The following is a 57,671-nucleotide window of genomic DNA, read 5'->3' as shown; positions in this document are numbered from 1 at the left end:
GAAATGACCATCCTTGACGAACTGGCTCTAGGCGGCCGCCCGTTCGCCCTGCTGCACCGCCCCGAGAGCGGGCACCCCGACACCGTGGACCTGCTGCTCGGGGACTTCTCCGAGGTGGCGACGGTGGCGGAGCTGCCGGACCGGGACGAGGGCCCCGACCGCCATGAGGCGCTGGTCCTGCTGCCGTACCGGGTGATCGGCGAACGCGGCTACGACCACCATGACGACGGCGAGCCGCTGCTGGTGATGACGGTACGGGAGCAGTCCCGGCTGCCGGTGGCCGGAGCCCTCGACCGGGTACTGGACTGGCCCCTTGAACAGGGCGGCACCGAGGGCGGCTTCGACCTGGACGACGAGGAGTACGGGGAGCTGGTCCGGCGGGTGCTGGCCGAGGAGATCGGCCATGGCGCGGGTGCCAACTTCGTCCTCAAGCGCACCTTCACCACCGAGCTTCCGCACTGGTCGGCGCGGACCGCGCTGGCCTTCTGGGGACGGCTGCTGCGCGGCGAGCCCGGAGCGTACTGGACCTTCCTGGTGCACACCGGGGAGCGGACCTTCATCGGCGCCAGCCCCGAGCGGCACGTCAGCCTGGACGGCGGTACGGCGGTGATGAACCCGATCAGCGGCACCTACCGCTACCCCGCCGAAGGCCCGGACACCGCCGGCCTGCTGGAGTTCCTCGCCGACGGCAAGGAGACCAACGAGCTGTACATGGTCCTCGACGAGGAACTGAAGATGATGAGCCGGGTCTGCGACGACGCCCGGGTGGTCGGCCCCCACCTCAAGGAGATGGCCCACCTCGCCCACACCGAGTACCGCATCGTCGGCAGCAGCGGCCGCGATGTGCGGGAGATCCTGCATGAGACCCTGCTCGCCCCGACCGTCACCGGCAGCCCGGTGGAGAGCGCCTGCCGGGTGATCGCCAAGTTCGAACCGCACGGGCGGGGCTACTACGCGGGTGTCGCCGCGCTCATCGGCCGGGACGCGCGCGGCGGGCGGCGCCTGGACTCCGCGATCATGATCCGTACGGCGGATGTGGACGCCCGCGGCCGGATGCGGATCGCGGTGGGCTCCACCCTGGTACGGGACTCCGACCCGGCGAGCGAGAGCGCCGAGACCCGGGCCAAGGCGGCCGGGCTGCTCGCCGCGCTGGACCGCACGCCCCGGCGCCGCCGCCCGGCCGGCCACAACGAGCACCCGCAGATCAGGGCCGCGCTGAAGGAGCGCAACCGCCCGCTGTCGCAGTTCTGGACCACCCCCGCCCCGCCCCGCCGCACCGGCCGGGGCCGGCTGCTGGTGCTGGACGCGGAGGACACCTTCACCGCGATGGGGGCCCAGCAGCTGCGGTCGCTGGGCTACGAGGTCACGGTCCGCCGCTTCGACGAACCGCACCAGTTCATCGGCCATGACCTGGTGGTCCTCGGCCCCGGTCCCGGCGACCCCCGCGAGGAGGGCCACCGCAAGATCGCCTATCTGCGGGCGGTCACCGCCAGCCTGCTCAATCTGCGGGTGCCCTTCGTCTCGGTCTGCCTGAGCCACCAGATCCTCTGCCGGCTGCTCGGGCTCCCGCTGCGCCCGCTGGACCGGCCCAACCAGGGCGTCCGGCGGACCATCGACCTCTTCGGCACCACCGAGCAGGTCGCCTACTACAACAGCTTCGCCGCCCACGCCGAGGACGAGCTGCTGCACTCCCCGCTGACCGCCCACGGCGTGGAGGTCGCCCGCGACCGGGTCACCGGCGAGGTGCACGCCCTGCGCGGGCCCGGCTTCGCCTCGGTGCAGTTCCACCCCGAGTCCGTGATGACCCGTCACGGCACGGCCATCCTGGACGACCTGGTCACCGGCGCGCTCGCCCCGGTCCCGCAGAGAGTGGAGCTCACCGCGTGACCGCGACCCTGCCCGGCGTCCCGCCCGTTCCGCCCGGTCCGCCCATCCCGCCCGTACCGGTGGACCCCGGCCCGCCCCCGCTGCCCGCCCTTCAGCAGCCGCAGTGGCCCGACACCCCGGCGCTGCCCGCCGCGCTCGCCACCCTCGCCCGGAGCCTCCCGCTGGTGCTCCCGGCCGAGTGCGCGCTCCTCAAGGCCCGGCTGGCCGCCGTCGCCCGGGGCGAGGCCTTCCTGGTCCAGGGCGGCGACTGCGCCGAGTCCCTGGACGCGCTGCACCCGGACGCGGTGCACCGGACCGTCGCCCTGCTGGGCCGGCTGGGCACCGTACTGGGCCGGGCCATGGAGCTGCCGGTGGTCACCGTCGGACGGCTGGCCGGACAGTACGCCAAACCCCGCTCCTCGCCCACCGAACTCCGCGACGGCACCGAGCTGCCGGTCTACCGGGGCGACGCGGTCAACGGCCACGCCTTCACCGCCGCCGACCGCGCCCCCGACCCGGACCGCCTGGTCCGGGTCTACCAGGCCTCCGCCGCCACCCTCAACCTGGTCCGGGCGCTCACCCGGGGCGGGACCGGCGCGGGCGACCTGCCCGAGGAGCTGTTCGCCTCCCACGAGGGGCTGCTGCTCGACTACGAGCGGGCCCTCACCCGTACCGACCCGGCCTCCGGCCGACCGTACGCCGCCTCCGGCCATCTGCTCTGGATCGGCGAGCGCACCCGCCAACTGGACGGCGCCCACCTCGCCTACTTCTCCTCCATCGCCAACCCGATCGCGGTCAAGATCGGGCCGACCACCGGCACCGACGAGCTGATCCGGCTGGTCGAACGGCTGGACCCGGACCGCGAGCCCGGCCGGCTCACCCTGATCGCCCGGATGGGCGCCGGCCGCGTCCGCACCGTACTGCCCGACCTGATCAGCAAGGTGCGGGCCGAGGGCATGACCGTCGGCTGGGTGTCCGACCCGATGCACGGCAACACCATCGGGGCGCCCTGTGGACGCAAGACCCGCCGGTTCGACGACATCCTGGACGAGCTGTCCGGCTTCTTCGAGGTCACCCGCGAGCTGGGCGCCCACCCCGGCGGCGTCCATCTGGAGCTGACCGGCGAGGACGTGGCCGAGTGCGTGGGCGGCGGCGGTGGCCGGGGGGTCGACTTCGAGGATCTGCCCGGCGGCTACCGGTCCGTCTGCGACCCCCGCCTCAACCGGGAGCAGTCGCTCCACCTCGCCGACCGGCTCGCCGCGCTCACCACGCGATGAGCGCCCTCGCCACCCGCCACCATCTCGATACCGGGACGGCCGACCTCTGGCTGCTGCCGGAGCACGCCATCGCCGCGTTCACCGCCGGGCTCGGCGGCGAGCGGCTGCTGACCCCGGCCGAACGCATCCGCCGGGACCGGCTGTTCAGCCCGGCCGCCCGGCAGCGGTTCCTGGCCCGGCGGCTGCTCTGCCGCCAGGCGCTCAGCGCCCGCACCGGCCGCCCGCTGGACGCCTGGCGCTTCACCACCGGCCGCCACGGCCGGCCCGAACCGGAGGACGACCGGGACGGCGTACGGTTCAGCCTCGCCTCCACCCCGGGCCTGGTGGTCTGCGCCGTCACCACCGGGCGGGCCTGCGGGGTGGACGTCGAGCCGTACGGGCTCACCGCCGAGTCGGCCCACCACCTCGCCAGGTTCTTCGCCCCCGCCGAGCGCCGGGAACTCGCCGCACTGGACCCGGCCGCCAGGCCTGCCCGGACCGGCGAGCTCTGGGTGCTCAAAGAGGCCTACCTCAAGGCCCAGGGGGCCGGGCTGCACCGGAGCCTCGCCGAGTTCTCCTTCACCCTCCGCGGGCCGTCCGGCCACGGGCGGATCACCGTCCGCGACCCCCTCCACCCCGGTCCCTGGTCCTTCGACCTCCTCGACCTTCGCCACCCCGGTGCCCGGCACCTGGTCGCCCTCACCGTCGAGGGCGACCACCCCGCCGCAGTGCGCCAGACCTGGCCGGCCGGCGCCGACACGCCGACCGCCCCATGACGACGGGAAGCCCCATGAACCGTGAACCGAACCGCTCTCCGAACAACCGTGAACTCGACCTGACCGTCGCGCTCTTCCCCGGGCAGGGCGCCTACCGCCCCGGCGCGTTGAAGGGCCTCTGGGAGGACGGCGACCGCACGGTGCGCGCCACCTTCGAGGAGGTGGACGCGGTCGCCAAGGAGCTGACCGGGCGCGAGGTGTCCGCGACCGTGTTCCAACCCTCGCCGCCCAGTCCCGCCGCCCTGCTGGAGTCCGCCCCGGACACCCTCCAACTGGCCGTCTTCACCACCGCCGTCGCCACCCATCGGCTGCTCGCCGAACGCGGGGCCGCGCCCTCGGTCCACCTCGGCCACTCGCTGGGCGAACTCGCGGCGCTGACCTGCGCGGGCGCCTGGGACCTGGCGGACGCGGCGGCGATCCTCTGCGAGCGGATCTCGGTGCTGCGCGAGCACGACCGCAGCGGCGGCGCGATGCTCGCCCTGCGGTGCGACCGGGCCCGCGCCGAGCGGATCATCGCGCTGATCGACCACCCCGACCTCGTACTCGCCGTGGACAACGGCCCCCAGACGGTCGTCTCCGGCCGGGCCGAACCGCTCGCCATCGCCGCGGACATCGCCGACCGCCTCGGCGTCACTCAGACCCGGCTGCGCTCCCCGCACCCCTTCCACCACCCCCTCCTGGAGGGGGCGCGCACCAGCCTGGCCGACCGCATCGCCGCCTACCGCCCCAGCCCCCTCCAGGTGCCGGTCTACTCGCCGATCCTGGGCCGCTTCTACCGCGACGGCGACGACCTGGCCCGGCTGCTCGCCCTGCACCTGGTCACCCCGGTCGAGTTCGGCCCGGCCGTCTCGGTGTTGTACGCGGCCGGGGCGCGGGTCTTCGTGGAGACCGGGGCCGGCCGGGTGCTCTGCGCCCTGGTGGAGCAGCTCCGCCCGGGCGCCCATGTGGTGAGCCCCTTGGCCGGCCGGGACGAGGAGGCGGGCCTGAACCGGGCGGCCACCGCCCTGTGGTCCCCGCTCAACCAGACGCCCGTGACCGCCGTACCGGAGGCCATCGAGCCCGTCGTCGCCCCGCCCCGGACAGCGGACCGGGCCGAACTCAGCGGCCAGGTCAGGGCCTTGTACGCGGAGGCGATGGAGTACCCCGAGGAGGTGTTCACCGACGACGTACAGCTGGAGGCGGACCTTGGGGTGGACTCGGTCAAGCAGACCGAACTGCTCAGCAGGCTGGGGGACCGCTTCGGGCTGGGCCTGCCGCCCGCCGGACTGCGGGTCGCCGACTACGACACCTTCGGCAAGGTGGTCGACTTCGTGGCCGCCGGGGTCACCGAGGGTGCGGGCGCCGGAAGCGCGGCCGGGCGATGACGGGTCCGAGCCCCGGCGCCGAGTTCGCCGGACGCATCGCGCTGGTCACCGGCGGCGCGGGCAGCGTCGGCCGGGTCGTGGTCGAACGGCTCGCGGAGCGCGGCGCGACCGTGCTGCTGAACTGCTTCCACTCCTACGGCGCCGCCAAGGAGCAGGTCCGCGCGCTCACCGGCCGGGGGCTGGACGTCCGGCTGATCCGCGCCTCGGTGGCCCGGCCCGAACAGGTCGAGCGGATGTTCGGGGAGATCGCCGAGGAGCACGGCCGGCTCGACATCCTGGTGAACAACGCGGCCGCCGGGTCGTTCGTCCCCTTCGACGAGATCACCGATGAGCTGCTGGACCGCACCTACGCCACCAACGTCAAGGGCCCGCTGTGGTGCGCCCGTTACGCCCGCCCGCTGCTCGCGGCGGCCGGCGGGTCCGGCGCCGCGATCGTCAACGTCTCCTCCCTCGGCGCCGCCACCGCCCCCGCCAACTACCTGCCGGTCGGCGTCTCCAAGGCGGCCCTGGAGGCGCTGACCCGCTACCTGGCGGCGGAGCTGGCCGGGGACCGCATCCGGGTCAACGCGGCCTCCTGCGGGCTGATCGACAACCCGGTGGGCCAGCTCTTCCCGTCCTTCGAGGACGTCCGCGCCAACACCGTCGCGGCCACCCCGCTCGCCCGGCTCGGCCGCCCGGAGGACCTGGCGGAGGTCGTGCTCTTCCTCAGCTCCGAGCGCTCCGGCTGGGTCACCGGCCAGACCCTTCTCGCGGACGGCGGCCTGACCCTGCTCCATTCCGCGATGTCCCCGAACGGGGCGGAGGAGGCGGGCGCGGACGAGGAGGCGGTCGAGCCCGCGGAGGCGGTGGAGTACGAGCAGCCGGCCGCGTACGAGGAGCCGACCGCCCTCGCCGTGCCGACTGTGCCCGAGGCAGCCGACCCCCACGACCCCGTAGCCGTCGTCGGCATGGGGATGGCCGTGCCCGGCGCCTCCTCGCCGGAGGAGTTCTGGCGGCTGTTGTCCGAGGGCGCCGAGCTGTTCGTGGACGCGCCCGCCGACCGGTGGGACATCTCCCGCTTCCATGACGAGGATCGCCGGGCGCCCGACAAGACGTACCAGCGGCGCTCCGGCTTCATCACCGGCTTCCGGCCGCACGACAAGCTGCGGGCGGAGGGGCTGGCGGACGCCGGTCTCGACCACACCGCGCTCTGGCTGCGGCACAGCCTGCACCAGGCGCTGGACGGGGTGCGCCGGGCCGACGGCGACCGGTTCTCCTTCTGCGTCGGCTACACGCCCGACGGCAGCCAGCATCTGGAGGAGTCCTACGTTCTGGGCCACGCCCTGGACACCCTCGCCGAGGACGGGGACGAGGCCGTGCGCGGCCCGGTCGGGGACGCCCTGCGGCGGCGGTTCGGCCGGGGCGGTCCGCCCGGGGAGGCCCGCCACCCGCACCGCGTCGGCCGGGACGCCATGGACGGCATCCTGCCCGGTGACACCCGGCTGCACATGGTGGACACCGCCTGCTCATCCTCGCTGTACGCGATGGACCTCGGGGTGCGCGACCTGCTCTCCGGCCGCAGCGATGTGGCGGTGTGCGGCGGCTCCTTCGCGCTGGCGCCCAGCGGCTCGATCCTGTTCGCCAAGCTGAACGGGCTCTCCGCCGGAGGCGCCGTACGCGCCCTGGACGCGGGCGCGGACGGCGCGCTGTTCTCCGACGGGGCCGGGCTCGTGGTGCTCAAGCGCCTCTCCCGCGCCCGCGCCGACGGGGACCGGGTGCTGGGCCTGATCTCGGCGATCGGGCTCTCCGCCGACGGCCGGGGCAAGGCCATCTACGCCCCCGCCCCGGCCGGCCAGGAACTCGCCGTGGAGCGGGCCTTCGAGCGCGGCGGCCTCGGCCCGGACGACATCGACTGGATCGTCGCCCACGCCACCGGCACCCCCGCGGGCGACGAGGCCGAGTTCACCAGCCTCGCCCGCCGCTACGCCGGCACCCGCGTCCAGCAGGTCACCTCCAACAAGTCGCTGGTGGGGCACTGTGGTTGGGCGGCCGGGGTGGTGTCGGTGATCCACACCCTGCTGGCGCTGCGGCATGGCACCATCCCCGCCCAGTACCGCTTCTCCCGGCTGCCGGACGCCCTCGCCGGACAGGCGAGCGGGCTGACCGTGCCCCGGGAGCCGGTGCCCTGGCCCGCCGAGCCCGGCCGCCCGCGCCGCGCGGCCGTCTCCGGCTTCGGGTTCGGCGGCACCAACGCTCATGTGATCATCTCCGAGGACCACCGGGCCGCCCGCACCGGCCGCCCACCCGCCCTGCCCGCTCCGCTCGGCGAGGATCTGGTCCTGGTCGGCTGGTCCTCCCATCTGCCGGGCGGCCCCGGGCCCGAGGAGGTGGCGGCCTGGGCGGCGGGCACCCGCGACGAGGAGTTCGAGCCCTCGTTCGGCGCCACCTACCCCGTACCGCCGTTCCAGGAACTGCGGATGCCGCCGCCCACCGCCCGCGCCACCGACCGCACCCAGCTGGCTCTGGTCCGCTGTATGCAGGGCCTGCCGGAGCCGGTACGGGAGCTGTGCCTGAGCCACCACCGGACCACCGGCGTGGTGGTCGGGCACACCGGGGCCACCCGCAACGCGCTGCTGTACAAGTCCCGCGCCTACCTGGACGAGATCGGCCGGGTGGTGGCGGACGCGGGAGATCGGCCCGGCACCGAGAAGTTCCTGCGGCGGCTGGAGGAGCGCGCCACCGGGCTGATCGCCGCGCCCACCGAGGACTCGTTCCCCGGGGAGATGCCCAACGTCATCGCGGCGCGGCTCTCCAACTACTTCGACCTGCGCGGCCTCAACATCACGGTCGACGCGGGGGAGGCCTCCCTGCTGGAGGCGTTCGACGTGGCCGGCTCCTATCTGGACTTCCGGGAGATCGACGTGGCGCTGGTCGCGGGGGTCAACGGCACCGCCCTGCCCGGCTGGAACGACGAACCGGGCCGCCGCGCCGCCGAGGGGGCGTTCCTCTTCGCCCTGACCCGCAGATCGCTCGCCGAGCGCACCGGCCTGCCCGTACTGGCCGTCGTGGAAAGGAGCGTGGCGGCGTGAGCCCCTCGCACCAGGGAACCACCCTGCTGGGCGCCGAGGGCGCCCGGGAGCTGATCGCCTTCCTCACCGTTCCGGGTCCGGTCACCGGTCCGGGGCCGGGACAGGACTCCGCGGTGATCGAACGCGCCTTCGAGGCGGGCGGCCCCACCCGACGACTCCGGCTCAGCCGCCCGGCCGCCGCCGCCCTACCAGCTGCGGAGCCCCCGGCCACCGAAGAGGCCCCGGCGCCCGCCCCGGCGCCCGCGGAGCCCACCGAGCCCCGTCTACTGGACCGGCATGTGCTGCGGCTCGCCCCCGCGCCGCGCCCGGCCCTCGCCTCCGCCCCGCCGCCGCTCTTCCCGCCGTCCAGCGCGCTGCTGGTGGACGGGCCGGCGGCGCTGGGCGGATACGAACCGCCCGCCGACTGCGTGCTGCTGCCCGGGCCGTCCGAGGGGGACGCCCTGGAGGAGGCCGTCCGGCGGGCCGCCCCGCGCCATGTGCGGGTGGTGGTCGACCTCTCCCAGGGCGAGGACCCATCGCGGGGGCCCTCCGAGCGGTTGCTGCGGCTGCACGACGCCCTCTTCCGTACCGCCAAGGAGTGTGCCCGACTACCTGATCCACCCCTCTCCTTCACCGTGGTCGTGCTCGGCGGCATCGACGCCGAGCGGGTCCCGCATCCCAGCACCGGTCTGTTCACCGGCTTCACCAAGAGCCTGGCCCTGGAGTGGCCGTCCTGCTCGGTGGTGGCCGTGGTCCACCAGGCCACCGCGCTGGCGGAGGCCGAGGCCGACGCGGCCGCGGAGTCCCAGGCCGCCCAACTGCTGCCGGTGGTCGCCTTCGCGGGCGGCGAGCGGCTGCTACTGCAAGCCGTCCAGGACCCGGGCGCCACCCCCGCCACCCCGTTCGCGCCCCGTACCGTCGTCGCGGCGGGTGGCGCGCGCGGCATCGGCGCGGCGTTGCTGACCGCGCTGGCCCGCCGCGACCGGCCCCGTATCCATGTCATCGGCTCCACCCCGCCCGGTCCGGACTCCGCCGAACCGGCCCCGAGCCGAGCGGAGTTCATCCGGGTGCGGGGCACCGGCCCGGACCGCCTCACCGTGCGGGAGGCCAACGCGGCCTACGACCGGCTGGCCGCTGCCGCGGAGGTACGGGACACCCTGCGCACCCTTCAGGCGCACTGCGGCGCGGACCGGGTGGCGTACCACCTCTGCGACCTTCGCGACCCGGAGGCGGTACGGGAGACCGTCGGCCGGATCGAGGCGGCCGAGCCGGACGGGGTGGACCTGCTGCTCAACATCGCGGGCACCAACCGGGCCGCCTCGGTGGCCAAGAAGAGCCTGGCGGACTTCCGCACCGTCCGCGACCTGAAGGTACGCACCTACGCCAACCTCAAGGCGGCGTTCGGCGACCGGGTGCCCCGCCGCTGGTGCAACTTCGGCTCCTTCGTGGGCTTCACCGGGCAGAACGGCGAGACCGACTACGGCGCGGCCAACGACTTCCTCAACACCGCCGCCGCGCACAGCGCCGCCCGGGGGGCGCGCGAGTTCACCATCGGCTGGACCCTGTGGCGGGACATCGGCCTCGGCGCCACCCCGATCATGCGCAGGTTCCTGGCCAAGAGCGCCCAGTTCACCGCCATGCCCACCCAGGAGGGCGTGGAGCACTTCCTGCACGAGCTGGACCAGGCCGAACAGTCGCCGCTCACCGTGCTGTTCGGGGACGCGGAACGGGCCACCATGGAGCTGGCCGCCCCCGGTTACCTCGACTTCTGCCGAGCGCCGGTCCGACCATCGCCGCCCCGCCCCGCGTCGCCGCCGGACTTCTACGTGGACGACATCGTGGACCGCGGCCCCGACCGGCTCACCGTGGTGCGCACCTTCTCCCTGGAGCGGGACGCCTATCTGCGCGAGCACGTGGTCAACGGCTTCCCCACCCTGCCCGGCACCTTCGTGCCCGAACTCGCCGCCCAGGCCGCCATGCGGCTGGTGCCCGGGCGGGTCCCGGCGGTGCTGGAGGACGTCCGGCTCGACGCGTTCCTGCGGGTCTACCGGCCCGGTCGGGGCGAGACCAAGCGGATCACCGCCCGGCTGGTGGAGCACGGGCCGCGCGAGTCCGTGGTGGACGTCGAGGTGGCCGGCGAGGTACGGGCCCCCGGCGGCCGGCTGCTGGTCGCCGACCGCCGCCACTTCTCGGCCCGGGTGCGGTTGCGCGACGAACCGGTGGCCGCGCCGCGCTGGGAGCACTGGGACGACCAGGGAGCCGAGCCGCTGGCCGACCCGTACCACCTGCCCAACCCCGCCGTGCTGCTCAGCGGGGTCTTCGTCTCCACCACTGACACCCGCACCCACCCGCACGGCCGGCGGGCCCGCTACCGGCCCGACCGGCCCGGCATCGAGCGCTGGTTCTCCGGCCTGGTGGTGCCGTCCGTGCTGCTGGACGGCCTGGCCCGGGTCTCCGTACTGGACCGCAGCGAAGGCGAGTGGACCCCGCTCGCCGTCCCGCGCACCATCCGCCGTATCGACCTCTACGGGGGCCACACCGACGCCTCACTGGCCGGCGCGGGCACCGAGGTCGAGCTGTACTCGCTACCCGCCCGGCTCGATCTGGAGAGTGCCGAGGAGAACCGGGCGCTCGCCGTCACCGCCGCCGGGGACGTCGTGCTGCAGATCAAGGACATGACCGGGGTCGTGCTCGGCCATGTCCACCAGACCACCGGCGAGTACCGCGCACGCCGCCCCGCCGAGGAGGCCCGCCCGTGACCGACGCACCAGCGGAAGAGACCGCTCCCGCGCGACCGGAGGCGGGCGTCTGCCCGGTGACCGGCGCCCGGGCGAAGGCGGTGCGGGGCCCCACGTCCTTCCCGCTCTCCAACCCGGTCATCTCCACCGTGGCCTACGCCGCCGACCCGCCCGGCTACTCGCTGCGCGCCCAGCGCGACCACGGCACCGTGGTCCGGCTGCCGATCCTGCCGCACAACCCGACCGTCCAGCTCTCCGCGCCGGACGGCATCCGCCGGGTGCTCCAGGTCAACGCCGACAACTACGCGCGCGGCGCCTACTACGAGGCGTTCGAGCTGTTCATGGGGCGCGGGCTGCTCACCCTGGAGGACCGCGACTGGCGCGCCCACCGCAAGGCGGTCAACCCGGCCTTCACCCCGCAGGCCATCGCCGCCCGGGCCGGGCAGAGCGACGAGGCGATCGCCGCGCTGCTCGACCGGTGGGCCGAACACGCCCGCGCCGGGGAGCCGTTCGACCTCTTCCCGGAGGCGATGAAGCTGACCTGCCGGGTGCTGGGGATGGCCCTGGTGGGCAAGGACCTGTCCCAGGACGGCGGCGAGTTCGCCGAGGCGGTCTCGGTCGCCCTGGAGGCGATCTTCAAGAACGTCGGCTCGGTGGACAAGGCCATCCCGTCCTTCGTCCCGACCCCCTACCGCCGCCGGGTGGCCAGGGCCCGCCGCACCCTGGAGCGGGTGGTCGCCCAGGCCGCCCGGGACGTCGACCACGGGGCCGGCGGCGAGGTCGCCACCCTGATCCGCGAGGCCGACCTGCCGGATGACGCGCTCTGGTCGGACCTGGTGACCCTCTTCCTGGCCGGGGTCGAGACCACGGCGCTCTCGCTGACCTGGACGCTGTACGAGATCGCCCGCCATGGGGAGGTACGGGACGGGCTGGCCGAGGAGACCGACCGGGTGCTGGGCGGCCGGCCCCCGACCGCCGGGGACCTGGACCGGCTCACCTACACCGCGATGGTGGTGGACGAGAGCCTGCGCACGCACCCGCCGGTGTGGCAGTTCACCCGCGAGGCGATCGAGGACGACGTACTGTCCGGCCACCACGTCCCGGCCGGCACCCCGCTGCTGGTCTCGGTGTACGGGGCGCACCACAACCCCGAGCAGTGGGAGGAGCCCGAGCGGTTCGACCCGGAGCGTTTCCGCCCGGGTGGCTCGCCCGCCCGCGACCGCTCGGCCTATCTGCCGTTCGGCGGCGGGCGGCGCCAGTGCATCGGCAAGCGGATGGGGCTCGCCCTGCTCCAGCAGACCGTCGCGGCCGTGGCGGGCCGGTTCCGGATCTCCCCGGCCCAAGGTCCCGTCCGCGGCGGCGCGTTCATCACGCTCTTCCCCAAGGGCGGCATCCGAGTGACCGTCCAGGAGCGCGCCCGATGACCACCACCACGACCGCCACCGAGGCGACCAGTGCCACCACCACTGCGGATGGACCCTCCTGGCCCGCCCTGCGGCCGCATCTGTCCTCCTTCGACCCGGACGCCTTCGTCCGCCCGGTGGACCGGTTCGTCTGGGAGCCGGTCCCGGTCCCGCACCCCACCCCCGCCGGGGCCCGCCCGCTGGCCGGGCGGCGTCTGCTGCTGGTCGGCGAGTCGGCCGCGCTGGCGGCCGCCGTGGCCGGCGAACTCCGCGCACGCGGCGCACTGGTGGCGCGCTGCGACCCGGAGACCCCGCTGGACGCCGAGGGCTGGGACGGGGTCGTCGACCTCAATGTCACCGGCCTGACGTACGAACTGGGCGACGACACATGGAAGTCGGCGCTCACCCGCACCACCGGGGTGATCCACGCCGCGTACGGCCGCTGGAGCACCGAGCCCCGCTTCGGCCGCCATGTCTATCTCGCCGTCACCCACCTCGGCGGTCTGGCCGGGCACGGGACGGGGTCGGTGCCGCAGCCGCTGGGCGGGATCTGGGCCGGGCTCGCCAAGTGCCTGCCCCGGGAACTGCCCGCCGCGGGTGTGGTCGTGGTCGACCTGGACCGGGCCGACGCCACCACCGTCGCGGACGCCGTCGAGCGGGAGTACGTCCGACCCGCGCACTTCGAGGTCGGCTACCGCGACGGCGTACGCCATGTGCTGGCGGGCCGCCCGGCACCCGCCGTCCCACCGGGTCCGCGGCCACCGGGTCCCGGTGACACCGTGCTGATCACCGGCGGGGCCCGGGGTGTCGGCTTCGCGGCGGCCCGCTCGTTCGCCGAGCGCTTCGGCTGCCGGGTGGTGGTCACCGGCCGCGGCGAGCGGCCCGAGCCGGGCGAGGCCACCGGCCTGGACGACTCGGCGTTCGCCGCCTGGCGCCGGAGCCGGCTGGCCCGGGCCCGTACCCCCGCCCAACTGGCCGCACTACGCCGGGAGATCCGCCGCGCGGACGAGGCCCGTACCGTCCTGGGCAATCTGGAGCGGGCCGCCGCCGACGGGCTGCGTATCGAGTATCTGCGCTGCGACTGCACCGACGCCGAGCAGGTCGAACGCGTCTTCGCGGCACTCGGCGACGGCCCGCAGTACGTGGTGCACAACGCGGGCATCGACGAGCCGGCCCGCTTCGACCGCAAGTCGGCCGAGTCCGTGGTGGGCACGGTCGACGTCAAGGTGACCGGCTTCGCCCAGCTGGTCTGGGCCGTCCTCGCCCGCCCCGAACGGCGTTCCGCCCTGCGGCTGCTGAGCAATGTCGGCTCCCTGGCCGGCCGGATGGGCGGGATGGTCGGCCAGATCGACTACGCGGCGGGCAACGAGGCGCTGGCCCGGCTGGGGTTCTGGGCCCGCGACAACCTCGGGTTGCCGGTGCAGACCCTCTGCTGGCCGACCTGGGAACGCCTCGGCGTCATCGCCAACTACGCGGCCGCCGTGCGGTATGTCTCCACCCTGGACCCCGCCGAAGGCGCCCGCCGCTGGGCCGAGGAGCTGGCCTCCGGGCACACCGGTGAGGCGGTCTTCCTCGGCCGGATCGGGGCCGTGCTGGCCCCGGGCCAGCTGCGCGGCTTCGGGATGCTGACCGGCCACCCGGACCTGCCCCGGCTGCATGCGCTCGACCACCATCTCGGGGAGGTCGAGGAGTACGCGCTCTTCCGGTCGCTGCGCACCCGCTGGTCGCTGGAGGCCGGACGGCACCCGTGCCTGGCGGAGCTGCGGGTCGAGGGCGCCGAGGCCGTACCGGTTGGGGTCGTGCTGGAGCATCTGGTGGCGGCGGGGGACTGGGTGGTGCCGGAGGGCTGGCCGCTGCTGCATCTGCGGGAGGTACGTGGATTCACCGTCCACCTGGCCGGGCTGCGCCTCACCGGCGGGCGGCTGGAACTGCACCGGCGGGCCGAGGGTGTCCGGCGGGACGGCGAGTGGCAGGTGGATGTCACCGTGGACGACCCCTCCGGTGCGCGGGTGGCGGCCGCCACCCTGGTGTACGGCCCGGAACCGGCCGTACTGCCGGTCCCGGGGCCCACCGCCGACCGGATCCCCGAGCCGGCGGCCCACCCGGACGCCGGGCGGCTGGAGTGGGCCGGGGTGGTGTTCCCGGCGGAACGGCCGGAGCCCGGCGGCCCGGGGGAGTACGCGCTGCGGCCGGTGACCCCGGCCGACCTGTGGACCACGCCCTTCCCGCCCGGTCACACCGTCTCACCCGCGGCCGTCGAGACGATGGTGCGCGAGACGGACCGCCGTTCGCCCCGCTCGGCCGCCGGCACGCTCACCGTCGGGCGGCTGGTGCTGAGCCCGGGGGCGCAGCGGGTGGACCGGCTGCGGGCGGGTGCGGCGCCCGGCGAGTGGTCGGGCGTCCGCGCCGGTCGGGAGGTGTTCCGTGCGGAAGCCGTCACCCTGACCGACTGACGACCGCCCGATCGATCACGGGCGCGGGGGCGGCGCCGAATGTCCGCCGTCCCCGGCCCGGGCGCGCCAGCCGCTGACCACGGCGTGCAGGGTCTCCTCGTAGACCGCCCCGATGTCCAGCCCGGTCGGGGCGTTGCCGGACAGCTCCAGGGAGACCAGGCCGTGCGCCGCGCCCCAGCAGGACAGGGCGATGACCTCGGCGGACCCCTCCTTGCCGAACTGCCCGGCCGCCTGGCCGCGCGCCACCGCGTCCACCAGCGGCTCGATGGTGGAGCCGGCCTCGTTCAGCCGCTCGGGCGCCGGCTCGTAGTCGAGGCGGTCGGCGAACACGATCCCGTACAGGTGCGGGTTGGCGATGGCGTAGTCGCGGTAGGCGATGCCGAGCCGTACCACGTCGGCCGCGGGGTCGTCGGTGGAGCCGACGGCGGTCAGCCGGGAGATGAACAGCCGCACCGCCTCCTGGTACAGGCTGTCGATCAGCCCCGCCTTGTTCCCGAACAGCGAGTAGACGGCCGTGGTGGACGTCTTCACATCGGCCGCCAGCCTGCGCAGGCTCAACGCCCCGGCACCGCGGTCGAAGACCGTGGCGGCGGCGCGGTTGATGAGCCGGAGGCGGAGCGCTTCGTCGTGGGTCTTGAGCCTGGCCATGGTCCCGAATGTATCGCAACGGCGTTATGGAAGCTCCTCCTCGGCGTCCGGACCGCCGGTCCGCTGACATCCGGCTGACGCGGCCCAAAAAAATTGCACAGTGTCTAAGAGCGTCAAAATGCCTGTTCAGAGCGCGTGTTGACGGACCGTCCGCCCGCACCGCCGCTTGCCGGTTGTCGCGAAGGGCATTGATAACACTGTTACTGTCGGCGTAGCTTGGGCACCATGCCACGCGGAACCGGTAGAACCATCTAGGGAGTTGGGATGTTCGAGGCGCTGGGGCGATTCATCCATCGGGGGCGCAAACCCCTGCTGATCTTCACGCTGGTGTTCGCGGTCTTCTCCGGCATCTACGGCGTCGGTGTCTTCGGCGACATGAAGCCCGGCGGTTTCGAGGACCCGAACTCCGAGAGCCGCAAGGCGGCCCGGCTGGCCGAGGAGGCGTTCCCGCAGCGGGCGCCGGACGCGGTCGTGGTGTACCGCAGCAAGGACAAGACGGTGGACGACCCGGCCTTCCGGGACGCGGTCGTCACCAAGCTGGACTCACTGCCCGAGTCGGCGGTGACCGGGTCGGCGCACTTCTGGATGACCAAGATGCCGGCCCAGGTCAGCAAGGACCGGCATGCCACCTATGTGGCGATGAACCTCAAGGGCGGCGACGACAACGCCAAGGAGGCCTCGTACAAGAAGATCAAGGACAAGCTGGACGTCGAGGGGCTGGAGACCCTTCAGGGCGGCCCGGTGCCCACCGGCTTCCAGGCCGGTGAGGAGATCGGCAAGGACCTCGCCGCCGCCGAGGGCTACTCCTTCCCTGTCCTCTTCCTGCTGCTGGTCGTGGTCTTCGGCGGGCTCGCCGCCGCCAGCCTCCCGCTGCTGGTGGGCGGGCTGTCCATCCTGGGCTCCATGGCGGTGCTGCGGGTGATCGCCCAGTTCACCGATGTGTCGGTGTTCGCCATGAGCCTGGTGACCATCCTGGGCCTGGCCGTGGCCATCGACTACGGGCTGCTGATCGTGAGCCGCTACCGCGAGGAGCTGGCCGCCGGGCGCACCGGTGAGGACGCCCTCGCCCGGACCGTCGCCACCGCCGGGCGGACCGTCATGGTCTCCGGCATCACCGTCGCGGTCGCCCTGTTCGGGATGACCTTCTTCCCCTTCGCCTTCCTGAAGTCGATGGCGTACGGCGGTGTCGCCGCGGTCGTCCTCTCCGTCTTCTTCTCGATCATCGCGCTGCCCGCCGCACTCGCGGTGATGGGCCCCAAGGTCAACTCCCTCTCCTTCCGGCGGAAGAGGAACGCCGCCGCTCCCCGAGCCGCCAAGGCCGCCGACGAGGGGCCCTGGTTCCGGCTGGCGCAGGGCCTGATGCGCCGTCCGGTCATCGTCGCGGTGGCCGCGGTGGCGATCATGCTGGCGCTCGCCGCACCGTTCCTGCGGATCGACTTCGGCGCCAACGACGCCCGGCAGCTGCCCGACAGCGCCCAGGGCCGCCAGGTCCACAACATCATGGAGCGCGACTTCGAGGGCGACGGCGTCAAGTCCATCGACGCCCTGCTGAAGCTGCCGGGGGAGGCCAAGTCCCAGGAGCAGGGCGCCGCCCTCCAGGCGTACGCCGAGCGGCTGGCCAAGGTCCCCGGGGCCAAGGAGGCGCAGATCAGCGGCGCGGAGGGCACCTCGGGCCGGATCTCGGTCAGCTTCGACGGGGATGCCGTCTCCGCCGACGCCCGCGACCTGGTCAACGACCTGCGCGCGGTGGAGCGCCCGCCGGGCGCCACGGTGTACTTCGGCGGCGAGACCGCGGTCTTCGACGACACCCTGGACGCGCTCGCCGACGTCCTGCCCTGGATGCTGCTGTACATCGCCGTCGCCACGTACATCCTGCTCTTCCTGGCCTTCGGCTCGGTGCTGCTGCCGCTCAAGGCCATCGCCATGAACCTGCTGTCGCTGTCGGCCACCTTCGGCATCCTGGTCTGGATCTTCCAGGACGGGCACCTGGCCGATCTGATCGGCTTCGACCCGACCGGCAACATCGAGCCCAATATGCCGATCATGCTGTTCGCGCTGATCTTCGGACTCTCCATGGACTACGAGGTGTTCCTGGTGTCCCGGATCCGGGAGCAGTACGACCTGCTCGGCGACCCCAGCGCCGCGGTGGCGACCGGGCTGCAGAGCATCGGCAAGCTGATCGCCAGCGCCGCCCTGCTGATGTGCGTGCCGCTCGCCGCGATGGCGACCAGCGGGGTGCTCACCATGACGCTGTTCGGCGTCGGCATGGTGATCGCCATCCTGCTGGACGTGGCGGTGGTCCGGATCCTGCTGGTGCCGGCGGTCATGAAGCTGATGGGGCACGCCGGCTGGTGGGCGCCCGGCCCGCTGAAGAAGGTGTACGCCCGGGTCGGCATCAAGGAGGGCGACGCCGTCCTGGCCCAGCACGAGCCCGCCCGGGAGCGGGTCCCCGCGGGCCGCTGAGGCCCCGACGCGCCGGGTGAAGTGCCCTGCCTGCCCGGGGCACTTCACCCGGCCCGGGGAAGTCGGCGAAACCGGCGGGAGTCCCCGTGCCCACCCCCGTCCGCATCGGATGTCGGGTACAGTCACCCCATCTATTAGACAGCGTCTAACACAGGCCTTGGAGGACCGGATGGCCGCGGAACAGGCCGCACTGGGCGAGATTCTGCGCCCGATCAGAGGAAGGCTGCGGCTGGCCGTGGCCGCCCAGACCCTCTCGGCGATCGCCGGGGTCGTCCCCTTCATCGCCATCGCCGAACTCGGACGGGTGCTGCTCGGCGACGGTGCCGACCGCTCGGACCGGGCGTGGACCATCACCGCCGTCGCCGTCGGCGCCCTGTTCGTCAGGCTCGCCCTGATGCTGGCCGCCGGCGCCCTGTCGCACTTCGCGGACGACGAACTCCAGTCGCACATCCGCCGCGGGATGGTGGCCCGGCTCGCCCGGGTGCCGCTGGGCTGGTTCTCCGCGCGCAACTCCGGCACGGTGAAGAAGGCCGTGCAGGACGATGTGGACGCGATGCACCATATGATCGCCCACTCCCTGCTGGAGATGACCTCGGCGACCGTCGTCCCGGTGGTCTCGGTGGTCTATCTGCTCTGGGTGGACTGGCTGATGACGCTGGTGACGCTCGCCCCGCTGGTGATCGGGCTGGGCCTGTACAGCATCACCATGGCCCAGATGGCCAAGCACCTGCCGGACTACGACCGGGCCATGGGCGAGATCAACGCCAGCGCGGTCGAGTTCGTCCAGGGCGTCGCGGTGGTCAAGACATTCGGCCAGACCCATCGGGCGCACCAGAAGTTCCGGGACGCGGCCGACGACTTCGCCGCCTTCTTCCTCGCCTGGGTCCGCTCCACCGTCCACTCCAAGGCGGTCGCGGAGATGGTCCTCTCACCCATCGCCGTGCTGCTGGCCGTGGTCGCCGGAGGCGCCCTGCTGGTCACCGGCGACCGGCTCGCCGGGGTGGACCTGCTGCCGTTCGCCCTGCTGGGCGTCGGCCTCACCGCCCCCGTACTCGCCCTCTTCTACGCCAGCTACGAGCTGCGGTTCGCCAAGGCGGCCGCGGCCCGGGTCGGCGAGGTGCTCCACGCCGAGGAGCTGCCGGTGGCGAAGGAGCCGCGCACCCCGGCCGGCAACCACGTCAGCTACCAGGGCGTGCGGTTCAGCTACGACGGGGAGAAAGAAGCCCTGGCCGGCATCGACCTGGAGCTCGCCCCCGGCACGGTCACCGCGCTGGTGGGCCCCTCCGGCTCGGGCAAGAGCACCCTGGCCACCCTGCTGCCGAGGTTCGCCGACGTGACCGGCGGCAGCATCGGCATCGGCGGGGTGGACGTCCGGGACCTCGCCCTGGACGACCTCTACCGCCGGGTCGCCTTCGTCTTCCAGGACGTCCGGCTCACCCAGACCTCGGTGGCCGACAACATCCGGATGGCCCGCCCCGACGCCGGCCGCGAGGAGGTGATCGCCGCCGCCCGCGCCGCCTGCGTCCACGACGAGATCGAGGCGCTGCCCCGAGGTTACGACTCGGTCGTCGGCGAGGACGCCCGGCTCTCCGGCGGGCAGGCCCAGCGGGTCTCCATCGCCCGGGCGCTGCTGGCGGACACCCCGATCATCGTCCTGGACGAGGCCGCGGCCTACGCGGACCCGCAGTCCGAGGCCGAGGTGCAGGCCGCCCTCTCCGAACTGACCCGCGGCAAGATCGTCCTGATGATCGCGCACCGGCTCTCCACCGTGGTGGAGGCGGACCGGATCGTGGTCCTGGAGGACGGCGCCATCGTGGAGGAGGGCACCCACCCCGAGCTGGTGGCCCGCGGCGGACGGTACGCCCGGATGTGGCACGCCCATGAACGCAGCACTGTCTGGCAGCCGCACGGGGACACCCCGGACCCGGCCGCCGGCACCGCCCAGGTGGGAGGCATCAGCCGATGATCCGTCAACTGCTCGACGTCGTGGGCCCCGAGCACAACCGGCCCATCCGCCGGATGATCACCGCCCTGGTGGTCTGCGCGGTCCTCCAGGGCGTCGCCTTCGCTCTGCTCGTACCGATCCTCGAAGCCCTGCTCGGCCCCGACCCGGACTCCGTCTGGCCCTGGGTGTGGGCACTGCTGGGGGTCTCCGCCCTCTACTGCGTGGCCTACTACGACTCGCTGCGCACCGGCTTCGACGCCGGGGCCACCCTCTCCCGGATGCTGCACAACCGGATCGGCGACCAGGTGGCCTCGCTGCCGCTGGGCTGGTTCGGGCCCGAGCGGGTCGGCCGGCTGGGGCAGCTCGCCACCAAGAGCGTCATGGACGTGATGGGCGTCCCGGCGCATCTGCTGCGGCCGCTGGTCACCAGCTTCGTCACCCCCGCCACCGTCGTGGTCGTCATGTACGTCTTCGACTGGCGGCTCGCCCTGGCGGCGACCCTCACCGCGCCGCTGATCCTGCTGGTCTACCGGTGGAGCGCGGGGCTCACCCGCACCGCCGACGAGGCCCGCACCGCCGCCCAGGCGGAGACCGGCGGCAAGGTGGTGGAGTTCGCCCAACTCCAGCCGGTGCTGCGGGTGTTCGGTCGGGACGAGCAGGGGTCGGGTGGCGCCGGTCTGGACGCCGCGCTGCGCAACCAGGCCGAGTCCTCCCGCCAGGTGCTGAGGACCGGGGTGCCGGGGCTGGTCAGCTTCGCCCTGGTGGTACAGGCCGCGTTCACCGTGATCCTGGTGACCGGGGTGTATCTGGCGCTGGACGGCGGGCTGGACGTCGCCAAGCTGCTGGCGGTGCTGGTGCTCGCGGCCCGGTTCACCGAGCCGATCGCCGAGGCCGCCGTGCTGGGCTCCACCCTGCGTACCGCCCAGGCCGCGCTGGACCGGATCGCCGAGCTGCTGGCCGAGCCCCGGCTGCCCGAGCCCTCCCCGGCGCGCGAACCCCAGGGCCATGAAGTCGAGTTCGAGGATGTGCGCTTCGGCTACGACGGCACCCCGGTGCTGTCGGGGGTCTCGCTCAGGCTCGCCGAGGGCACCATGACCGCGCTGGTCGGGCCGTCCGGGTCGGGCAAGACCACGGTCGGCAAGCTGATCCCCCGGTTCTGGGACGTGGACGGCGGCGTGGTCCGGGTCGGCGGGGTGGACGTCCGGGAGATCGACCCGGAGGTGCTGATGTCCAAGGTCTCCGTGGTCTTCCAGGACGTCTACCTCTTCGAGGGCACCATCCTGGAGAACATCCGCCTCGGCCGCCCCGGCGCCACCGACGAGGAGGTCCGGGAGGCGGGCCGGCTGGCCCGGGTCGAGGAGATCGCCCAGCGGCTGCCGTACGGCTGGGACCAGAAGGTCGGCGAGGGCGGCGCGCTGCTCTCCGGCGGTGAGCGCCAGCGGGTCTCCATCGCCCGGGCGATCCTCAAGGACGCGCCGATCGTGCTGCTGGACGAGGCGACCGCCTCGCTCGACCCGGAGAACGAGCGGGCGGTGCAGGACGCGCTGACCCATCTGACGGCGGGCCGGACGCTGCTGGTCATCGCGCACCGGCTCCAGACCGTCGCGGCGGCCGACCAGATCCTGCTGCTGGACGAGGGCCGGATCGTGGAGCGCGGCGCGCACCACGAACTCATGGCGGCGGACGGCCGGTACGCCTCCTTCTGGGCCCAGCGCAACCGCGCCCGGCGGTGGCGGCTGGCCGCCCGGCCGGTCTGACGGCGGCCCCGCGGGGCCGCCCCCTGAACCACTCGTCCCCGGTGACCCCCGCACCGGGGGCGAGTGTCCACCACCTGGCCGATCCTCGACCCGTGTATCAGCCAAATGAATAGTGGCGGAGAGACGGAGGCGGAAGGCCCAATTCCGGTGCGGATCCGGTCGGCGCCCGCCGATCCGACGGCAGGATTGCCGGTCCATATTGCCGATCAGCCCCCCGATCGGCCGTCGAAACCCCGGGCATCAGGCCCTTTGAACGTTCTCCGGACCGTCAGATCGCCGTCAGCTCCGGTCTCAAGGTGCCGGTCTATACTTGACCGGAAATGTAGGCCCGGATGGTCGTGATGTGACTGAAGGGCGGCCTGCACTGTCGGGTTTGCGCCAGGAATTTCCCCTGTTCGCACCCGGCCGTCCTCGGCCGCAGAAGAATCGAATCCAGTCCGTCCACCCCCGGGCCAACCAGTGTTCACCGACAAGTGCTGACATTATTCCTCCGGGGGAGCGAGAAGAATGTCAACAGAGCTTTCCGTCGATTGGCCGCTAACGGGTAGACACTCCGAACTTGACGCCGTGGAGCGGGCACTCGCCCGCGGCGGCGGAGCGATCCTGGTGGGCGGATCCGGGGTGGGGAAGAGCCTGCTGCTCGCCACCGCGCTGGAACGCGCCTCCGACGCCGGCCGCACCGTCCTCTCGGTGGGCGGCGCGAGCTGGAGCAGCAACGGCGCCCGTGCCCAGGGGTACGGATCGCTCGGCGAATGCCTGTCGTCGCTCGAACCGTCCACCCTCAGCGGCCCGGCCGGCGACCGCCCGGTGGTCGGCATCGACGACGCCCACCTGGTGGACGACGCCTCGGGCCTCCGGCTGCACCGGCTGGTCGCCGCGGGCCGGCTCAGCGTGCTCGCCACCAGCCGCCGGGACGCGCCCGCGCCGGCCGGCATCGACAAACTCTGGGTCGACCGGCTCATCGACCATGTGGACGTCGCCCCGTTCGACCGGGCGGCGCTCCGCGACGTCCTGCACGCCCGGCTCGGCGGCCACACCGACGCACCCACCCTGGAACGGCTGTGGGCCGCCACCCATGGCAACGCGCTGATGCTGCGCGAACTGGTCGACTACGCCGTGGAGCACGGCTCGCTCCGCCCGGCGGGCGGGGTCTGGGTCTGGGAAGGCCTCACCGACCCGCCCGGCCACCGGCTGTCCGAGGTCATCCGCCTCGGGCTGCGCGACCTGGGCCACGAGGAGCGGGAACTGGTCAACATGCTGGCGGTCGCCGAGCCGCTGGACCTCGACATCGCCGCGGCCTTCGGGCTCGGGCACGCCGCCGAGTCGCTGGATCTGCGCGGCATCGTGGCCGTACGCCACGAGGGTACGCGCGTAGAGCTGCGGCTGGCCGTACCGCTCAGCCGGGTGGTGGTCGCCTCCCGGATGTCCGGCCTCACCGCCCAGCGGCTGCGCCGCCAGGTGGCGGACGCCATGGAGTCCACCGGCCCGCAGCAGCCCGAGGACGTGCTGCGGGTGGTCTCCCTGCGCATCGAGGCCGGACTCGTACCGGAGCGGGAGCAGTTGCTCGTGGCCGCCCGCGCCGCGGTCCGGCGGCGGATCCACCACCTCGCCGAGCGGCTGTGCCTGCTCGCCCTGTGCGTCGCCGTCCCGGGCAAACCGCCCCGCCGCGGCTCGGTCTCCGACTTCGGCGAGGGCACCCAGGCGCTGTGCCGGCTGGTGGCGTACGCGATCCGCACCTCCGACGCCCCCGCCGACACCCTGCGGGCCGCCCTGCTGCTCGGCGAGGTGCTGATCGGCCGGGGCTGCCACGAGGAGGCCGAGGCGGTCTTCGACACCGCCCTGTCCGCCGGGGTGGAGATGGAGCGGGCCGAGTACGTGGCCGCCGTGCACGCCCGGGTGGTCAACCTGGCCTGGCGGCTGCGGCGGGTCCAGGACGCCGGTGCGGTGCTCGACCGCGCCCTGGCCGCCGTCGGACCCGGCGAGGCGGGGGTGCTGCACGGCAGCCGGGCCCTGATCGCCATGATGTCCGACCGGCTGCGGGAGGCCGTGGAGATCGGCGAGGCGGTGCTGCGTACCGGCGACGTCCCGCCGGCCGTCGCCCAGGGCCTGGTCCCGGTGGTGGCGCTGGCCCGCGCCGAACTCGGCGACCCGGTGGGCGCCTCGGAGTTGCTGAGCCGCTACCGGGGCGCCTCCTTCGAGTGGGACCCGGACGCGGTGGTCCTGCTGGAGGCCCTGGCGGCCCGCTGCCTGTGGCTGGCGGGCAACCTCAGGGAGGCCGCGGACGCGCTGGACGCCCCGCACCGCTACGACGAGGCCGACCGCTGGCCCGCGCTGCTCCAGACCGTGCTGGCGCGGGCCCGGCTGGCCCGGCTGTGCGGCCGGCCGCAGCGCGCGGTGGCCCTGCTGCGGCAGGCGGTCGCCGTGGACACCGCGCACGAGTGGCCGGTCACCCGCGCCTGGCCGCTGGCCCAACTGGCCGGGGCGCTGGCCGAGTCGGGGCAGCACGCCGAGGCACTCCGTACGCTGGTGGAGGCCCGTACCGTACAGAGCGAGGGCGTCTCCCACCCGATCGCCGACGACGAGATCGCCTTCGACCGGGCCCTGGTCCTGGCCCACACCGGCGACCGCTCCGGGGCCGCCTCCGGTGCTCTGGAGCTGGCCGACCGGGCGGCGGCGGGCGGGCGCCCGATGACCGCGCTGGCCGCCCTGCACCTGGTCGCCCGGATCAAGGAGAACGCCTCCTACCGCTTCCAGGCCCGAGCCCGGCAACTGGCCGCCTCCTGCGGCGGCGCGGCGGCCCGGGCGATGGCCGACCACATCCAGGCGCTGGCCGAGGCCGACGGGCAGGCGCTGATCCGGGTCTCCCGGCAGTTCGGCGAGATGGGCGCCTTACCGCTGGCCGCCGAGGCGGCGGCGCAGGCCGCCCGCGCCCACCGGGCCGCCGGGCAGCGCCGCAAGGGCCGGGAGGCCTGGGCCATCTGCGAGGACCTGCTGAGCGGCGGCGCCTGCGCCCTGCCCGCCTGGACGGTGAACGAGAGCCGCGGCGACCTGGCCCCGCTCACCCCGCGCGAGCGGGAGGTGGCCGCGCTCGCCGCCACCGGGATGTCCAACCGGGACATCGCGGTGCGGCTGGTGGTGTCGGTGCGGACGGTGGAGAACCACCTCCACCGCATCTACCACAAGCTGGGCATCACGGCCCGGCAGGCACTGCACCGGGCCCCGGGCCAGGAGCCCGCCGAACGCGGCGCCCCGGTCACGGCCGGCTGACCGTCACCGGGCAGCGACAGGGGCGGTGGCCGACGGCCACCGCCCCGTACGCACTCCGCTACCGGGCCGTCAGCCCACCAGCGCGGCCCCGGCCGCGGGCGCGGGCAGGGTGCCCTGGCGGACGAAGTACGCGACATAGGTGGCGAACAGCTTCTCGTCGATCTCCGGGCGCACCACCCCCGAACCGCTCAGGAACGCCCGGGTCTCCTCGTCCGAGAACTCCGCCGCCTCGAACCGCTCCAGGTCCACGATCAGCCGCATCAGCGGGAACATGGAGTTCCCGGTGTCGGCCGAGACCGCCTTCATCCACTTCAGGATGGAGACCTCCCGGATCTCGTACCCGGCGCCCCGGACCAGCTCCAGGATCCGGTCCGAGTCCAGGGAGCCCGCGCTGACCTGGTGGAAGCAGCGCCCGGTCGACCGGGGGTCGCGGGAGGCGGCGACGATCGCCGCGCTGACGTAGTCCACCGGCACCATGTTCATGTCCAGCCCGAACCGCCGCGGATACACCCCGGCCTGGATGGACCCCTTGATGAACCGCCACACGAAGTCATTGGGCTGGCAGGCACCGGTGGTGGAGTCGCCCCACACCTGGCCCGGCCGGTGGATGGTCAGCGGCACCCCGCGGCGGCCGGCCTCCCGTACCAGCTGCTCGGCCACCCACTTGCTCTTGGTGTAGCCGAGCGACAGGGACTCGGGCGGGCCCGTCGGGTCCGACTCCCCCCGGGGCGTCTCATGCTCCTTGGGCTCGAAGATGCCGGTGGTGGACACATGGTGCAGGGTGGCGCGGGCGTCGCGGGCCAGCCGCAGGACCTCATGGGTGGCGTCCACGGTCGGCTTGCGCAGCCACTTGTAGAGGGTGAGGAAGTTGACCTTGGCCGCGGAGTGGTAGACCGCGCCGATCCGCGCGGTCAGCTCCGCGTACTCCGCCTCCCCGATCCCGAGCCGGGGGCGGGTGACGTCCCCGGTCACCACCCGGACCCGGGAGAGGTCCACCCCGTCCAGCACCTCGTAGCCGCCGAGCGTGGTCCGCAGCCGCGCGAGGCCCGCCTCGGGGTCGGCGGCCCGCACCAGGCAGGTGACGGTCAGCCCGCGCGCCAGCAGATCCCGCAGCAGAAAGCTCCCGAGGAACCCGGTGGCGCCGGTGAGCAGCACCTCGGAGACCGTGCCCGGGTCCCTCGCCTCGAAGCCGGTGATGTCGTCGGCGAGGACGACATCCGCCGCGAACTCCTCGGCGATCCCCGTATACGTCGGCGCAGTCATCAGTCCCTCTCTCTTCCTTCCTCAGACTTCCTCAGACGCCGGCGGCGGCCTGGGCTATCGCCCCGCCGAGCAGCGACAGGGCCTCCTTCACGTCCTCGTCGGACGCGGTGATCGGCGGCAGCAGCCGCACCGTCGTCGGCCGGCTGATGCAGGGCGAGACCACCAGACCGCTGCCGGCCAGCGCGGCCAGCACGTTGCCGGAGACCTCGGCCGTGGTGAAGTCGATGCCCCACAGCAGCCCGCGGCCCCGGGTCTCGACCACCACCTCGGCGTACCGCTCCCGGATCTCGGCCAGCCCGGCGGCCAGCGCGGCGGCGATACGCTCGCCGTCCTCCGCGTGTTCCTCGATCGCGGCCAGCGCCGTAGGGATCACCCCGGTGCCCAGCGGATGGCCGCTGAAGGTCGCGGTGTGCAGCATCGGGTCGGCCAGCAGCGGGGCGAACAGCCGGTCGTTGCCGACCGCGGCCGACACCGGCACCACCCCGCCGCCCAGCGGCTTGCCGAGCAGTACGGCGTCCACCGCCAGACCGGCCTCCAGCGCCAACGACCGGGCGCCGCACCGCCGCAGCCCCACCTGGATCTCGTCCGAGACCACCAGGGCGCCGTGCTCCCGCGCGTCCCGGCACCAGCGCGCCAGCACCTCGCCGTCCAGCACCCGCACCCCGTTCTCGGCCTGTACGGGCTCGAAGAAGAGCGCCGCCACCTCCCGCTCGGCGACGACCTTGGCCACCGCCTCCGGGTCCTCCGGGTCCACATGGACCACGTCCCGCAGCAGGGGCTCAAGCCCGGCGCGGAACCGCTCGTTATGGGTGAGCGAGAGCGCCCCCAGCGTCTTGCCGTGGAAGGCCCCCCGCACGGCGACCACCGTGGTCCGGCCCGTCGCCAGCCGGGCCAGCTTCAGCGCGACCTCCACCGCGTCGGCGCCGCCGCAGCCGAAGTACACCCGGTTGAGGCCGCCGCCCAGATACGCGGTCAGGTGCTCCGCGGCCAGCGGGGCCGCCGCGTTCTGCACCGTCCTGGTGGAGGTGGGCAGCGCGTCCAACTGCGCCCGCACCGCCTCCACCACCGCCGGATGCCGGTGCCCGAGCAGCGCCACCGCGTACGAGCCGAAGTCCAGCACCGACCGGCCGTCCGACAGGGTCACCCGGCTGCCCTCGGAGGAGGCCTCCACGGCGCCCTGCCCGCTGAACTTCCCGGCCACCGCCAGCGCGGGCGAGAAGTGCTTCCTCACCCGCCGAAAAGTCTCCTTGGCATCCACCGCGCCGAGCGCGTCCCTCGCATGCGACTCACTCATGGCCGCCGCCCTCCGCACTCCGGCCGATGATGTCCCGCTGGTAGCCCTCCAGCGCCTTGGCCACCGCGGGGTGGATCATCTCGGCGACCAGCGGCAGCCCGATGTCGAATTCCACGAACAACTCCAGCCCGGTGCCCTCACCATCCTCCACGACCTGCCAGTACCCCTCATAAGAGGCAAGATCGCCCTCCGTCTGCCGAAACTCCACCCGCCGCCGTCCCGTATCGACGACATCCTCCTGATCCCATTCCATTTCCGAGCCCTTGAGCTCGACCACCCAGCTGCTGGAGCGGATGTCGTCCTTCTCGCCGGTTATCCCGACCTCGTTGACGCCCGCCATATAGGACGGATACGCCTCGATGTCCAGCAGCGCCTTCCACAGCTGGTCAGCGCTTCCGCCGCCCCGATGTACTTCATGAAGCACGGTCACAGAATTCCCCAAGCCCTTCATTTCTCATCCCTCGTACGCGTTCGGCGATCCGCAGTGTAGGAGCGCCCTCAGCGCACCCGGCCGAATCCCCACGCACACCTGACACCTCACTGACACCCTGACGAGCCCGTGAGAAAATTCGTTGTTCCCTCAGGCGGAATCCCGCCGCTGAGCCGCCGCCCCGCCCCGTTCGACCAGGGCCGTCAGCCGCTGCAGCTCGGCCCGCATCGAGTGCTGCTCGGCCGACAACTGCTCCACCCGGCGGCGCAGCCGCACCAGCTCCAGGTCGTCGCCCTCCTCCCGGGGGTGCGCATGACCCTCCTCGGCGCCCGGGCCCGCCAGGTGGTCCGCCGCCCAGAGCCCGCCCCGCCCCGGAGCGGCCTCGTGCAGCTGCCGTACGGCGGAAGCCGCCACCACCGCCGCCGTCCCGCGCTCGGCCTCCGGGGCGCGCAGCCGCCGCACCGCCGGCACCCCGGCCGCCCGGCCGCCGCGCTGGAGAGCCAGGGCCAGCAAGTCCCGGAAGCGCTCCCGCAGCGGATGCGCGGCCACCAGTTCCTCCAGCCGCCCGACCACCTGCCGGTGCCGACCGGCCCGGATGGAGGCGTCGCACAGGTCCTCCAGGGCCAGCAGCCGCTCCTCCTCCAGCCGGGCCGCGACCCCCGCGCACAGCGGACCGTGCGAGCCGCCGTCCAGCGCCGGACCGCGCCACAGCCCGAGCGCCCGGCGCAGCAGGGCGGCCGCTCCGTCCGGGTCCGTGGTCAGCTGCCGGCGCGCCCGCGCGGTCTGCAACCGGAAGCGCACGCTGTCGAGTTCCTCGGGCCGGGCCTGGAGCAGATAGCCGGAGCCGCGCGCGATCAGCCGGGGCGTGTTCGCCCGCGGCGGCTCCACCTCGATCAGCTGCTGCCGCAGCCGGGAGACGTGCGCCTGAAGGGCGTTGATCGCCTTGTCGGGGGCGTTGCGCCCCCACAGCTCGTTGATCAGCGCCCCCGTGGGCACCACCGAGTCGACGCGCACCAGGAGCACCCCGAGGAGCACACGCTGCTTGGGACTGTTCAGCGGAAAGCTCCGCCGCCTGACATCGTCGTAGATCTCAGGGGTGCCCAGTACACGGAACTGCATCACAGCCTCCACCGGTCCACGCGGCCTGCACGGCGCCGCGGAACCTAGGCCACCACGCCCCCGCCGTGGCCATCGTGAGTACCCAGGTACTCAAACCCCCGCCCCCGCACCGGGCCGGTCCGCAGGCCCATCCCATGGCGCGAATCCGTACGACCCCCCGGAACCCCCCGGGTGAGTACCGGTTACTCACGCCGGACGCCCCGCCCCCGTGATGACCTGCCTCCAGGCACACGGCAGCGGGAACAGGAGCGGGGCAATGACTGGGTGGGACGCGGAGGCGGCCGTCGTCGGACTCGGGGCGTGGGGCTCCTCGGCGCTGTGGAGACTGGCCGCCCGGGGCGTCGACGTCCTCGGCTTCGACCGGTGCGCTGTAGGCACCGCTGAGCGGCAGCCGGGCTCCACCCTGTTCCGCCTCAGCTGCTCCGCGCACCCCGGCCTCGTACCGCTGGCCCGGCGCTCCCGCGAGCTGTGGACGGAACTGGAGGACACCGCACGCACCCCGCTGCTGCTCCCCTCCGGCGGCCTGCTGGTCGGCCCCCCGGACGGCCCGGTCGCCGGAGAGGCGCTACGGGCGGCCCGCGAACACGGCATCGACGTCCGCACCTTCACCGCCCGGGCCCTGCGCTTCCAGTACCCCCGCCACACCGGGGTCCCCGCCTCCCACATCGGCGTCTGGGAACCGTCCGCCGGCCTGCTCCGCCCAGAGGCCGCCATCCGGGCCGCCGTCACCGCCGCCCAAGCCGCCGGCGCCCGGGTCTTCGAGTACACCAGCATCACGGCGATCGACCCGGTCGACGGCGGCGTCATCCTCCGCTCCGCCCTGCGGGACGTCCGGGTACGCCAGGTCGTGGTGACGGCCGGCGCCGGGCTGCCGTCCCTGGTCCCCGGCCTGCCACTGGAGACGCACCGCGCCCCCGTCGCCTGGTTCCGCCCCCTCGAACCCGACGCCGGCCTCACCCTGGATGAATTCCCCGCCTTCATGCGCGAGTTCGCCGACGGCCGGATCCTCCACGGCAGCGGCACCGAGCAGCACCAAGACCTCCGCCTCAGCCTGGAGGACCCGACCACCCCCACCGTCGAAGCCCCCGCCCCCGACCCCACCCTCCACTACGACGACCTCGCCCCCCTCGCCCGCCTGCTCCCCGCCAAGCTCCCGGGCCTCCACCCCCTGCCCGCCAAGGCCACCGTCCAGCTGACCACCCGCACCCCCGGCCGCCCCTTCCTCCTCGGCCGCCCCGGCGACGACCCCCGCCTCCTCGTCGCCGTCGGCAGCGGCACCCAGGGCCTTCAGCACTCCACCGGCATCGCCGACACCCTCGCCGACGCCGTCACCGGCACCCCGATCCCGGCCCCCCTGGACACCTTCACTGCCGGCGCCCTGCGCTGAGCCCTCTCCCCGCCGCCCCGCGCGCCGTCGATCCGCTCAACGGCTGACGGCCCGCGTCGAGAACGTGTGGCCTTGGTCCACCAGTTCCCTCACGAGGCCCTCCGGCAGGGGGTGCGTCTTCAGGGACGGGACCATCAGGACGTCGCACGGCGTGGACGCGTCGGGAGCGACCGGGAAGCTCCGGTGCCCGCGGTGCGGGTCGGCGACGCTGACGAGGCCGTCGGAGCAGCTGACCCAGGGCGCCAGGGTGTAGTCGGCCCCCGCGTCGAAGCGGAGCGGCTCTGCCATGCCGTAGGCCTCGAAGAAGATCCGCGCGATCGGGTCCGCGTAGTCGGCGTACATCTTGCGGGCGCCGCCGAACCGGACCCTGCGCTTGTCGATGTCCGCTTGGACCGGCGACTTCTCCAGCGGCACGGGAGCGCGGTCGGGCCGGCCGAGCATGTCCAGGGTGCGTTCGGCCACCGCGCGCTAGGAGAAGGCCGCCCGGCCCCGGTCGAGGGCGGCTTCGTCACGGTCGTGGGGACCCACGTGGCGGCCTGGCGCGGGATCTCGCCGGTGTACCCGCACAGGGCCAGGTGCTCGGCGAGGTTGTGGTCGGCGGTCAGCGGCCGCAGCCGTCCGCCCTCCAGGGCGTAGGCGCGGCAGTCGCCGACCCAGGCGACGCGGATCCGCTCCTCTTCGGCCGACGCGGACGTCGACCCGGAGGTCGAACGGGACGCCGTCACCGTGGCGACCACTGCGACGGCGTCCGGCTCCGGTTCGTCGCCCGCGCCCTTGTCGGCCACCAGCTCGGTGCCGGTGAGCAGGCCGGCGAGGCTTCCCCGGCGCGCGGCGACCCGTGCCATGACGGTGGCGAGCAGCTCCGCCACGGACGCGACGCGGTGGCTGTGGCCGATGCCGTCGACCACAGCCGCGGCGGTGGTGCCGTCGGTCTGGACGTGGACGGCGACCGCGTCTCCGCTGGGGGTGGCGGTGCCGGTCCGGGTGGCCGTGGCGACGCGGACGTTCCCGTATCCGAATGGCGTGGTCATTCAGACGACCTCGACGACTACGGCGGACTGCACGATTCCCACGCCCTCGCTGAAGACGACGGCGTGATCCCCCGGGGAGAGTTCGCCCGACGCGATCGCGTAGTGGAGGGCGGCGATGGGATCCGCCCCGCCCAGATGCCCGATCTCGCGTCCCCGTTCCTCGCTGGAGCGCGCGGGTTCGAGGTCTCCGAGATAGGGGAAGTACTCCTCTTCGAGGACCTGGCGTCCCCTGAAAGGCAGCACCACGCGGGCCACTTGTTCGCGTGTGATGCCGGCATCGGCCAGTACTTTGTCGATGACGGCGCCGATTCCGTCTCCGCGCATCTTCCAGGCTTCTTCGCGAGAGATGTCGGACGTCTCGTAGAAGGCGCGGGAACGCTGCGAGAGGACCACCGGAAGGCTGACGCCCTGGCCGAACACGCGAGGGCCTCGGTGCACCCCTTCGAGATGCGGCTGCGTGTGGCTGACGGCCGCGAGAAGGCGGGCGATTCCGTGGTCCCTGGACATGACCAGCGCCGCTCCGCCGTCTCCGAACGGGGTGTCCGGGTCGACGGTCCACCGGTCGATCACCTCTTTCGGCTGCCAGCTCTCGGCGGCGGTGACCAGCGCGGCCCCCTGTTCGGTCTCGCAGGTGAGACGGGCGGCGGCCCAGCGCATGCCGTTCACCACCCCGTCGCAGCCGTTCATCAGCTGCGCCACGTCCCGGAAGCCGCCCGGTCCGATCTCCCGCTCCAGCCACATCACGGGATTCGACATCCGGGGCGACGGGTCCAGGACCGACGTGTGGACGAGCAGCCCGACGTCGTCGAAGGCGTACCCCGACTCCGCCAGGGCCGCTTTCGCCGCGCGGGCGGCGAACGCCGCCGGGGGCTCGTCCGCCGGAGCGACCGCGACGGTGCGCTGTCGTGTGCGCCGCGCGAGTTTCTCCGGATAACTGCCGTCCGCCACAGCCTCGGATACCGGGACGACAGGCGGCAGGTCCACCGCCGTCGCCGCGATATAGACATTCTCCCAGCGCGCCATGAAGAGCTCCGTCCAGTTCACCCCGATGCGGGTGGAAATTCTTCGGTCGGCCTCGTCTTTTCGACGGAACCATAACAGAGGGTCGACCCCGCCGCCGATGCGGCGAAGTAGCCTTTGAGGCAGGCGAGTTGGGGCTCGATGAACGTGTTTGCGTCGTCTGGTGCCCGCGTGTTCACATGACCCCGTGAATACCCTTCAGGACGACATGAATCTGCGGCCGAAGACTCTCGCCTGGGTGAACCGGCATCTGGACAGCGGCGAACGGGTCATCAAAACCACGAGGCTGCACGGTGGCATGACCGCGGAAATGCGCAAGCTGACCATCGGCACCCAGGACGCCGTCACCCGTCACCTCGTGCTGCGCAGTTTCGTCGACGCGTTCTACCTGCGGAATGCCGAGGAGTGGCTGACCAGGGAAGCCAGCGCCCTGGAACTCCTCGGCGGGACCGGGGTGCTCGCGCCGGATCTGGTCGCGGTCGACCCGACGGCCGCGCACTGCGCGTACCCGTCGCTGCTGATGACGCACCTGGAGGGCCGCTCGGTCCTCGACGACGAGGGCGTCGAGACCCGCGCTCCCCTGCTGGCCCGTCAACTCGTGGCCATCCACGCGCTCCAGCCCGTCGAGCGCCCCCGGACGTTCGCGACATTGACGACGCCGGAGTCGGTCGTCGTGCCGAAGGGCGGCCGGGAGGCCGTCTGGGCCGCGGCGATCGACGTGATCCGTGAGCCCGACCCGTCGTACGAAGGCCGGTTCCTGCACCGCGACTTCCAGCCGGGCAACGTCCTGTTCGACGTGGTGCCGTCCCGTCCGGACGAGGCCCGGATCACCGGCGTCGTCGACTGGTCACAGCCTTCCTGGGGTCCGGCGGACCTCGACGTCGCCCACTGCTCCACCAACCTTGCGCTCCTCCATGACCCGTCATGGGGGCTGCGGTTCGCCGAGGCGTACGAGGAGGCGGGCGGGACGCTGGCGACGAAGCCGGGCGAGCGCCTGTACTGGCTGGTGCGGGACGCGCTGTCGTGCTCCGAGGAGGTCGACCTGTGGGCGCAGGCCTACCAGGCCGCGGGGCGGACCGATCTCACGACGAGCGTCCTGGAACGGCGCCTGGACACCTACGTCACCGGCCTGATGGCCGCCCTGGGCTGACGTCCCGGCGGCGTGCGCTCCAGGAACCAGCCGATGGTCCTCTTGATCCCGGCTTCGATGCTCACCGCCGGCCGCCAGCCGAGGGACCGTTCGGCCCGGCTGATGTCCGGCCGCCGCAGGCCCGGGTCGTCCTGGGGGCGGGCGACGAACTCGATGGACGAGGACGAGCCGACGAGGCCGCGGATCATCTCGGCGGTCGCGAGGACCGTCATCTCGTGCGTCCCGCCGATGTTCACCGGCCCCTGTTCGCCCGGCGCCCACAGGAGCCGGAGGATGCCGTCCACGGTGTCGCTCACGTAGCACAGCGAGCGGGTCTGGCTGCCGTCCCCGGCCAGGAGGTGACCGGTCATGACGGCGCGCGCCGCGACGCCGCCGACTGGAGACCCCTCACCCAGGCCCCCGGAGTGCCGGGCGACGGTCGTGGGATCGGCTCCGAAGGACCGGACACCGATAACGGGGTCGTCCGGGTGGGAGTCGACATCGACGCTCGGAGCGTAGTCCCAGGTGACGCCGGCCCGTTCCGGATCTCGCGGAGTATCCCGTCAGGTGCCGTCGTTCCCGCACAGCCCGGCTGCGAGAGGTTGAGGGCCTGCCGTCGCAGGTCCTTGCCGGCACTGCTGGACATGTTTCTGCGCCTTTCGCACGGGGCGCTGCGCAGCCCCCATGCAGCAGCCCGCCGCAGTGCACTGCCGCCGTTTGGTATGGACCAATAGTCTGCCCTGAAGCCGACCTTCGGTGTCAAGCCATCAAGGCGGCCTGGCTCCGACCGGCATGCGAATAGATCGTGAACTCACTGGCAGCTGAGGTGATATGACCGTACGTCACGTCGCCGGAGATGGTTGACAATGGGCATTGGTCTAGTCCAGCTTGGTTGCACCTGCACTCGGGGAGCGCAAGCCGGCAGAACCTTCGTGACCGGAAGGTGGCCCGCTCCGGGAACTGCGCCCGTTCGCACGGCGATCGGCGGTGCCCAACCTCCATCGGTGCGGCCTCGAACCCCTTCCGTTCCCAGCGTCATGACCCCATCGAGCCACGGAGCGATACATTTCAATGGCTAGTTCCTACCTCCATCGTGCGTCCTCTGATCGCCCGTACTTCAGCGCCGACGGCGAGACCTACCTCGCGCAGACACCTCTGCGTGACATCGAGAAGACCCGTCCCCTCCGGGTGCTCTCCGAAGAGGACTTCGCCTTCTGGCAGAACTACGGCTACGTGGTCGTCAAGCAGGCCATCCCGGAAGCATCCGCCCGAGAGCTCCTCGACTTCTCCTGGGAATTCCAGGGCCTGGATCCGGAACGCCCGGAGACCTGGTACGACGAGCGTGAGTACCGGTCCGAACTGGACCAGGAGCTGCACATCTACGGATTCGTCGAGGCGTACCACCACCAGCTTCTCTGGAACAGCCGCCAGAACCGCCGGGTCTACGACGCGTTCGTCGACGTGTGGGACTGCGAGGAACTGTGGGTCACCCTCGACCGGTTGAATCTCAATCCGCCCAACATCAAGACCCGCGACCGATCCCTGATCGAGGTCCGCGAGACGGGCTTCGACATCAACCTCCACTGGGACGTCGACTCCACGCTCGGCGTCCCGCCGCAGCGAGTCCAGGGCATCATCGCCCTGAACGACACCAGCGCCGAACAGGGCGGCTTCCAGTGCTGCCCCGAGCTGTTCCGCGACTTCGACCGGTGGAAGGCGCTCCAGCCGGCCGGCCGGGACCCGATCCGACCCGCGATCGACCGAAGCGAGTTGCCCGTCATACGGCCGGAGTTGAAAGCCGGGGACTTGCTGATATTCAACGGCTTCCTGGCTCACGGCGTGGCCCCGAACCAGTCCCCGGACAAGGTGCGAGCGGTCCAGTACCTCTCCATGATGCCCGCCCTGGATGGCAACCAGCGCCTGCGTCGCGAACGCATCCTCTCCTGGCGCGACCTCTCCACACCGACCTGGAACGGAACGCTCCTCGGTGACGCGACCCGTCCCGAGTCCGAGCGGTACGGACGGGCCACGCTGGACGAACTGGGGAGCAAGCTGCTCGGTCTCACCGGCTGGCACGGCCAGGACCTCGACGAGCACGGTCAGGAGCGGGCATGCGAAGAATCTGCCTGACGCTTCCCACCAACCGGGCCTGCGCGGCGACGATAGCGGCCACCGGGGCGGAAGCGGTTTATGCCGCCGAGCACTTCGACGTCGAGGTCCACCTGCTGATCCTGGACTCCTGCGACAGCGCCACGTACGAGGAGCACCGCGCAGCCGTACGAGGCCTCGCCCCGCACCCGCGCGTCGTCGTCCACCACCTCGACGAGGACGACCAGCGCGACTTCCTCCGCCGGGTGATCGACCGGTCCGGGGCCGCCAAGCCCGAACTGCTGCTCCGCCTGATGCTGCCGAACGCCACCTCCTACGGAGCCTGCACCAACCGCGCCTTCCTGATCAGCTTCGCCCTCGGGTGCGAGTCGGTTCACCGCAGGGACTCCGACAGCCGCTACCAAGTGTCCGACGGCGCTTCGGTCTTCCCCGTCCACCATGAACTCGGATCGCTCGGCCTGACGGCCGAGGAGGCCTCCCGGTCGGTCTCCGCGACAGCCCTGGCCCCCGAGAGCCTGCCCCGTCGCGTCTCCATGGTCGGCAGCTCCTTCATCGGCCCGCCCTCGGTGGACATCGACGAGATAGCGGCACTCGACAACGATGTCTACCACGACATCGTCAGTCTGTGGGCGCCCCTGGACCACTCGCCCGAGCAGAAGCGGGAACTGGTCGAGGAGTCCTTCCGGGGCGCCGGCCAAGCGGAGTTCGAGCAGGACCGCACCACGCTGTGCCTCGTCGATCCCATGCGGGTCGACATGTGCAACATCGCCTTCCAGGACGTACACCGGCGCGTTCCCCTGCCGCCGGCCACCGACACCATCGGCAGCGACTACTTCCTGCTCCACCTGGTGCGGCACGCCGGGCTCCCCGGCGTCCTCCACAACCGCAACATAGTGAACTTCCATACCGCGGAGCGCCGAACCGACGCGGGCTTCCTCGCCTACCAGACCCGCTTCGCCAAGTTCCTCCTCTCGATGCTCTACCACAACGCCGTCTACGAGGCCCTGGCCCAGGCCGGGGACACCCTGCTCGACGACGAGGGCCAGGTACGGGCCGCCGCCGTCGCCGGACTCGTCCGGCAGAGCACCGGTCTCGACCCGGCCGACAACCACGAGCGCCTGCGCCGTCTCGACGCCGCCTACCGCGTACTGGGCGGCCGGTACGCCGAGCTCGCCGACCACCTGGGCGCGCGCCACCACCACCTCGTGGCGGAGGCCCGGAGCGATATGGAGGACTTCGCCTTCCTCATCGAGGAGTGGGAGCCGCTGGTGCGGGCGGCCGCCCGGACGCCCGCGGGCGGCTCCGAGGGGGGCGAGCGGCGATGAAGGCACTCTCCACCCGGCTGGCAGCGGAACTGGAGCACACCGGCCCCGACCAGATCGTGCTCGACCTGGACGGCATCGGCCGGCAGCACGCCCTGCTGCTCGACGAGCTCCCCGGCGTCGACCTCCGCTTCGCCATGAAGGCCTGCCCGGTCGACGAGGTGATCACGTACCTGGCGGCCCGAGGCTGCGGCGTCGACGCGGCCAGCGTCCCGGAGATCGCCCAGGCGCTGCGGGCCGGAGTGCCGGCCGACCGGCTGCACTACGGCAACACCATCAAATCCGACCGGGACATCGCGGTGGCCCACCGGATGGGGATCACGGACTTCGCCACCGACAGCGTCGAGGACGTGCGGGCCATCGCGGCGCACGCGCCGGGAGCACGGGTCTTCTGCCGGGTGGCGACGACCGGTACCGGCGCCCTGTGGGGGCTCAAGGACAAGTTCGGTTGCTCGCCCGAGGACGCCGTACGCCTGCTGGAAGCCGCCCGATCCCTCGGTCTGACCCCGGCCGGCCTCTCGGTCCATGTCGGCTCGCAGCAGATGGACCCGGACACCTGGTACGCGGCCGTCGAACGCGTCGCCGCCGTCATGGACGCCCTCAGCTCGCGAGGAATAAGGCTCGACCACGTCAACCTCGGGGGCGGTCTTCCCGCGCTGGGCTACACCGACCGACGCGGAGTGGCCCTCGACCCTCCGATCGACAAGATCTTCGCCGTGCTCCGCGAAGGCATGGCCGGCCTGCGCCGCGTCCACGGCGAGGACCTGCGCTTCGTGATGGAGCCGGGACGTTTCCTGGTGGCCGACCAGGGCGCCGTCCGCGGCCGGGTGGTACGTCTGTCGACCCGCGAGATGCCGGACGGCGTGCGCCGGCACTGGCTCTACCTGAGTTGCGGCAAGTTCAACGGGCTGTACGAGATGGACGCGCTGCAGTACCGGCTCGTCTTCCCGACGCACGGCGATGACGTCCCCACGGTTCCCGCCGTGATCGCGGGCCCCACCTGTGACAGCGACGACGCGTACGCCGCCGAGCACCGCCTGGTACAGGTACCGCGGGAGCTGGCCTCCGGGGACCCGGTCTGGGTGCTGTCCACCGGGGCGTACGGGATCAGCTACATGACCGAGGGATTCAACGGCGTCGCCCCGCTGACCTACACGACCACCGGGGGCGGGCGGTGACGGAGGACCTTCTGATCCGCCCCGTCGCGGAGGGCGACTGGGACGCCGTCGTCGCGATGGAGTCCTCCGCGTACTCCGGACTGGGGCTCTCCGAGGAGCGCACCGCTCTGCGGTCCCGGGCGGATGCCTCTCCCACGACCTGCTTCGTCGTGGAGATCGCCGAAAGGCCCGCCGGCTACCTGCTCTCGCTCCCGTACCCCGCCGGGCGGTACCCGGATCTCGGCCAGGTGGAGGGCGGCGGCTTCCCCTCGCGCAACCTCCATCTGCACGACATCGTGATCGCCGCCGCGCACCGCCGGCAGGGCCTGGCCCACCGCCTGCTGGCCCATCTGGAGAAGACCGCCCGCGCGCAGGGGTACGAGCGGATATCCCTCGTCGCGGTCGGCGGAAGCGAACGATTCTGGTCGGCCCGGGGGTTCACCCACCACGCGGACGCGGCGGCGGTGGACGCGTACCACGAGGGCGCCCGCTATATGTCCCGGTCACTGACCGACGAAGCCTCACCCTCCCGGCCGGCCGCCACCCCGGCACCGGCCGGCCCGCCCCTACCACCTGAAGTGAGCTGACTCCGGTGCTCCGTGTCCACGACCCCTTCCTGCGCGGTCAACTGGCTACAGCCGCCCTCTTCACCGCGCTCGGCTTCCAGTACGCCACCTGGGCGTCCCGCGTGCCGGCCCTCAAGGCCGCACTCGGCCTCACCGCGGCCGAAGTCGGCATGCTGCTGATGTCGGCCGGCATCGGCGCCGCCGCGTCCTTCCCCCTGGTGGCGTATCTGATGCGGCGGATGGGCTCACGGCGGCTCGCCCTGGTGTCCACCCTCGGTCTCACCCTGCTGCTGCCGGCCCTCGCGGTGGCACCGAACTACCCGACCGCGCTCCTTGTGCTGTGCGCGGACGGCGTCCTCGTGGGGTGTCTCAACACCGCGATGAACGCGCAGGGTTCGGTCCTGGAGACCACCTACGGGCGCAACACCATGGCGAAGCTGCACGCCACGTTCAGCGGTGGCTCGTTCGCAGCGGCCCTGCTCGCCTCCGGCATGAACGCGTTCACCGACTCCGTTCTCACGCACTTCGGCGTCGCGGCGCTTCTCCTCGTACTCCTCGCCGCCTGCGCGCACGGCGGGCTCCTCCCCGACGCGGCCCCCGCCGCACCTCAAGCGAGGAAGACCCGGGCCCGCTGGTCGACACCCGCCGGTGTGACGCTCTGGATGTGCTGTGCGATGGCCTTCGGCACCGTCGCCGAAGGCGCCATGAACGACTGGTCCACGCTCTACATGGAAGAGGTCGCGCTGGCTTCCGAGCAGGTCGCTCCGCTGGGCATAGCGGTCGTCTCCGGAATGATGGTGGTGGCCCGCCTGTTCGCCGACGGTTGGCGCAGCCGCCTGGGCGACGGCAGGGTCGTCGTGCTGGGCAGTGCTCTGGCCGGAGCCGGCCTCGGCGCGGCTCTGCTGTCCGGCGGGGTGGTCCCGGCGCTGCTCGGGTTCGCGATCATGGGCCTCGGCATCGCCGCGGTGACCCCGTGTGTGTACGCGGCCGCGGCCCGGCGCAGTTCGGACACTCTGACGCTGGTGGCGACCATGGGCACCGTGGGGCTGCTGGCCGGGCCCCCGGTCATCGGCTTCGTCGCACACGCCACCAACCTGGCCTGGGGCCTGGGCCTGGTATGCCTCTGCGCGTTCGTCGTCACCCTGTGCGGCAGTCGCATCACCTGGGAGACGGCCCCTCCCCGCAAGCAGCTGACCGGCTCCTGAGGATTCCGGCCGAGCAGCGGGGGAAGCGCGCCCCGGCCCTTCACCGAGCCGTGCCCACTGATCTTCCTCACCCGTGGATCCGCCCTCGGTTCGGGGCCTCACGCCCCGGGCCGTGCGACGATGCCGGTATGAACCGGCTGGCTGGCGAGACCTCCCCGTACCTGCTTCAGCACGCGGACAACCCGGTCGACTGGTGGCCGTGGTCACCGGAGGCGTTCGAGGAGGCGCGGCGGCGCGACGTGCCCGTGCTGCTCAGCGTGGGGTACAGCAGCTGCCACTGGTGCCAGTAGATGTTCGCAATCAGGTAGCTCCGGCGCTGGCCAACCTGGGCAGGACGTACGTGCAGAGTCGCGAGGCCTTGACAATCGGGCGTGGACGGTCCGCGGCAGCGCCCTTTGAGAGATTGCTTCGGAGCCATGCAGCTCTGCACGGCTCGCGTGCGTCGTATCTGCCGACGCCTCCGAGGGGACTGGTCGTGTGTGAGCCGCAACCGGTCCACCCTGACTGGTGCGGGCGGGCACCGCCCGACCGGATGAGCTCGAGTGGGCGTAAGGACCTAAAGACGGGAACCAAAGCCTAGAGGTGGATTAGAGTTCCCCGAGAGGGCCAAATCTTCGATGTCCTGTTTGGCGGACTTATTCGATTTGGTGAAGTATTCCGATGTCCTAGAAGTCCGCTATGGGTGGAGTGGCGTAATTTGAGTAAAAATGCTGTTGACCAGCCTCAGCCGGATTCTAATGACATCCTCGGCGGTAACCTTCGGGCTGAAGATCTGAGCCGCAAGCAACTCGAGGCATGGACCGTGCTGAGCGAACGGGAGCACTCAATTCTGAACTCCCTCGAATCGCCGGGCCAGAGGCTGCTAATCGGTCCTCGTGGATCGGGCAAGAGCACCTACCTGAAAATGGCGTATTACAGGGAATTGGGTGGCTCAAAAGTCTTTCCTGTGTACGTGAACTACTCGAATTCAATCTCGATCGAGCCGGAATTCCGCCGGTCGGCTACGGCCCTTCCCTTCTTCCGTCAGTGGATTCTTGCCCAAGTGGTTGCAGGAGCTTCAGCCACCCTGCGCGAATTGGAGGTGTCTGTACCGGAAGGGCTGGATGCCCTGTGCCGCACGGCGCATGATTTGGTTTCTGCCGTTGAGCGTAGGCACTTGGAAAGGGCGCCGGAAAGCTCGTTCGACATCACCGGAGTCCTTGATTTCTTGGAGATTTGCAAAAAGCACACAGGTCGACGTCGAACCGTTCTTCTGCTGGATGATGCTGCCCATGCATTCTCTGCCGAGCAGCAGCGCGAGTTCTTCGAAGTGTTTGGCGCCTTGCGGTCGCGTAGCGTAAGCGCAAAGGCTGCCGTGTATCCCGGTGTCACCAGCTATACTCCCAGGTTTCATGTGGGGCAGGACGCCCAGCTCACCAGCGTATGGCTCAAGACGGATTCGCCAGGCTTTGCAGAGATGATGCGTGACATCGCTGAGCGACGTCTCACGAAGGACAACTTCGAAAGATTGTCGCAGCGCGACGGTGTAATCGACTATCTCGCCCTCGCGTCGTTCGGTGTTCCCCGCGCTTTCCTTGCAATGATTGCTCAAGTTCTGGAGGAGTCGGACACGGCTCATCGCCAGTCGACCGCGCGTCGATTGGCTGATGCGGCTATCGCCGAGAATGCTAATGGTGCGCTAAAAGTTTTTACCTCGCTTGAGGACAAGCTGCCCCGCTACAAGAATTTCGTAGCGATTGGCCAGCAATTCGTCGACAATGGAATTGAAGCGATCCGTGAGTACAACGATCGCAGGGTGGCAGCGGATTCGGACACCGGGAGAGCGTCCACGCTACTGGTTCAGGAGCCCGTGAGCGCGGAGATCGAAAGAGTTCTTGGTTTTCTGGAATATGCGGGCGTAGTGAGGCCGGTGGCAGGGGGGATCAGCATGGGGAAAGCTAACTTCAGAGTACTTGTCCCGCACTTCAGCCTCCTCATTACCAAGACGGCCTTGGGGTTGGGTAGAAATCCCAGTGTGGCCTCTGCCATCCAAGCCCTGACTCGTCGTGACCCCCATGTTCGGGTCCGTCGGCAGGTTGGAACACTGCTGGGTGAGGACTATCAGAGTCGTTGCCGTCTCAATCTCGGCGCCTGCTCGAATTGTCAAACCGAAAGAGATAATCCGGAAGCGCGATTCTGCTCCACGTGTGGCACCCGACTTGAGCAGGTATCGGTATTCGAGGAATTGCTGGATGCTCCGATCGAAAAACTGCCAATCGGGAACTCTCTGCTGGACAGGATCAAGAGCAATAGCGACATTAGAAAAGTCAAGGATATCCTCTTGGATGACGATCGGCAGGTATTGTTGAAGGTCCCCTACGTGGGGCCGGTCAAGGCTAGCCGAATTCGAGTGCTCGCAGAGGAGTTCGTCTATGAGTAGAGGGCCTCAGGTATCGGCTGGCTCCCAGCCAGAAACGATGCAACTTGCTGACTGCGTCACAGGAGTCGAGCACAGCCCCGGATCTGCAATCGATGAGTTTGAAGCTGCGCTGGTTGCGCTGGCTAGAACGAGCGGAATAATTGACGCGGCTGCCCACCCTGATGTTCTTGCCGAGATGTTCATAATTTCGGTGGTAAGTTCGACTGAATCGTATTTTCGACGCTTGCTGAGTTCGCTGGCGGCAGTGTGTCCTCTCACGGCAGATAATATAGGTAGAGAGGCCTTAAATTACTCGGCAGCAGCAGCTTATCCGCAGGAGTTGCTGAGTCTTGCACTGCTTGAGCGGTCACTGTTCAGCTCGAAGGGGGTTATTTTTAAAGAAATAAAGAGGTTCACAAAATTCGAGGCGAGTAAGCATCGCGAGTTGAGTGCTGCTGTTGAAGCGTTTGAGACAATTTGCCAAATCAGGCATGCGGCGGCCCACTGGCGAGGACACTTGGACTCTGATGGTGCGAGACGTTTGGGTGTTTTTGTCACCAGGGGCGAAGTTTATAGAGTCAAATTGAACGCACCTCTGGTTCAGCGCGCCTTCGCGGTATGTGACCATCTCGTGAGGCTCGCGAATCAAGAGCTTTTCCGATTTACAATACAGCAGTGGGTTAAGAACCAATACATGGTTCTGGATGGAGGTGATGAAGAGGCGGATATTGCTCGCTGCGAGCAACTGCTATGTGTGTTTGGAAGTACTGTTTACTGTGAAGAGGAGAGGGTGACCGTCAAATCGCTCATAGAAGAACTAAGATCTGCTCCGTGATCTGAACAGCTTCATGGTGGCGGGAGCGACAGAACGAGGCGTCGTCCGCGCAGGTGGGATCGGGGCCCATAATCACGCCGCCTCACTCATTCTTGATCCCCCCGGGGCGTCTGCACACGCCTATTTTGTCCCGAAGCCTTGCGCTATGGAACAGGAGAACTCGACGCGGCGTGAGCATGTGGGTGCGACCCGTGAAATGTCGAAGACGGGCGACTTTCCGTTCCTTAATTTTCCCCAAGGTCGACCGTGATGGAGAAAGGTGCGGTCGCCTTCACTGTGCCGGTGAACATCTCGCCGTCCCTGTAAGCCTTGGTGGCGGGGTCGAGGACGTAGGTGTACACGATCGGGACCCCGGTGGCGGCCTGTTCGACCCGCCAGTAGAAGGGGATGCCAGCCTTGGCGTACTGGTCGACCTTCACGATCCGGTCGGTGGTCTCCGAGCCGGGCGACACCACCTCGACGACCAGGAGTACGTGCTCGGGGCGGGTAGGCGTGAGGTCGATGGTTTCCGCCTGATAGACGATGACGTCCGGACGGCGGTTGGTGAGGGGAACGTCTTGCAGGCGGACGTCGAAGTCCGTGTCGGCGTTCCAGTCCGGGCCTGCGGCGGTGTCCAGGGCGTTGGCGAGGATACGGGCCAGCCGGTTGTGGCGCTTGGAGGCGCTCGGGCTCACGACGACCATCCCGTCCACGATCTCGATGCCGGCGCACTGCTCCTCGGACCAGGAGTCGTACTGCTCCGCGCTGATCTGCGTATGCATCCACGCGGGCGCCACCATCTCGGCGGTCATGGTGTACCTCCTTCGAGAGGCCTCGGCAGGTCCGGCGCTGCTGCGCCAAGCCTACTGTTTCGAGGTGCGGGGCTGCCCGACTCGGAAGGGTGCGGAAGGGAAGGAGCCGCTCGCCATGTCATGGCGCATACGTGCAATTCGGCCAAGTGAGGCGGGCTCGTCAGTGTTTCACCGGTCGCGGCAGACGCTGTGAGAGGCTGGGTCGTATGAACCGGTTGGCTGGTGTGACCTCGCCTTATCTGCTTCAGCATGCCGACAATCCGGTCGACTGGTGGCCGTGGGGAGCTGAGGCGTTCGAGGAAGCGAAACGGCGTGATGTACCCGTTCTGCTCTCGGTCGGCTACTCCGCGTGCCACTGGTGCCACGTCATGGCGCACGAGTCCTTCGAGGACGCCACCACCGCCGCGTATATGAACGAGCACTTCGTCAACGTCAAGGTGGACCGCGAGGAGCGGCCCGACGTGGACGCGGTGTACATGGAGGCGGTGCAGGCGGCGACCGGGCAGGGCGGGTGGCCGATGACGGTGTTCCTGACGCCGGACGCGGAGCCGTTCTACTTCGGGACGTACTTCCCGCCCGAGCCCCGGCACGGGATGGCCTCCTTCGGGCAGGTGCTGGAGGGGGTGAGCGCGGCCTGGCGGGGGCGGCGCGAGGAGGTGGCCGAGGTCGCCGGGAACATCGTGCGGGAGCTGGCCGGGCGGTCGCTGGCGGTGGGCGGTGCCGGGGCGCCGGGGGAGGCGGAGCTGGCGCAGGCGCTGCTGGGGCTGACCCGGGAGTACGACGCCAACCACGGCGGCTTCGGCGGGGCGCCCAAGTTCCCGCCGTCCATGGTGCTGGAGTTCCTGCTGCGCCACCACGCCCGGACGGGGGCGGAGGGTGCGTTGCAGATGGCGGCCGACACCTGTGAGCGGATGGCCCGGGGCGGGATCTACGACCAGCTGGGCGGCGGGTTCGCCCGGTACTCGGTGGATCGTGAGTGGGTCGTGCCGCATTTCGAGAAGATGTTGTATGACAATGCGCTGTTGTGTCGGGTGTATGCGCATCTATGGCGGAGTACCGGGAGTGAGCTGGCGCGGCGGGTGGCGCTGGAGACCGCGGACTTCATGGTGCGGGAGCTGCGGACCCCGGAGGGAGGGTTCGCCTCGGCGCTGGACGCGGACAGCGAGGACCCGGCGAGCGGGCGGCATGTGGAGGGGGCGTACTACGTCTGGACGCCCGCGCAGCTGGTGGAGGTGCTGGGCGAGGAGGACGCCGAGTACGCCGCCCGGCACTTCGGGGTGACGGCGGAGGGCACCTTCGAGGAGGGCGCCTCGGTGCTGCAACTGCCGCAGGGGGAGGGGGTGGCGGAGGCCGGGCGGATCGCGGACATCCGGGGGCGGTTGCTGGCCGCGCGCGAGGAGCGGCCCCGCCCCGGCCGGGACGACAAGATCGTGGCCGCCTGGAACGGGCTGGCGATCGCGGCTCTGGCCGAGACGAGCGCCCTGTTCGACCGCCCCGACCTGGTCGACCGGGCGACGGAGGCCGCCGATCTGCTCGTACGGGTGCATATGGACGAGTCGGCGCGGCTGACCCGTACCTCCCGGGACGGGCGGGCCGGGGCCAACGCCGGGGTGCTGGAGGACTACGCGGACGTGGCCGAGGGGTTCCTCGCGCTGGCGACCGTCACCGGCGAGGGCGTCTGGCTGGAGTTCGCCGGCTTCCTGCTGGACCTGGTGCTGGACCGGTTCAGGGGGGAAGGGGGCGCGCTGTTCGACACCGCGCATGACGCCGAGCAGTTGATCCGCCGGCCGCAGGATCCGACCGACAACGCGGCCCCGTCCGGTTGGACCGCGGCCGCCGGCGCGTTGCTGTCGTACGCCGCGCACACCGGCTCCGAAGCGCATCGCACCGCCGCCGAGGGCGCCCTCGGTGTGGTCACCGCGCTCGGACCGCGCGCCCCGCGCTTCATCGGCTGGGGGCTCGCCACCGTCGAGGCGCTGCTCGACGGGCCGCGTGAGGTCGCCATCGTGTCCGGGGGAGAGGAAGGGGCAGGGGAAAGGACAGGGGCTGAGGAGGTGGCGGGAAGAGAGCTGCTGCGGGCGGCGCTGCTGTCCACGGCGCCCGGCGCGGTCATCGCCCACGGCCGTCCGGACGGTGGAAGGGACGGGGAGGAGGCGGAGTTTCCGCTGCTCAGGGACCGGCCGCTGGTCGGGGGCCGCCCGGCCGCCTATGTCTGCCGCCACTTCGTCTGCGACGCACCTACCACGGACCCGGCGGAACTGACACGGAAACTGGCCAACTAACGCGGAATATACGGTTTTTCTGCCAGACGGCAGCACACGGCCGCTTCCGGGCTCTATTCTCAGGCGGCATAGGAGGGGAAGCTTTCGCGCTCGTTCTGGGGAGGGCGCGCGCGAAGGCCGGACGAAGGCGACGACGGCCAGGGGGGTCCTGCCGCGTCCGCCGCTGATCGGACGGTCCATTGATCGAACGGTCGGCTGATCGGCCGTTCCGCTGATCCGCCGTTCCGTCGTTTCGCCGAGCCGCGGATCCGCCCGATCTCAGCTGCGCCGATCGGCCGACCAGCCGATCTGCCGCTTCGCCGAACTGTCTTTGCCGGGAGCACGACCGGCCCCGGTGGCGGCCCGCCGCCATCGGGTGCGTTCGCGATGGCGCGGCCGGTCGAGGGGGGAATTCCGCATGCTCGTTTCCGTGTTCGTGGCCGCCGTCTCACTGGCGTTGTTCTGGATGGCGGCCTTCACCCTGTGGTGGCAGATGCACGCCTGGCGTACGCCGGAGACGCTTGCCGCCACCCGGTTCGAAAGCCCGGCCGGCGCCGAGGGCTTGTCCTTCTCGCTGCTGGTGCCCGCCCGGCACGAGCAGGCCGTGCTGGAGCACACCATCGACCGGCTGCTGGAGTCCGGCCACCGGGACTTCGAGATCATCGTCATCGTCGGCCATGACGACCCGGAGACCGCCGAGGTGGCCGAACGGGCCGCCGCCCGCGACCCGGACCGGGTCCGCGTCATCACCGACACCCATGAGACCAAGAACAAGCCGAAGGCGCTCAACACGGCGCTGCCGCACTGCCGGGGCGAGGTCGTCGGGGTGTTCGACGCGGAGGACCAGGTGCACCCGGCGCTGCTGGCGCATGTGGACCACGCCTTCACCGCCACCGGCGCCGATGTGGTCCAGGGCGGTGTACAGCTGATCAACTTCCACTCCAGCTGGTACGCGCTGCGCAACTGCCTGGAGTACTTCTTCTGGTTCCGCAGCCGGCTCCATCTGCACGCCGCCAAGGGCTTCATCCCGCTCGGCGGCAACACCGTCTTCGTCCGCACCGGGGTGCTGCGCGAGGCCGGCGGCTGGGACCCGAACTGCCTGGCCGAGGACTGCGACCTGGGCGTACGGCTCTCCAGCGCCGGCAAGAAGGTAGTCGTCGCCTACGACGCCGACATGGTCACCCGCGAGGAGACCCCCGGCACCCTGGTCAGCCTGCTGAAGCAGCGCACCCGCTGGAACCAGGGCTTCCTCCAGGTCTACCGGAAGCGGGACTGGCGCCGGCTGCCCACCCTCGGGCAGCGGATGCTCGCCCGGCACACCCTCACCACCCCGTTCATGCAGGCCTTCACCGGGGTGGTCATCCCGCTGAACGTCGCCGTGGCGCTCTTCCTGGACGTGCCGGTGGGCGTCGCCTTCATCACCTTCCTGCCGATGATCACCGCCATGGTGACCTTCGTCTTCGAGATCGTCGGGTTGCATGACTTCGGCCGCCAGTACGGCCTGCGCGTACGGCTCGCGCACTACCTCAAGCTCATCGCCGGGGGCCCGTTCTATCAGCTGCTGCTGGCCGGCGCCGCGGTGCGCGCGGTCTGGCGGGAGCAGCGCGGCCGCAGCGAGTGGGAGCTGACCAGCCATGTCGGAGCCCATCTCGTACGGGAGGAAGCCACCCGATGACCGCGACCCTGCCCCCGGCCGCCATCCCGCCGTCCGGTGGGACCGCGATCCTGCCTCCGGCGACCGCCACCCCCACCTCCGTACCGGTCGCCGCACCCGCGCCGGCCGATCAGCGCCCCGACAAGCGGCGGGTCACCGTCCGGCCCACCGTCCGCTTCCGCTCCTCCCGCCCCGATCTGCTGCTGTGCGGGGTCGTGCTGGTGGCGATCCTGGTCGTCCAGGGCTGGAACATCGGTGACTACCCGGCGCTCAGCGACGACGAGGGCACCTATCTCGCCCAGGCCTGGGCCGTCCAGCAGGGCGAGGGGCTGGCCCACTACACGTACTGGTACGACCATCCCCCGCTCGGCTGGATGCAGATCGCCGCGCTCACCTGGATACCGTCGCTGATCGCCCCCGACACCATGGTGGTCGCCACCATGCGGATCGCGATGCTGCTGGTCAGCGCGGTCAGCGCGGTGCTGGTGTACGTACTGGCGCGGCGGCTGTGGCTGCCGCGCTGGGCGGCCGGACTGGCCATGGCGCTGTTCGGGCTCTCGCCGCTCTCGGTCGTCCTCCAGCGGGAGATCTTCCTCGACAACCTGGCCGTGCTGTGGATGCTGCTGGCGTTCTGCCTGGCCGCCTCGCCCAGCCGCCACCTCTGGCACCACTTCGGCGCCGGTCTCGCCGCCGCCACCGCGGTGCTCACCAAGGAGACCATGCTGGTCGTGCTGCCCGCGCTGCTGGTGACCATGTGGCGCCACAGCCACCATGACACCCGCAAGTTCGCGGTCACCGGCGCCATCACCGGCTGCGCCCTGATCGGCTTCTCCTACCCGCTGTTCGCCCTGCTCAAGGGCGAGTTGTGGCCGGGCGCCGGGCATGTGTCGCTCTGGGACGGCATCACGTACCAGATGAGCCGCCCCGGCTCCGGCTTCCTGCTGACCGAGGGCACCGGCTCCCACGGGGTGCTGGACTCCTGGCTCTACTACGACCGGGTGCTGCCGCTCGGCGGTCTGGCCGGCGCCGCGCTGCTGCTGCTCACCCTGCGCTGGTCGGTCACCGCCCGGGCGCTGGCCGGTCCGGCGCTGGCGCTCGCGGTGCTCACCGCCGTCGCCCTGCGCCCCTCCGGCTATCTGCCCGCGATGTACGTCATCCAGGCGCTGCCCTTCCTCGCCCTGGTCCTGGCCGGCGGCGCGGCCAGCGTGGCCCACGCGGTGCTGCGCAAGGGCCGGCAGCGGCCCCGGTTGGTGCCGCTGCGCCGGACCGCCGCCGCGCTGCTCGCCGCCACCGCCCTGGTGTACGTGGCACCCCGCTGGTACGAGGGCGACCGCACCGCCATGACGGCCGACGCCAACGCCCCGTACCGGGCGGCCGCCCGCTGGCTGGACACCCAGGTGCCCGACCCGGCGAACACCCGGGTGCTCACCGATGACGCCCTCTGGCTCGACCTGGTGCACTCCGGGTACGCACCCGGGCTCGGCGCCATCTGGTTCTACAAGGCCGACCTGGACCCGGCCGTGGCCAGGACCCTGCCCGGCGGCTGGCGCGACGTGGACTACGTCGTCGCCTCACCGACCGTACGGCGGGACGCCCGCGACCTGCCCACCGTGCGGGACGCCCTGGCCAACTCCGAGCCGGTCGCCGTCTTCGGCGAGGGCGAGGACCGCATCGAGATCCGCCGTACCCACGGCACCGACGGAGCGGAGGCCCGTTGACCATCCATCCCGCCGAGCCGCCCGGGCCCACCCTGCCCGAGACCGCCCCCATCCCTATCACCGCCGCACCGCCCGAGCCGGGCGCCGTCACCCTGGTCGTCCCGACCTTCAACGAGTCGGCCAACATCCGCGAACTGCTGCACCGCATCGCCGAGTCGGTCCCGGGCCACCTCCCCTGCGAGGTGCTGTTCGTCGACGACTCCACCGACGACACCCCGGCCGTCATCGCCGAGGCCGCCCAGAGCTGCCCCTTCCCGGTCACCGTGCTGCACCGCGAGCGCCCCGAGGGCGGCCTCGGCGGCGCGGTGGTGGCCGGACTGGCCGCCGCCACCGCCGACTGGGTGGTCGTCATGGACGGCGACCTCCAGCACCCGCCGCATCTGGTCCCCGAACTGGTCGCCACCGGTGAACGGCGGGGCGCCGACCTGGTGGTGGCCAGCCGCTACCTGCCCGGCGGCAGCCGCGCGGGGCTGGCCGGCGGCTACCGGGTCGCCGTCTCCCGCGGCGCCACCTGGCTCGCCAAGGGCCTCTTCCCCCGGGCGCTGACCGCCATCAGCGACCCGATGAGCGGCTTCTTCGCCATCCGGCGCTCGGCCGTCACCGACGCCGTCACCGGTGACGAGCTCAAGCCGCTCGGCTACAAGATCCTGCTCGAACTGGCCGTCCGCTGCCGCCCGGAGCGGGTCGCCGAGGCCCCGTTCGTCTTCCAGGACCGGTACGCGGGTGAGTCCAAGTCCACCGCTCGGGAGGGCCTGCGCTTCCTGCGCCACCTGGTGGAGCTGCGCACCGCCGCGCCGCTCGCCCGGATGGCCGCCTTCGGGCTGATCGGCCTCACCGGCTTCGTACCCAATCTGCTCGCGCTCTGGGCGCTGACCGCCGCCGGGCTGCACTATCTGCCCGCCGAGATCGCCGCCAACCAGTTCGGGGTGGCCTGGAACTTCCTGCTCATCGAGACCCTGCTCTTCCGCGACCGGCGCCGCCACCGCCACTGGGCCGACCGGGCCGGGCGCTTCGCCCTGCTCGCCAACGCCGACCTGGTGGTCCGCATCCCGCTGATCGCCCTGTTCGTCGGGCAGCTCCAGCTGGCGGTGCTGCCCGCCACCGCGCTCGCGCTGCTGACCACCTTCGTGCTCCGGTTCGCCGGCACCGAGGCCCTGGTCTATCTGCCCCGCCGCCGGGACCGGATACGGGGCCATGCCCGCCGTACAGAGAGGACACCCGGGTGAGGAATCCGAACGCCGTACGCCGAAGGCGCCGCGCGGGCGCGCTGCTCGCCACCGCCGCGATGACCGGCGCCCTGCTGCTGGCCGGACAGCAGCAGGCCACCGCCGGGGTCAACCTGGTCAAGAATCCGAGCTTCGAGACCGCCGGAACCGACCACACCGGTATGCCCTCGTGCTGGTCCCGCTCCGGCTGGGGCGACAACGATTTCACCTTCACCACCACCGACGACGCCCGGACCGGCACCGCGGCGATGAAGGTGGAGCTGACCCGGCGGGTGGACGGCGACCGCAAGGCGCTGGTCACCGAGTCCGCCGCCTGCGCGCCCGCGGTGGCCGCCGACCGCCAGTACGACCTCTCCCTCTGGTACAAGTCGACCACCCCGGACACCGCGCTCACCCTGTTCCGGCACGACACCACGGCCGGCTGGCAGTACTGGACCGACCTGAAGACCCTGGACCTCGCCCCCGCCTACAGCAGGGTGGAGGTGCGCACCCCGGCCGTGCCACCCGGCACCGACCGGATCGCCTGGGGCGTCTCGGTCTTCGGCACCGGCAGTGTCACCACCGACGACTACGCCATGGAGGAGGTGGCCGCACCACCGCCGCAGCCGCAGTGCACCGGCACCGCCGAGCAGTGCGCCAAGGGCTCCTGGCAGGTGCTGGCGATGAAGAACCCGGTCCGCTCCATGCACTCGGTGGTGCTGCACAACGGGAAGGTGCTGCTGATCGCCGGTTCCGGCAACGACCCGGCGCGGTTCGCCGCCGGGAGCTTCACCTCGGCGGTCTACGACCCGGCGAACGGCAGCTTCAGGACCATTCCCACCCCGGCGGACATGTTCTGCTCCGGCCATGTCCAGCTCGCCGACGGGCGGGTGCTGGTGATGAGCGGCACCAAGGGCTACCCCTCGGCGGACGGCTCCCTCGGCTACCAGGGGCTCAAGGACTCGTACACCTTCGACCCGGCGACCGAGACCTACACCCGGACCAACGACATGGCCGATGGGCACTGGTACCCCTCGGCGACCATCCTCGGCAACGGGGACGTGATCTCCTTCGGCGGGCTGAAGCAGGACTCCACCGGCAATGTGACGGCGGAGAGGTTCTCGGCCGCCGAGAACCGCTGGCTGCCCATCCACCAGGTCAACCAGACCTGGTCCTACTGGGGGCTGTACCCGTCGATGATCCTGATGCAGGACGGCCGGCTCTTCTACAGCGGCAGCCACACCTTCGGCAACGGCACCCCCGGCACCGGCGCCTCGATTTACGACTACCAGGCCAACACCATCACCGACGTGCCCGGGCTGCGGAAGAAGGACGAGCGCGACGAGTCGGCCAGCGTGCTGCTGCCGCCCGCCCAGGACCAGCGGGTGCTGACCATCGGCGGCGGCAACAACGAGTCCAACCCGGTGGCCAACCGGCTCACCGACATCATCGACCTCAAGCAGCCCAGCCCCGCCTACACCGCGGGCCCGCCGATCCCGCAGGGCCAGGTGGACCAGGGTCAGGGCAAGCGCCCGCAGACCGGGGACGAGGGCAAGATGTACGCCTCCGCCGTGCTGCTGCCGGACGGCAAGGTGCTGGAGACCGGCGGCGCGCTGCACGACCGGGCCGACCCGGTGTTCGAGGCCTCGATGTTCGACCCGGCCACCGACACCTACCAGCCGGGTATGGCCGCCGACCCGGTGCCGCGCGGCTACCACTCCTCGGCGTTCCTGCTGCCCGACGGGCGGGTGATGGCCGTCGGCGACAACCCGGGCAACGGCTCGTACAACCACGATGTCTCCGTCTACACCCCGCCGTACCTCTTCAAGGGCCCCCGGCCGGAGATCACCTCGCTGATCGACAGCCGGTGGACCTACGGCGACACCCAGCGGATCACCGTGGACCGGCCGATCGCCAAGGCGGAGCTGATCCGCCCGGCGGCGGTCACCCACTCCTCCGACCCCAACCAGCGGTTCGTGGACCTGCCGTTGAGCGTGGTCGACGGCTCCACGGTGGACCTCAATGTCACCCAGAACCCCCACCTCGCCCCGCCCGGCTGGTACATGCTCTTCGCGGTGGACGCAGGCGGCGTGCCCTCGGTGGCCAAGTGGGTTCACCTGGGCGGTCCGGCGGCGATGGCGGCCGAGGCGGAGCAGTCGGCGCATGTCCACGACTTCGCCGGAAAGCTCGCGGCCACGCCGAAGAAGGCGCTGAAGAAGCGGGACTCGGCCCCGGTCAGCCCCACGGTGGCGGGCTGCGACCGGCACTACGGCACCGCCGGGGTGTGCGTGCCGACCGCCTTCCCGAAGCAGGTGAGGCCGACCACGGCGGCTCGCTGCGACTGGCTGGCGGACCACGACTACGGACGGCTGAAGGTCAACGGCCGGGACGATCCGCTGCGGCTCGACCCGGACCGCGACGGCACCGCCTGCGGAAAGGGGGACCTGGGGGCGGGGCGGCGGTAGGGACCCGGACAACGCCGGGCGGCTGCGACCCGGGGCCCGTACCCCATGACGTACGGGCCCCGGGCTACCGCTGCTCCGGCCGGGTGTGCAGGATCTCCCGGGCCTGGTCGGCGGCGCGGGCGATGTTCTCGGCGACGAAGTCCACGAACCGGGCGATGTTCTCCAGGCGTACGGCGGCGGGGCTGCCGTGCCCGAGGACCTCCACCCCCTGCCGGGCGACCTCCCCGAGCCGGGCGGTGGACCGGGCGCCGGCCATCGTCGACTGGTACAGCACATCGTCGTCGACCACATACCGCTCGCGGCGGCGCTCGTCGCGCTCCCGGCGGATGAGGTTCTGGCTCTCCAGAAAGGCGACCGCCTTGGACACGGACGCCGGGCTGATCCGCAGACGGGCGGTCAGCTCGGCGGCGGTGAGGCTGCCGGAGTCGGTGGTGTACAGGGCGGCCAGCAACCGGGCCGTCATCTTCGGCAGGCCCGAGGCCATGAAGACGGTCGTGAAGGTCTCCTCGTACTCGCGTACGGCCTCGGCATCGCGGCCGTCCGCCGACGGCGGCGCCTGGGGCCCCCGGGGCGCGGCCTTCCTCCGGCGGTGGGCGCGGTGCTCGGTCGCGCGGTGGGCCAGGTCGGCGCGGTAGGCGGTGGGGCCGCCGTTGCGCATGACCTCGCGGGTGACCGTCGAGGTCGGACGGCCGAGGCCTCGGGCGATCTCCGCGTAGGCGAGGCCGTCGGCGACCCCCAGCGCGATCTGCCGGCGCTCCTGCTCGGTGAGTCTGCCTCCCGGCATCGTCGGTCTCCCTGGTGGTGGTCCGGTCAACGAGTGCTCCCACCATAGCGTTCACCTCTCATTCATTGCAACGACTTCCCTCGCTGTCGTTGCATTGTATTCACTCTCGTTGCAACGAATAGATGGCTTTGAGCTGCATGTATGTATGTCTAGCGCAATGAATAGCTTGCCCAATATCTGAACGCAACGTAGCTTTTCCGGTGTCAGAAACAACGCACCGAAGGAGCGCACCATGCGGACGTTCGCCACCCCCACCCCCGTCTCGGCCGTCCTCGACATCCCTGCGGGGCACATCCGGTTCATCGCCGCGGACCGGGCCGACACCACCGTCGAGATCCGCCCCGCCGACGCCTCCAGCGCCCGCGACCTGCGGGCGGCCGAGCAGATCGAGGTCGGCTACGCGGACGGTGAGCTGCGGATCGCGGCCCCGGCCCCGAAGAGCCGGATCCTCGGCGCCCCCGGCTCGGTCGAGGTGACCGTCCGGCTGCCCGCCGGATCCCGCGTCGAGGCGAAGGCGGCCCTCGCCGAGTTCCGTGGCGTCGGCCGACTGGGCGATGTGGTCCTGGAGGCCGCGCAGGCCACGGTCAGGCTGGACGAGACCGCCGGCGCCCGGGTGTCCCTCCAGTCCGGGGACATCTCGCTGGCCCGCCTCGGCGGCCCCGCGGAGATCAGCACCCAGAAGGGCGACCTGCTGATCACCGAGGCGGTACGCGGCAAGGTCACCCTGCGCACCGAGCACGGTGACATCACGGTCGGCGCCGCCCGAGGCGTCTCCGCCACGCTGGACGCCGGCACCGCCTACGGCCGTATCGGCAACACCCTGCGCAACGCCGAGGAGGGGCCCGGCCTGGAGATCCACGCCACCACCTCGTACGGCGACATCACCGCCCGCAGCCTGTAATCCCCGCCCCCGCACACCCGCGTCCGCACACCCATCGGGAGGCACCACCATGACCATCGAAACCGCCGACCAGGACCGCCCGGAGCTTCGCAAGGCCATCGAGGAGATGGTCGAGTCCGGCTTCACCGGGGTGGCCCTGCACCTGCACGACGAGAGAGGGGAGTGGATCGGCACCGCCGGGGCGCGCGAGCCGGGCGGGAGCGAGCCGCCGCCGGCCAACCCGTACGTCCGGATCGGCAGCAACACCAAGACCTTCGCCGCCGTGGTGGTGCTGCGCCTGGTGGCCGAGGGGGTGATCGGGCTGGACGACCCGGTGGCGGGCCGGCTGCCCGGCTATCCGCTGGACCCGCGGATCACCGTGCGGATGCTGCTCCAGCACACCAGCGGGGTGTTCAACTTCACCGGCGAGTTCTACGAGGACGGGACGGTGGTGCCGGGGATCGCGTCCACCATCGCGGGCCGGGAGTGGGTGGACGGCCGCTTCCGGACCTACCGCCCGGAGGAGCTGGCGCGGCTGGCCCTGTCCAAGCCGGCGCGGTTCGAGCCGGGGGCCGACTGGAGCTACGCCAACACCAACTACGTCCTGCTCAGGCTGCTGGTCGAGCAGGTCACCGGCCGCTCGTTCGTCGAGGAGACGCGGCGGCTGGTCCTGGAGCCGCTCGGACTGAGGGACACCCTGCTGCCGGAGGCCGACCCGGAGATCCCCGAGCCGCACAGCCGCGGCTGCTACCGGTACGAGGAGGACGGGCAGCAGGAGGTCGTGGACGTCACCCGCCAGAACCCGTCCTGGATATCCACCGGCGGGGACATGATCTCCACCCCCCGCGACCTGCACACCTTCATCTCCGCGCTGACGGGCGGCCGGTTGCTGCCGGCCCCGCTGCTGACCGAGATGTGCACCCCGCACCCCAAGGTCGGCTACGGGCTGGGGGTGTTCGTGCAGGACACCGGGGACGGCTCCACCGTCATCACCCACAACGGCGGTATGGCCGGCCATGCGGCGCTGATGTACGGCGCGCCCGGCGGCGGCAGGACCCTCACCGCCGCGCTCCACTACACCGACGACGCCGCGCTCTCCATGGCGGCGGCGTTCCACCAGGCCACCCGGCGACTGGTGGCGGAGGTGTTCGGCGGCGGGCCAGCCGAGTGACCGGCCGACCTCAGGCGTGTTGGTAGGCCACGATCGAGATGCCGACGTAGTGGACGACGAAGGCGGCCAGGGTGAAGGAGTGGAACACCTCGTGGAAGCCGAACCAGCGGGGTGACGGGTTGGGCCGCTTGAAGCCGTAGACCACTCCGCCCGCGCTGTAGAGCAGGCCGCCGACGACCACCAGCACCAGCACGGCGATGCCGCCCTTGCGCATGAAGTCCGGCAGGAAGAACACCGCGGCCCAACCCATGGCGATATAGCAGGGGGTGTAGAGCCAGCGCGGGGCGCCGACCCAGAACACCCGGAAGGCGATCCCCGCCGCCGCGGCCGCCCACACCGCCCACAGCAGGTACCGCCCGGTGCTGTCCGGCAGGAGCAGCAGGGTGAGCGGGGTGTAGGTGCCGGCGATGATCAGGAAGATGTTGGCGTGGTCCAGCCGGCGCAGTACGGCGGTGGCGCGCGGCCCCCAGGTGCCCCGGTGGTACAGCGCGCTGACGCCGAACAGCAGGCACGCCGTCAGGACGTAGATACCGCAGGCGATCCGGCCGCGGGTGGAGTCGGCGAAGGCGGTCAGCACGATGCCGGCGACCAGCACGGCCGGGAACATCCCGGCGTGCAGCCAGCCCCGGAGGCGGGGCTTCACCGGCGGTGGGTCTATCTCGGTCACCTGGGACACGGCGGGCACCTCGGACGCGGCGGCAGTCATGCGGAAATGCTACCTACGGGGCCGTAGGTCGGACACGTCCAGGTGGCCAGGGTCACGCCGGTCGGGTTACCCCGAGGGTCGGAAGGCGGCCGGGCGGGGGATCGGCGGTGGATCATGTGCCCCATCGCCGGTGGGCCGGCGGCGCATCACCGGTGGATCATGTGCGCCGCCGCCGGTGGGCCCGCAAGAACGAAGGGAAACACGGCGAGCCGCAGCAATATGAGTGGCGATGCTCACGTGAGAGGCCCCCTGGACAGATGGGCGTCCGCATCGGATGATCAGATGAGAGCGGTCGGCACCGGATGAGCGCCAACGGGAACCTGACGTAACAGCATCCGGGTCGCAGCCCCCACGGGGCAGACAACCTCACACCCCTCATCAAGGAGCAATCGTGGCGCGCGATAACGCGGCTCCCACTGCTGTCCCCACTCGTCACCGGGAGCTGGCCTCCTGGGTGGACGAGATCGCGGCGCTGACCCAGCCGGACCGGGTCGTCTGGTGCGACGGGTCCGAGGCCGAGTACGAGCGCCTGGCCGAGGAGCTCGTGGCCAAGGGCACCTTCCGCAAGCTGGACCCGACGCTCCGGCCCAACTCGTACTACGCCGCCTCCGACCCGTCGGACGTGGCGCGCGTGGAGGACCGCACCTTCATCTGCTCCGAGAAGGAAGAGGACGCCGGCCCCACCAACCACTGGAAGGCCCCCGCCGAGATGCGCGAGGTCTTCCAGGGCGAACAGGGCATCTTCCGCGGCTCGATGAAGGGCCGCACCATGTACGTGGTGCCCTTCT

At 71.6% G+C, this 57,671-nt stretch carries 39 protein-coding genes and 4 pseudogenes (1 of these 43 cut by a window edge); 30 read left to right on the top strand and 13 right to left on the bottom strand.

The window, feature by feature from the left end; translation table 11 throughout:
* Window positions 1-3 precede the first annotated feature (3 nt).
* From ABZ945_RS04540 to ABZ945_RS04505, 8 genes are read left to right on the top strand one after another with little or no spacing between them, the layout of a single operon-like run.
* Complete coding sequence (locus ABZ945_RS04540; RefSeq protein ID WP_361263707.1) at window positions 4-1,887, top strand: anthranilate synthase family protein; 1,884 nt, start codon at window positions 4-6, stop codon at window positions 1,885-1,887.
* Between the two features lie 44 nt (window positions 1,888-1,931).
* Window positions 1,932-3,143 carry a 3-deoxy-7-phosphoheptulonate synthase class II gene (locus ABZ945_RS04535; RefSeq protein WP_361263871.1) on the top strand — a complete coding sequence of 404 codons (1,212 nt, stop codon included), beginning with the start codon at window positions 1,932-1,934 and terminating at the stop codon, window positions 3,141-3,143.
* Window positions 3,140-3,898: a 4'-phosphopantetheinyl transferase superfamily protein gene (locus tag ABZ945_RS04530; RefSeq protein WP_361263704.1), complete on the top strand. Its 759-nt coding sequence runs from the start codon at window positions 3,140-3,142 to the stop codon at window positions 3,896-3,898. The genes ABZ945_RS04535 and ABZ945_RS04530 overlap by 4 nt, the downstream gene beginning before the upstream one ends.
* 14 nt (window positions 3,899-3,912) lie before the next feature.
* The gene (locus ABZ945_RS04525) at window positions 3,913-5,262 is read left to right on the top strand and encodes an acyltransferase domain-containing protein (protein ID WP_361263701.1); all 1,350 of its coding nucleotides are present in this window, start codon (window positions 3,913-3,915) and stop codon (window positions 5,260-5,262) included.
* Entirely contained in the window at window positions 5,259-8,330 is a 3,072-nt protein-coding gene (locus tag ABZ945_RS04520; protein ID WP_361263698.1) for an SDR family oxidoreductase, read from the top strand. Before ABZ945_RS04525 ends, ABZ945_RS04520 begins: the two co-directional genes overlap by 4 nt.
* Window positions 8,327-11,068 carry a KR domain-containing protein gene (locus ABZ945_RS04515; protein WP_361263695.1) on the top strand — a complete coding sequence of 914 codons (2,742 nt, stop codon included), beginning with the start codon at window positions 8,327-8,329 and terminating at the stop codon, window positions 11,066-11,068. Before ABZ945_RS04520 ends, ABZ945_RS04515 begins: the two co-directional genes overlap by 4 nt.
* Window positions 11,065-12,471 carry a cytochrome P450 gene (locus tag ABZ945_RS04510; RefSeq protein ID WP_361263692.1) on the top strand — a complete coding sequence of 469 codons (1,407 nt, stop codon included), beginning with the start codon at window positions 11,065-11,067 and terminating at the stop codon, window positions 12,469-12,471. Before ABZ945_RS04515 ends, ABZ945_RS04510 begins: the two co-directional genes overlap by 4 nt.
* The gene (locus tag ABZ945_RS04505; protein ID WP_361263689.1) at window positions 12,468-14,903 is read left to right on the top strand and encodes an SDR family NAD(P)-dependent oxidoreductase; all 2,436 of its coding nucleotides are present in this window, start codon (window positions 12,468-12,470) and stop codon (window positions 14,901-14,903) included. Before ABZ945_RS04510 ends, ABZ945_RS04505 begins: the two co-directional genes overlap by 4 nt.
* Window positions 14,904-14,918: 15 nt before the next feature.
* Here ABZ945_RS04505 and ABZ945_RS04500 read toward each other — a convergent pair whose 3' ends face one another.
* Complete coding sequence (locus ABZ945_RS04500; protein ID WP_361263686.1) at window positions 14,919-15,551, bottom strand: WHG domain-containing protein; 633 nt, start codon at window positions 15,549-15,551, stop codon at window positions 14,919-14,921.
* A 264-nt stretch (window positions 15,552-15,815) separates the two neighbouring features.
* On the opposite strand from ABZ945_RS04500, the gene ABZ945_RS04495 reads away from it, so the two are divergent.
* The 4 genes from ABZ945_RS04495 (at window position 15,816) to ABZ945_RS04480 (ending at window position 24,983) form a co-directional block, all read left to right on the top strand.
* A complete protein-coding gene (locus tag ABZ945_RS04495) occupies window positions 15,816-18,014 on the top strand; it encodes an MMPL family transporter (protein ID WP_361263683.1) in 2,199 nt (732 codons plus the stop codon).
* 169 nt (window positions 18,015-18,183) lie between these two features.
* The gene (locus ABZ945_RS04490) at window positions 18,184-19,980 is read left to right on the top strand and encodes an ABC transporter ATP-binding protein (protein ID WP_361263680.1); all 1,797 of its coding nucleotides are present in this window, start codon (window positions 18,184-18,186) and stop codon (window positions 19,978-19,980) included.
* Window positions 19,977-21,716 (top strand): ABC transporter ATP-binding protein, encoded by a 1,740-nt coding sequence (locus tag ABZ945_RS04485; protein WP_361263677.1) that lies wholly within the window; start codon window positions 19,977-19,979, stop codon window positions 21,714-21,716. Before ABZ945_RS04490 ends, ABZ945_RS04485 begins: the two co-directional genes overlap by 4 nt.
* Window positions 21,717-22,283: 567 nt before the next feature.
* A complete protein-coding gene (locus tag ABZ945_RS04480; protein ID WP_361263674.1) occupies window positions 22,284-24,983 on the top strand; it encodes a LuxR C-terminal-related transcriptional regulator in 2,700 nt (899 codons plus the stop codon).
* Between the two features lie 69 nt (window positions 24,984-25,052).
* Here the strand turns inward: ABZ945_RS04480 and ABZ945_RS04475 are convergent, their stop codons facing one another.
* The 4 genes from ABZ945_RS04475 to ABZ945_RS04460 all read right to left on the bottom strand — a co-directional run bounded on the left by ABZ945_RS04475 (window position 25,053) and on the right by ABZ945_RS04460 (window position 29,089).
* Entirely contained in the window at window positions 25,053-26,246 is a 1,194-nt protein-coding gene (locus tag ABZ945_RS04475) for a thioester reductase domain-containing protein (RefSeq protein WP_361263671.1), read from the bottom strand.
* 31 nt (window positions 26,247-26,277) lie between these two features.
* Window positions 26,278-27,540, bottom strand: a complete 1,263-nt coding sequence (locus ABZ945_RS04470) for an aspartate aminotransferase family protein (RefSeq protein ID WP_361263668.1) — start codon at window positions 27,538-27,540, stop codon at window positions 26,278-26,280.
* On the bottom strand, window positions 27,533-27,964 hold the full coding sequence (locus ABZ945_RS04465) for an SRPBCC family protein (RefSeq protein ID WP_361263665.1): 432 nt from the start codon (window positions 27,962-27,964) through the stop codon (window positions 27,533-27,535). Before ABZ945_RS04465 ends, ABZ945_RS04470 begins: the two co-directional genes overlap by 8 nt.
* A gap of 156 nt (window positions 27,965-28,120) precedes the next feature.
* Window positions 28,121-29,089, bottom strand: a complete 969-nt coding sequence (locus ABZ945_RS04460; RefSeq protein ID WP_361263662.1) for a BTAD domain-containing putative transcriptional regulator — start codon at window positions 29,087-29,089, stop codon at window positions 28,121-28,123.
* A 256-nt stretch (window positions 29,090-29,345) separates the two neighbouring features.
* Between ABZ945_RS04460 and ABZ945_RS04455 the strand changes: the two genes are divergently transcribed.
* A complete protein-coding gene (locus ABZ945_RS04455) occupies window positions 29,346-30,476 on the top strand; it encodes an FAD-dependent oxidoreductase (RefSeq protein WP_361263659.1) in 1,131 nt (376 codons plus the stop codon).
* 36 nt (window positions 30,477-30,512) lie between these two features.
* On the opposite strand, the gene ABZ945_RS04450 is transcribed toward ABZ945_RS04455, so the two are convergent.
* Both ABZ945_RS04450 and ABZ945_RS04445 read right to left on the bottom strand, forming a co-directional pair.
* Window positions 30,513-30,938, bottom strand: coding sequence for a hypothetical protein (locus ABZ945_RS04450; RefSeq protein ID WP_361263656.1), 426 nt, complete (start codon window positions 30,936-30,938; stop codon window positions 30,513-30,515).
* A gap of 569 nt (window positions 30,939-31,507) precedes the next feature.
* On the bottom strand, window positions 31,508-32,530 hold the full coding sequence (locus ABZ945_RS04445; RefSeq protein WP_361263653.1) for a 3-oxoacyl-[acyl-carrier-protein] synthase III C-terminal domain-containing protein: 1,023 nt from the start codon (window positions 32,528-32,530) through the stop codon (window positions 31,508-31,510).
* A gap of 205 nt (window positions 32,531-32,735) precedes the next feature.
* Between ABZ945_RS04445 and ABZ945_RS04440 the strand changes: the two genes are divergently transcribed.
* Complete coding sequence (locus ABZ945_RS04440) at window positions 32,736-33,677, top strand: phosphotransferase (RefSeq protein ID WP_361263868.1); 942 nt, start codon at window positions 32,736-32,738, stop codon at window positions 33,675-33,677.
* Here the strand turns inward: ABZ945_RS04440 and ABZ945_RS04435 are convergent.
* Complete coding sequence (locus tag ABZ945_RS04435) at window positions 33,644-34,027, bottom strand: hypothetical protein (RefSeq protein WP_361263650.1); 384 nt, start codon at window positions 34,025-34,027, stop codon at window positions 33,644-33,646. The two genes, ABZ945_RS04440 and ABZ945_RS04435, sit on opposite strands and share 34 nt — an antisense overlap.
* A gap of 700 nt (window positions 34,028-34,727) precedes the next feature.
* Here ABZ945_RS04435 and ABZ945_RS04430 point away from each other — a divergent pair.
* The 8 genes and pseudogenes from ABZ945_RS04430 to ABZ945_RS04395 all read left to right on the top strand — a co-directional run bounded on the left by ABZ945_RS04430 (window position 34,728) and on the right by ABZ945_RS04395 (window position 43,248).
* Window positions 34,728-35,786 (top strand): phytanoyl-CoA dioxygenase family protein, encoded by a 1,059-nt coding sequence (locus ABZ945_RS04430; RefSeq protein WP_361263647.1) that lies wholly within the window; start codon window positions 34,728-34,730, stop codon window positions 35,784-35,786.
* Window positions 35,768-37,090, top strand: coding sequence for a DUF6271 family protein (locus tag ABZ945_RS04425; RefSeq protein WP_361263644.1), 1,323 nt, complete (start codon window positions 35,768-35,770; stop codon window positions 37,088-37,090). The genes ABZ945_RS04430 and ABZ945_RS04425 overlap by 19 nt, the downstream gene beginning before the upstream one ends.
* Window positions 37,087-38,265, top strand: coding sequence for a type III PLP-dependent enzyme (locus tag ABZ945_RS04420; protein ID WP_361263641.1), 1,179 nt, complete (start codon window positions 37,087-37,089; stop codon window positions 38,263-38,265). Before ABZ945_RS04425 ends, ABZ945_RS04420 begins: the two co-directional genes overlap by 4 nt.
* Window positions 38,262-38,831, top strand: coding sequence for a GNAT family N-acetyltransferase (locus ABZ945_RS04415; protein WP_361263638.1), 570 nt, complete (start codon window positions 38,262-38,264; stop codon window positions 38,829-38,831). The genes ABZ945_RS04420 and ABZ945_RS04415 overlap by 4 nt, the downstream gene beginning before the upstream one ends.
* Window positions 38,832-38,836: 5 nt before the next feature.
* Window positions 38,837-40,015 (top strand): MFS transporter, encoded by a 1,179-nt coding sequence (locus ABZ945_RS04410; protein WP_361263635.1) that lies wholly within the window; start codon window positions 38,837-38,839, stop codon window positions 40,013-40,015.
* 128 nt (window positions 40,016-40,143) lie between these two features.
* Window positions 40,144-40,299, top strand: a pseudogene (locus ABZ945_RS04405) (DUF255 domain-containing protein); the annotation flags it as partial.
* Window positions 40,300-40,697: 398 nt separating this feature from the next.
* Window positions 40,698-42,434, top strand: coding sequence for a hypothetical protein (locus ABZ945_RS04400; RefSeq protein ID WP_361263632.1), 1,737 nt, complete (start codon window positions 40,698-40,700; stop codon window positions 42,432-42,434).
* A 37-nt stretch (window positions 42,435-42,471) separates the two neighbouring features.
* Window positions 42,472-43,248, top strand: a complete 777-nt coding sequence (locus tag ABZ945_RS04395; RefSeq protein ID WP_361263629.1) for a hypothetical protein — start codon at window positions 42,472-42,474, stop codon at window positions 43,246-43,248.
* 224 nt (window positions 43,249-43,472) lie between these two features.
* Here the strand turns inward: ABZ945_RS04395 and ABZ945_RS04390 are convergent, their stop codons facing one another.
* A complete protein-coding gene (locus ABZ945_RS04390; RefSeq protein ID WP_361263626.1) occupies window positions 43,473-44,039 on the bottom strand; it encodes a Uma2 family endonuclease in 567 nt (188 codons plus the stop codon).
* A gap of 206 nt (window positions 44,040-44,245) precedes the next feature.
* Between ABZ945_RS04390 and ABZ945_RS04385 the strand changes: the two genes are divergently transcribed.
* The 5 genes from ABZ945_RS04385 to ABZ945_RS04365 all read left to right on the top strand — a co-directional run bounded on the left by ABZ945_RS04385 (window position 44,246) and on the right by ABZ945_RS04365 (window position 53,342).
* Window positions 44,246-46,321, top strand: a complete 2,076-nt coding sequence (locus ABZ945_RS04385; RefSeq protein WP_361263623.1) for a thioredoxin domain-containing protein — start codon at window positions 44,246-44,248, stop codon at window positions 46,319-46,321.
* A gap of 397 nt (window positions 46,322-46,718) precedes the next feature.
* Entirely contained in the window at window positions 46,719-47,975 is a 1,257-nt protein-coding gene (locus ABZ945_RS04380; RefSeq protein ID WP_361263620.1) for a glycosyltransferase, read from the top strand.
* Window positions 47,972-49,672 carry a phospholipid carrier-dependent glycosyltransferase gene (locus tag ABZ945_RS04375; RefSeq protein ID WP_361263617.1) on the top strand — a complete coding sequence of 567 codons (1,701 nt, stop codon included), beginning with the start codon at window positions 47,972-47,974 and terminating at the stop codon, window positions 49,670-49,672. Before ABZ945_RS04380 ends, ABZ945_RS04375 begins: the two co-directional genes overlap by 4 nt.
* A gap of 32 nt (window positions 49,673-49,704) precedes the next feature.
* Window positions 49,705-50,898 (top strand): glycosyltransferase, encoded by a 1,194-nt coding sequence (locus ABZ945_RS04370; protein ID WP_361263865.1) that lies wholly within the window; start codon window positions 49,705-49,707, stop codon window positions 50,896-50,898.
* Window positions 50,899-50,957: 59 nt separating this feature from the next.
* A complete protein-coding gene (locus ABZ945_RS04365) occupies window positions 50,958-53,342 on the top strand; it encodes a galactose oxidase early set domain-containing protein (RefSeq protein WP_361263863.1) in 2,385 nt (794 codons plus the stop codon).
* Window positions 53,343-53,406: 64 nt separating this feature from the next.
* Here the strand turns inward: ABZ945_RS04365 and ABZ945_RS04360 are convergent.
* The 3 pseudogenes from ABZ945_RS04360 to ABZ945_RS04350 all read right to left on the bottom strand — a co-directional run.
* Window positions 53,407-53,808, bottom strand: a pseudogene (locus tag ABZ945_RS04360) (helix-turn-helix domain-containing protein); the annotation flags it as partial.
* A gap of 101 nt (window positions 53,809-53,909) precedes the next feature.
* Window positions 53,910-54,048, bottom strand: a pseudogene (locus tag ABZ945_RS04355) (MarR family transcriptional regulator); the annotation flags it as partial.
* Window positions 54,049-54,126: pseudogene (locus tag ABZ945_RS04350) on the bottom strand (MarR family transcriptional regulator); the annotation flags it as partial. It abuts the pseudogene before it with no gap.
* Window positions 54,127-54,358: 232 nt separating this feature from the next.
* On the opposite strand from ABZ945_RS04350, the gene ABZ945_RS04345 reads away from it, so the two are divergent.
* Entirely contained in the window at window positions 54,359-55,027 is a 669-nt protein-coding gene (locus tag ABZ945_RS04345; protein WP_361263614.1) for a DUF4097 family beta strand repeat-containing protein, read from the top strand.
* A 49-nt stretch (window positions 55,028-55,076) separates the two neighbouring features.
* Window positions 55,077-56,177, top strand: a complete 1,101-nt coding sequence (locus ABZ945_RS04340; RefSeq protein WP_361263611.1) for a serine hydrolase domain-containing protein — start codon at window positions 55,077-55,079, stop codon at window positions 56,175-56,177.
* Between the two features lie 10 nt (window positions 56,178-56,187).
* Here ABZ945_RS04340 and ABZ945_RS04335 read toward each other — a convergent pair whose 3' ends face one another.
* Window positions 56,188-56,883, bottom strand: coding sequence for a hemolysin III family protein (locus tag ABZ945_RS04335; RefSeq protein ID WP_361263608.1), 696 nt, complete (start codon window positions 56,881-56,883; stop codon window positions 56,188-56,190).
* A 391-nt stretch (window positions 56,884-57,274) separates the two neighbouring features.
* On the opposite strand from ABZ945_RS04335, the gene ABZ945_RS04330 reads away from it, so the two are divergent.
* On the top strand, window positions 57,275-57,671 hold the 5' end (the start) of the coding sequence (locus ABZ945_RS04330; protein ID WP_361263605.1) for a phosphoenolpyruvate carboxykinase (GTP). Its footprint extends 1,427 nt past the window's final position; only the first 397 of its 1,824 coding nucleotides appear in the window; the start codon lies at window positions 57,275-57,277; its stop codon lies beyond the right edge, outside the window.

Source organism: Streptomyces sp. NPDC046887 (genome assembly GCF_040644755.1).
Taxonomy (GTDB): domain Bacteria; phylum Actinomycetota; class Actinomycetes; order Streptomycetales; family Streptomycetaceae; genus Streptomyces; species Streptomyces lichenis.
This window is presented reverse-complemented; position numbering and strand designations above follow the sequence as displayed.

Excerpts from the sequence above, each read along its gene's own strand:
- ABZ945_RS04445 (WP_361263653.1), bottom strand. The coding sequence starts at position 32,530 with ATGGCGCGCTGGGAGAATGTCTATATCGCGGCGACGGCGGTGGACCTG.
- ABZ945_RS04485 (WP_361263677.1), top strand. The coding sequence starts at position 19,977 with ATGATCCGTCAACTGCTCGACGTCGTGGGCCCCGAGCACAACCGGCCC.
- ABZ945_RS04420 (WP_361263641.1), top strand. The coding sequence starts at position 37,087 with ATGAAGGCACTCTCCACCCGGCTGGCAGCGGAACTGGAGCACACCGGC.
- ABZ945_RS04380 (WP_361263620.1), top strand. The coding sequence starts at position 46,719 with ATGCTCGTTTCCGTGTTCGTGGCCGCCGTCTCACTGGCGTTGTTCTGG.
- ABZ945_RS04530 (WP_361263704.1), top strand. The coding sequence starts at position 3,140 with ATGAGCGCCCTCGCCACCCGCCACCATCTCGATACCGGGACGGCCGAC.
- ABZ945_RS04540 (WP_361263707.1), top strand. The coding sequence starts at position 4 with ATGACCATCCTTGACGAACTGGCTCTAGGCGGCCGCCCGTTCGCCCTG.
- ABZ945_RS04440 (WP_361263868.1), top strand. The coding sequence starts at position 32,736 with ATGAATCTGCGGCCGAAGACTCTCGCCTGGGTGAACCGGCATCTGGAC.
- ABZ945_RS04430 (WP_361263647.1), top strand. The coding sequence starts at position 34,728 with ATGGCTAGTTCCTACCTCCATCGTGCGTCCTCTGATCGCCCGTACTTC.
- ABZ945_RS04395 (WP_361263629.1), top strand. The coding sequence starts at position 42,472 with ATGCAACTTGCTGACTGCGTCACAGGAGTCGAGCACAGCCCCGGATCT.
- ABZ945_RS04475 (WP_361263671.1), bottom strand. The coding sequence starts at position 26,246 with ATGACTGCGCCGACGTATACGGGGATCGCCGAGGAGTTCGCGGCGGAT.
- ABZ945_RS04435 (WP_361263650.1), bottom strand. The coding sequence starts at position 34,027 with ATGACCGGTCACCTCCTGGCCGGGGACGGCAGCCAGACCCGCTCGCTG.
- ABZ945_RS04335 (WP_361263608.1), bottom strand. The coding sequence starts at position 56,883 with ATGACTGCCGCCGCGTCCGAGGTGCCCGCCGTGTCCCAGGTGACCGAG.
- ABZ945_RS04345 (WP_361263614.1), top strand. The coding sequence starts at position 54,359 with ATGCGGACGTTCGCCACCCCCACCCCCGTCTCGGCCGTCCTCGACATC.
- ABZ945_RS04385 (WP_361263623.1), top strand. The coding sequence starts at position 44,246 with ATGAACCGGTTGGCTGGTGTGACCTCGCCTTATCTGCTTCAGCATGCC.
- ABZ945_RS04375 (WP_361263617.1), top strand. The coding sequence starts at position 47,972 with ATGACCGCGACCCTGCCCCCGGCCGCCATCCCGCCGTCCGGTGGGACC.
- ABZ945_RS04520 (WP_361263698.1), top strand. The coding sequence starts at position 5,259 with ATGACGGGTCCGAGCCCCGGCGCCGAGTTCGCCGGACGCATCGCGCTG.
- ABZ945_RS04365 (WP_361263863.1), top strand. The coding sequence starts at position 50,958 with ATGACCGGCGCCCTGCTGCTGGCCGGACAGCAGCAGGCCACCGCCGGG.
- ABZ945_RS04495 (WP_361263683.1), top strand. The coding sequence starts at position 15,816 with ATGTTCGAGGCGCTGGGGCGATTCATCCATCGGGGGCGCAAACCCCTG.
- ABZ945_RS04455 (WP_361263659.1), top strand. The coding sequence starts at position 29,346 with ATGACTGGGTGGGACGCGGAGGCGGCCGTCGTCGGACTCGGGGCGTGG.
- ABZ945_RS04340 (WP_361263611.1), top strand. The coding sequence starts at position 55,077 with ATGACCATCGAAACCGCCGACCAGGACCGCCCGGAGCTTCGCAAGGCC.
- ABZ945_RS04470 (WP_361263668.1), bottom strand. The coding sequence starts at position 27,540 with ATGAGTGAGTCGCATGCGAGGGACGCGCTCGGCGCGGTGGATGCCAAG.
- ABZ945_RS04390 (WP_361263626.1), bottom strand. The coding sequence starts at position 44,039 with ATGACCGCCGAGATGGTGGCGCCCGCGTGGATGCATACGCAGATCAGC.
- ABZ945_RS04525 (WP_361263701.1), top strand. The coding sequence starts at position 3,913 with ATGAACCGTGAACCGAACCGCTCTCCGAACAACCGTGAACTCGACCTG.
- ABZ945_RS04505 (WP_361263689.1), top strand. The coding sequence starts at position 12,468 with ATGACCACCACCACGACCGCCACCGAGGCGACCAGTGCCACCACCACT.
- ABZ945_RS04500 (WP_361263686.1), bottom strand. The coding sequence starts at position 15,551 with ATGGCCAGGCTCAAGACCCACGACGAAGCGCTCCGCCTCCGGCTCATC.
- ABZ945_RS04460 (WP_361263662.1), bottom strand. The coding sequence starts at position 29,089 with ATGCAGTTCCGTGTACTGGGCACCCCTGAGATCTACGACGATGTCAGG.
- ABZ945_RS04490 (WP_361263680.1), top strand. The coding sequence starts at position 18,184 with ATGGCCGCGGAACAGGCCGCACTGGGCGAGATTCTGCGCCCGATCAGA.
- ABZ945_RS04425 (WP_361263644.1), top strand. The coding sequence starts at position 35,768 with ATGCGAAGAATCTGCCTGACGCTTCCCACCAACCGGGCCTGCGCGGCG.